This is a genomic window from Actinoplanes auranticolor (assembly GCF_018332655.1).
GTDB lineage: Bacteria > Actinomycetota > Actinomycetes > Mycobacteriales > Micromonosporaceae > Actinoplanes > Actinoplanes auranticolor.
Genome location: NZ_BOQL01000049.1, coordinates 110,583 through 161,212, shown reverse-complemented (window position 1 = coordinate 161,212; position 50,630 = coordinate 110,583). Strand labels below are relative to the sequence as shown.

The following is a 50,630-nucleotide window of genomic DNA, read 5'->3' as shown; positions in this document are numbered from 1 at the left end:
TTCGATGTCTCCATCAAACCCAGTGCGGAACACCCAGCACAACTCCGAGGCCGGGCAGGCTCAGGTGGCGCTCAGTGTCCCGGTGCCGGCCAAAATGCTCGGCCTCCACCTGTCCCAGCGCGGCGATCTCGATATTCAGAACGTTGATCAGCTGGACTTGGCTGGACACGATCGCCGCGTAGGCGTTCTGCACCGGCCGCGGCTGACGCAGCTGCTCTGCCTTCAACCTCTGTTGGATCGCGGTGGCCCGGCCCTCGAGATCACGGCGGCCGGCCCGGCGCAACGCGGCCACGACCGTCAGGCGCGGCAGTCGGACGGCGCGATCCGGATCCGGTGCACGGTCCAGCAGTTCGAGCGCTTTCACCGGCGGCCAGATCGTCGAACGCCTGCAACGCGGCGGGGAAGAACTCCTGCAACGCTGACGGTAGGCGAAGCACCTGCCGAGTGCGATCCCAGATCAGACTCTGATGCGCCGCGCCAGCAGCTTCACCGCTTCCGCGATCGGGCTGTCCCGGCGACCTGGTTCCAGCTCGCTGGACCGTTAACCAAGTTCATCCAAGATTATAAGTTGCCTGGGGGTCAAGGAGTCACATCCCATCCCGCCTCCTCGCCAACGGCAGGGATCTAGTCGCGGATCATCAAAAGGGCTAGCTTGGCTCCATGAAGGACGTTGGGTGGGTTCCGCAGATTGGCTCGTGGGTTTCGGTGTTAATCTCAATGACCGCTCTGACCTTGACGGGACTTACGTACCGGGATAGGCGAAAGCAGGATCGCCGGGACCTCTTCCTAAGGGTCCATGAACGTCTGGTCGAGCCGGATTTGCAACGTGGCCGGCGGTTGATATTTACCCGAGCCCAAACCGTAGAAGCGGTCATAGATTTGCGCGAGCACGAACCCGAAATATATGACCAGATCAATCGTGCAGTTGCCATGCTAGATATTGCCGGTATGTACATCACAAAAAATTATATTGACAAAGACGACTTCATGGCTGAATGGGGTCCTGCGTACGGCCGCATTTGGCTCGCGGCACAGCCGTTTCTCGAAGTACGACTCGGTGGCATCCGAAGCGGCGGGAGCGGATGGCCACACTTCCGTTTGCTCGGACCTGAAGCGGCCAATGCACTTGAACCGGAGCGGTCACCCGACCTGTCGGGTGATGATGGCTGAGTGCGGTGGATGCAGGGCTTCGCCCTCCCCCGATGCATGGCTAACGGGCTGACACACGCCCGGGCACCCATGCACGGTGGTCGTGCAGAGTGGATGCAGCTGGTCCCACCTGATGCTTGACGTTTCCGTCCCAGCACATGCGCGACACGAAGCCTTGAGTTCATGGTCGTTCTGGTTACAACCGGTGACAGACCCGAGTGAAGTGCAGCGGCGCACGAACGGCCCGAGTCCTGACATCAACCGTTGGTGAGGCAGCCTGCAGGGCTAGACTTCCGCGATGCTCGATGACCTGAGGCTGGAACCGCTGCTGTTTCCCGTCGAGTTCAGTTCACACCGTATGCGAATCCTCATCAATGGCGTTGACGTCGTTGCAGCGGCGTATCCGCCCACCGGCTGGTATGGGAGTCCCGTAGCCGGATTCATGCCCTCGCACCTGCTCGGAACGGATGGGCTCACTGCCTCACCGGAAGCCCGAGAGATCGCGATCGGCGGATCCGACACGACCGAGGACCAACTTACTGTCCGCGTTCAACAAGCCGGTCCCGAAGTGGTTTGGGACTGCTGGCGTTTGGTCGATATCGACACCGTGCTCAAGGAGGAGCCAGAGATCGGGCTGGGTACCTTCCGGTTCGACCCGCAGACCTACACCCATGAGATAGCCCGAGCAATCGAGCGGGCCAACCGAATGTGGTCAGCCCGATCGGTCGCCGAGAACCTCCAGGCCGTGTTGTGGCGTGAGGGATGGGACCAGGACGGCGGAGCCTGGATACGCAAATTCTCTGCGATCCGTGCCCCGGAGGAACGCCCGGACGTCGTCGAGCTCAGCTACTACGCCCGCGACCTGAGCGGGCAGCAATACGCCATGCCGGGCCGATATCACATCAGGTTCCCTGTCGACGGTTCTGACCCGGCTGCTCAGGCCCAGGCCATCGCGCACCGACTGCGCCATGAGGATCTGAAACCGCTATCCGTCCACCAGCCCTCTCGACGACGCTGACGATAGTCCTTGGCCGCCCGCGATGCGCTCCACGTCGCAGACCGTGATGGTTCCAAGATGGCATCGTCGGAATCATGTCAAGCATCAGGTGGGACGCCAGTGTCAAGCATCAGCCGTGACAGGACAAACGTTGGGCACTGAAACTGCCGAATACATCTCTCCTGGATCAAGGCGCCGCGCAAGCGCGGCGCGGCCGGACGCGCTCGGCCTGCTGGCGGCCTCCGGCCGGCATCGGCCGGCGCCCCGGCCTATGCTCCTGGACGGCGTAGGAGTTCAGCTCATGTTTCTGGCAGCTGCGCTTCGGCTTCCGGGACGGCTGTGACGAATTCTGGCGATGCCCCACCTCGGCTGTCGGTGAGCTGTAGACGGACCTGTTTGGCCGCCGTCTTCGCTGCCCTGGCTCGTTCCCTCTTGCCCAGTACATTGAGTCGGTTTGAGAGGTTGTGCAACGGTGTGGCGAGGTTGGGCAGGTAGGCGTCGTTTGCGAACCCCGACCTGCTGCGACGCCGCCGGTGGCGCGAGCAGACACTGTCCTATCTCGAGGACGACAGCGTGGATCCGATGGTCCTGCGTCGGCTGGCTGCTCGGGATCCCGGGCAGGCGAGTGTCGTGTTCCGGCGGCTGCTGAAACGGCCACGGTTCGACTGGAGCCGGGACGGTGACGCACTGATGCGCGAGGTCAAGCCGGGCTATTTCGATCGGCCGCCGCGCCCACGGGTGAGCCCGCTCAGCGAGCGTTTGGCAGAGTTCGCCAAAGGCCGCCGCTCAGGAAGGATTGGGTCGGCGGCTATTCGTAGTGGTATCGGCAGGAGATGATGGTGATCTCGTTGGTCTCGACGGCGTACACCATGCGGTGTTCGTCGTCGATGCGCCGGGACCGCTTGAGAGTCTTACGATCTTGGGTCTGCCGGTACAGGTAGTCGTCCCAGGCGTGATCGGTCCAGCTGAGCTTCACTCCTCGGGGCCGAACTCGCGCTCGGTGGCTCGGCCGGCCCGCCACTGCTGGACGTCAACGAGGTGGCGACGCTGAGCCGGTAGGCGCGGGCGCTGGGTGCCCGGATGCTTGGGGTGGGTTGACGACGAAGGTGCATCTGGGTTGTGCGCCCTGCAGCCAGACCCGCGTCAACCGAGGTAGATCGCGGAGCGTGCCGGCCACGCGACGCCAGTCTTCCGGCGTCTCTGGTGGCCCGCCCTCCAGACAGGTCATCACCACCAGACCGTCGGCGAAGACCGGCCGTCCGTAGTCGGGATCGGCACCGGTACGGCCAGACCTTCACGGTCAAGATAGACGAAGCTCGGTCTCCCACGCGAGATCAGCGTCACTCCCGGTATCGAGACGACCGACCGCAAACTGTCTGTCGACGCGCACGCTCCACACGTCCTTGGCGACTCCGCCGGCGAGCGATTCGTCGCGAGCGACGTCTTCGCCCCACCTGGCAAGCGCCACCTACCCCATTGGCCAGACCTCGCCGGGGTTTCGAACGCACTGTTCCCGGCTGATCCCTGGGCACCCGACGAGCAGCCGTTGTGTTCATGCCCGAGGTGACTGTGAGTGCCGGGCTCGAACCGGGCGGCCCTCCCGTCCGCTGTGCCCGTTTCTGCAACGTCAGCGAAAGTACCGCTCACAGACCGAAACTCTCGCTTGATATTCCCGCAATTTCCTGTAAACCTGAACCCATCGAAGGATGTGATCGTTCTCATCGGCTCGACCTGCCCGGATCAGTCACGAACCATCCCCAAATCCATCGTTGACGCCGTCTCGACGCAAGCCGAACGGCCGCGCGCCCACGCGGTCCACGTCGTGACGATCAGACCCCAATAGCTCGGAGGTGCGCCTCGATCAACTAGAACCGAGCATCTTCAGCCGCCACCCCGTCCGCCGTGGCGGCTGGTCCGCTCACCGTCAGCGCGCTTTGCCTGTCCTGCAGAAGCTCATTCATCCCATCGTTGGAGGATCAATGGTCTCCCGGAACCGTCCCGCCGGGCGTCGACTTCGAACACCATCGATTTTCGGTATCGCCGCAGCCGTCGCGGCAATCACCGTGTCCCTGCTTCCCCAGTCTGCGCATGCGGCCGAGTCCACTCTGGCCGCGGCCGCGGCCCAGTCGGGCCGGTACTTCGGCGCAGCCGTCGCTGCGAACAAGCTCAGCGACAACGCGTACACCACGATCTTGAATCGGGAATTCAACAGCGTCACTCCCGAGAACGAGATGAAGATCGACGCGACGGAGCCGCAGCAGAACAACTTCACGTTCGGCAATGCGGACCGGATCGTGAACCACGCCATCTCCCGGGGCTGGCGGGTCCGGGGACACACCTTGGCCTGGCACTCGCAGCAGCCGGGCTGGATGCAGGGCATGGAGGGCACCGCACTACGCAACGCGATGCTCAATCACGTGACGAGGGTGGCCACCTACTATCGCGGCAAGATCGACTCGTGGGATGTGGTGAACGAGGCCTTCGAGGACGGTAACAGCGGCGCCCGCCGCAACTCGAACCTGCAGCGCACCGGCAACGACTGGATCGAGGCCGCGTTCCGGGCCGCCCGCACCGCCGACCCGGGCGCCAAGCTCTGCTACAACGACTACAACACCGACAACTGGACCTGGGCCAAGACGCAAGCCGTGTACAACATGGTGCGCGACTTCAAGCAGCGTGGCGTGCCGATCGACTGCGTCGGATTCCAGTCGCACTTCAACGCGCAGTCGGCGTACAACAGCAACTACCGCACCACGCTCTCCAGCTTTGCCGCCCTCGGCGTGGACGTGCAGATCACCGAGCTGGACATCGAGGGTTCCGGCCAGTCGCAGGCCAACACCTTCCGCAACGTGGTCAACGACTGCCTGGCCGTGGCTCGCTGCAACGGCATCACCGTGTGGGGGGTGCGGGACTGCGACTCGTGGCGGTCCAGCGGCACTCCGCTGCTCTTCGAGTGCAACGGCAACAAGAAGGCCGCCTACACAGCCACCCTGGACGCGCTGAACAGCGCCGGCCCCACCACGCCGACCACGCCGCCAACCCCTCCCACTACTCCGCCCACCGGTTCACCCGGCTCCGCCGGCGAGATCGTCGGCACCCAGTCGGGTCGGTGCATTGACGTACCCGACGCCGCACGCGACAACGGCACCCGGGTGCAGCTGTACGACTGCAACCGGCAGCCCAACCAGTCCTGGACATACACCTCGAACAAGCAACTACAGGTGTACGGCGACAGATGTCTGGACGCATCCGGTTCCGGCAACGGCGCGGCCGTGCAGATCTACAGCTGCCACAGTCAGACCAACCAGCAGTGGAACGTCAACTCCAACGGCACGATCAGCAGCGTGCAGTCCGGACGATGCCTCGACGTCTGGAGCACCGCCAACGGAGCACAGGTCCAGCTGTACGACTGTCACACCGGCGCCAACCAGCAGTTCCGGCACAATGCCACCGGCGGTCCCACCACCGGCCCGACCACTCCGCCGCCGACGACCACTCCGCCGCCGACGACCACCTGCGCTCTTCCGTCGTCGTACCGCTGGTCCTCGTCGGGTGCGCTGGCGCAGCCGCGCTCCGGATGGGTGTCACTGAAGGACTTCACCCACGCGCCGTACAACGGCCAGCAGCTGGTCTACGCGACGACGCACGACACCGGAACGACGTGGGGCTCGATGAACTTCGGGCTCTTCTCGAACTGGAACCAGATGGGTTCGGCCAGCCAGAACCAGATGCCGTTCGCGGCCGTCGCGCCGTCGTTGTTCTACTTCGCCCCCAAGAACGTCTGGGTCCTGGCCTACCAGTGGGGCGGGCCGGCGTTCTCGTACCGGACGTCGACCGATCCGACCAACGTGAACAGTTGGTCGTCGGCGCAGACGCTGTTCACCGGCAGCATCTCCGACTCCGGCACGGGCCCGATCGACCAGGCGCTCATCGGCGACAGCCAGAACATGTACCTGTTCTTCGCCGGTGACAACGGCCGGATCTACCGGGCCAGCATGCCGATCGGCAACTTCCCGGGCAACTTCGGCTCGAACTACACGACGATCATGACCGACACCACCAACAACCTGTTCGAGGGTGTGCAGGTCTACAAGCTCGAGGGCGAGAACCGGTACCTCATGCTCGTCGAGTCGATCGGCTCGCAGGGTCGCTACTTCCGTTCGTACACGGCCACCAGTCTGGGCGGTACGTGGACGCCGCAGGCCACGTCTGAGAACAACCCGTTCGCCGGCAAGGCCAACAGCGGTGCGACCTGGACCAACGACATCAGCCACGGTGAGCTGATCCGTACCAACGCCGATCAGACCATGACCGTGAACGCCTGCAACTTCCAGTTGCTGTACCAGGGACGGTCTCCGAACTCGGGCGGTGACTACGGCCTCCTGCCGTACCGGCCGGGTCTGCTGACGCTGCAACGCTGACGACCGGACAACGCCGAGCGGACGGGCTCGGCACCGAGCGAGCCCGTCCGCTCTTCCCACCTCACCACCGAGAGGTAGCGACAGTGCGAGGACACAGACACCACCCACCGCTTTCGAGGAACACCCATGCTGACCGAGCGTCCCGCGGATTCCCGAGACGGCTGTTCAAGATCGCCACCGCCGGGATCGCCGCCGCCGTCGGGTTGTTCGCCATGGCGCTGACGACCGGCACGGCGTCGGCCGCCGACAACCCGTTCCAGCGTGGCCCGGACCCCACCCGGGCCAGCGTTGCGGCCGAGAACGGCCCGTTCGCCAACGCGTCGGTCAGCGTCCCATCCGGGTACGGTTTCAACGGCGGCCGGATCTACTACCCGACGGACACCAGCCAGGGCACCTTCGGGGCCATCGCGATCTCGCCGGGTTACACCGCGTTGTTCTCCGCCGAACTGGCCTGGATGGGGCCCTGGCTGGCCTCCCACGGCTTCGTCGTGATCGGCATCGAGACCAACAGCCGTAACGACTTCGACACCGCCCGCGGCACCCAGTTGCTCGCCGCACTGGACTACCTGACGCAGCAGAGCCCGGTACGCGACCGGGTCGACCCCGACCGGCTGGCCGTCTCCGGCCACTCCATGGGCGGCGGTGGGGCGCTGAGCGCAGCCATCCGGCGCTCGTCGTTGAAGGCAGTGGTCGGGATCGCGCCGTACTCGCCGTCGTCGAACCTCGCCAACGACCGGGTGCCCACGATGATCTTCTCCGGGCAGGCGGACACGGTGGTCACCCCGTCCTACGCCCTCGGCCTGTACAACAGCATCCCGGCCACGACGGAGAGCGTCTATCTGGAGGTCGCCGGCGGCGATCACGGGTTCATGGTCGGCCGGTCGAACCCGGTGATGATCCGGACCATGCTGCCCTTCGTCAAGATGTTCATCGACAACGACACCCGGTACAGCCAGTTCCTCTGCCCGTTGGCGGACTCCAGCGGCGTGGTCACCTACCGCAGCACGTGCCCGTTGTTGCCCGCGGCGCCGACCCCTCCCACTACTCCGCCCACCGGTTCACCCGGCTCCGCCGGCGAGATCGTCGGCACCCAGTCGGGTCGGTGCATCGACGTACCCGACGCCGCACGCGACAACGGCACCCGGGTGCAGCTGTACGACTGCAACCGGCAGCCCAACCAGTCCTGGACATACACCTCGAACAAGCAACTACAGGTGTACGGCGACAGATGTCTGGACGCATCCGGTTCCGGCAACGGCGCGGCCGTGCAGATCTACAGCTGCCACAGTCAGACCAACCAGCAGTGGAACGTCAACTCCAACGGCACGATCAGCAGCGTGCAGTCCGGACGATGCCTCGACGTCTGGAGCACCGCCAACGGAGCACAGGTCCAGCTGTACGACTGTCACACCGGCGCCAACCAGCAGTTCCGGTTCGCCTCCCTCACGCGATGATCATGACCAATTGCCAGGGTCGCCGCAGCCGGTGAGCCTGGGTGCCGGGAGCCGGGCTGGCCTGCTGCCGGTCCGGCCACCGTCGCCGTCTGCCGGGACAGTGGTGCGCGAGCCCGCACGGTGGCGCGGGTGGCGACCGGTCGTGGGTCGGATCTGCTGACGGTGGTCGGGTCGTTGCTGGGGGCGCAGCCTGGTGAGAGTTTGCGGATGCGGGGCTGGTGGTCGTCGCGAGCACTTCGGCCCGGCGACCCTCGAGGTGATCGAGGGCGAGCCTGGCCGGCTGGTCGAGATGCCGGGGCTGGGGCCCGAAGCGTACGGCGAAAATCACTGTGGCGTAGCAGGAGCAGAAGGCGATCAAGGAGGTGATGGCCTTTCATCGACGAAATCTGGAACGGGTTTCGCATCCTGTCGGTTCGGGCCCACTCCACCCCTGGTCTGCGGGTTCATGCCGGCCGGAGCCGGCGGCGTTGCGATGCCCCGCAGAAGGTCGTCCAGCAGTGTGCCGATGAGGCGCTCCTCCATCACCGATCGGCCGGTATCGGTCATCGCCTCCGCCAAGGAGGGATCCCAGTGGCTGGCTGCCGGAGCGCCGGTCAATGGCAGACCGATCGTGTCGGCATCGAGGTAATCGGCACTGGACATACGCCATGGCACGGCTTCCGGATAGCGGGCGAGCGCGGCGGCGGTCAACCGGATACCGGTCCAGTCGAAGTCGTTGCGCCATCTGATCACGGTGCCTGCCGCCCGGCTCGCCAGCAGAGTGTGGACCGCGGCGGACGGCACTCCCTCGGTACAGATCAGCGGGGCCGTGGCGTGTCCCGCCGCGGCTCGCAGCACGGCCGGGTTCTCGCACACATAGATCGCCGGGACCGGCAGGGACAACGGGGCGAGTCGTAGCTGGTGCAGGGTCACGCGGAACGGCACATGAGCCATCGTGGCGGAGGACAGCCAGTCACCGAGAGGACCGCCGGTGGCGGGAAGATTGAGGACCAGGGCTTGGCTGGCGAGGTCGTCGGGTACCAACCCGGCCATTTCCCAGAGTGCCCGTTCCTGTTCAGCTCCGGTCGGTGGCTTAACCTGGTGCCAGGCGGCCAGCGCTCGGAGCACGAGTCCGCGTATCGGTCCCTCCGCAAGGGCCTTGGTGTCGCCGAGGATCCGTTCGGCGAAGACCGGCATCGGTTCGGCGGCGACCGGCAACGCGTCAAGTGTTGTCAGCACTCGGGAGAACGGCAGTTCGCTGCGGGCCATCCGGGTGAGTGTCCCGTCGCGGCGCAGGTTACCGATCCATTCCTCGAACCAGGGCCAGCCGGCGTGGCGGCTGGCAGCGGCCATGGTGAGCATCGCCTCCCGCGCTTCGGCGAGGGCGGCGCGCTCAGCTGGTCGGTCCCGGAACGGACCCACCGCCGACGGCAGATCGATGCTGTGGGCGTTCCGCAGAAAGGTATCGATCTCGGACAGGCGGACGGTGACCCGGTTGACGCCGGCGGGCCTGTGCACCCCGGTTACTCCGATGACGACATGCCGTTCCGCTTCGTCCGGCGCGGTCAGGGAGACAGTCCCGGCGAGACTTCCGCCGGTGCGCTCCAGGCTGCGCCGGGCGGCGGCCAGCAGCCGCCGCCAGCCCGGATCGGTGGTGAGGTCAGGCATGTGAGGGAACGGTACGGGTTGACGGCGAGCCCAGTGCAGCGGCGAGCGTCCCGTCGAAGTCGGCCACATTCACGGTGCCGTCCCACACCAGCAGGACGGTCGACACGGTGTGCTCAACCGTGGAGTGCGACAGGTCGTAGTGCGCGCACCCGGTCACCGCCGGATGGGTGGCCCACAGGTCGTATCCCGTCATGAACAGGTCCAGGTCGAACTGTTTGGCAAGGGACATCAGCTCACCGCGCCCGTTGTCGTCGACACCAGCGAACGCCTCGTCAAGGCCGAGCAGCCGGGGCGCGTCCGGGCGGGCCGACCCGAACAGCGCGTTGGCGGCCGCGAACAGCGGCAGGTGCAGCGACACCGACTGCTCACCACCGGAGAGCTGGCTGTGCCGGGCACGGGTGAGCGGCTCACTGACACCGCCGGGCCGATGCAGGGTGAACGCGAATGCCCGCCACTGCCGGTAGTCCAGTACCTCGGTCAGCAGTTCCCGGTAGGGCTTCTCCGGCGCCTGTGCCCGGGTCGACTTGATCCTGGCCGCGAAGTGGCGGCGCAGGGTGGCCAGCTGGCCGGGCCCGAGTCGTGCCGGGTCCCGTTCCAGCAGTTTGCATACCTCACGCTGCTCCGGGTCGAGGTTGTCGGAGAGCCGCCAGCCCACGCCGACGGTCAGGCCGGACGACATCCGCCGGGCACGCATCTGCTGGTCCATCGCGTCGACCAGGTCGCGCGCCTCGATCGTACGGCGATGGATCTGCCCGGCGAGCTGGCCCAGCAATGCGTCCTCGAAGACCCGCTGCTCGGCGTCGGTGAGCAGTTGCTCCTGGTCGCGGCGTTCTCCGGTGATCCTTTCAGCGAAGTGCGCCACCGGTGTCAGCCCCTGTTCGTCGGCGACCCGCACGACGATGACACCCTCGTCGGTGTCCCATTCCGGCCGATGGTCGAGCCCGGCGGCCGGTAGCTGCGCCTGCAGGTCGGTGAGGGCGCTGGTCAGCCGGGTCGCGCTCTGCTTCAGTGAGGTCTCGGTCGGGCTCAGCTCACGGGTGGCGGTCAAGATCGCCTCGTGCAGCGCCACGACCGCGGGATCGAGGTCGTCCTCCGCGGTGTCGGCGGCCGGCCACCGCAGGTGCGGCGGGCAGCGCATCAGACCCAGAAGATCACTCTGGGCGTACGGGCGGAGCCGCAACGCCTCACGCCGTGCCTCGGTGATCGCCTCCGCCACGGACCGTTCACCGACCTCGACCCGTGCCACCGCGCCGGCCCGGCTCTGCAGCGCCGCGCTGTGCGCGACCCTGACCTGTTCCAGAGCCTGTTCCGCCACAGTGACCGCGTCCTCAGTCTCGGCCACCTCGGCCAGCACCCGGGTCGCCTCGGCCCCGATGGCCGCCGACAGGGTGCGCAGTTCTTCGTCCTTCTCGGTGTGCCGGGCGTGCGCTGCCCGGCCTGCCTGCCCGGCCGCCTCGGACCGTTCCTCCGCCTCGGCGAACCGCTCGGCGGCCTCCCCGGCCAGCACGTCGGCGCCGTCCGCGCTCTCGTGGGTGTGCCGCAATTCCACCCCGAGCCGGTCGAACCGATCCAGCGCCGCGGCGGTCGAGTCGAGTCGTTCCATCGGCAACGACCGGTCGACGCCGGCCCGGCGCAGCCTGGTGGTGGCGGCGGCCTGGCCGGCCACGGCCGCGTCGAGTTGGCCCGCGGCGTCGAGGGCGGCCTCACGGCGTACCCGCAGAAGGGTCGCGGCCCGGTCCAGTTCGCGTTCGGCTTGGGTGATCGCGGTACGCAGCGGCAGCGCTGTGCCCGCCCGGTCCACGGCGCTCAGAACCTCCCGCCGGGACTCGCGGCCGGCCTCGACCTCGTCGATCTCCCGATCGAGGGCGGCAAGCCGGCGGTCGCAGTCGGCGATCCGCGCGGCGCGCCGCGCCGCGCGGGCGGTCGCCCCGATGTATTCGCAACGATCTTTGGTGAACCGGCCGACACCGGAGCCCTGGGCCCAGCGGCCGTCGCCGGTCACCCCGGACGGGCCGGTGATGTCGCCGAGCGCGATGCCGCGGAGCACGGCCGTGATCCGTTCGGCCGGCACCAAGTCCTGGTTTTCGGGCATGAGCACGTCGGCCAGCGTCGCGCCGGTCTGCTCGCCGGAGCGCAGGTAGGCGTCCTGGTCGTTGTCGTCGGCGGTCGGGTGCACGAGTGCGTCGAGCAGCCCGGCCGCGTGCAGGGCGGCCTCGATGCCGGCCGCCTCCGTCTCCGGTGTCCCATCGGCGAATCGGACGAGACGCCACAACGGCGCGCCGGCTCGGTTCTCCCGCGAGGCCGGCCGGGTCGGCGACGGTGGCGGCGAGTCGTCGTTCTCGGCCGCGATCAGCGCCCGCTCGTCCACCACCTTCCGGCGTTCGATGGCCAGGCTGTCGGATCGGGAGCCGAGCGCGGCCACCTCGTCCCGGATCGCGCCGGTCGGGACGGCCATCCGGTCGTGGTAGAGATCGCGCAGCGAAGGGCTGGTCACCGCCCCGGCGAGAGTGTCCGGCAGATCGGCGACGCCCAGAGTGGTGAACAGCCCGGCGTGCTCGGTTCCCCAGCCTCGTACCGCCTGGGCGGTCTGCTCCCGGGCCACATCGAGGACGTCTCCGGCCTGCTCCTCCGCCGCGGTGGCGTCCTCCGCCGCTGCGCGTGCCGCGCGGTCGGCCTCCGCGGCCCGCACGTGTTCGCGTTCCGCCTCCGCCAGGCGGTTCGTCAGTTCCCGGATCGCTCGCACGTCCGCCCAGCGCGCCGCCGACCGGGAGGCCAGCCGTGTCGCAAGCCCGTCGGCGTCCGCGTCCCCGGCCCGCCATTCGATGCCGCCGCTTTCCGCCTCCGACGCCAGTTCGGCCGTCACCCGGCCGACCTTGGCACGGGCGTCGTGCAGCGCCGCGGCGGCTCGCTCAGACTCCGCCCGCCGTTTGGTGGCGACGTCACGCTCCGCCTCGACCTGCCGGTCGGCGCGGCGGGCGGCATCCGCCAGGTCGTGCACATGCCGTTCCAGGTCGGCAAGTTGTTCGTGCGAGCGGTAGGCGGCCGAGCTCTTCAACCGGCCCAGATGCGCGCGCAGCCTGCCGGGCTCACCTTCGACCGCGCGCAGCCGCCGCTCCGCCTCCGCCGTCTGCTTGTGTGCCGCCTCGGCTTCGTCACGTGCCGTGGCCAGCGCCTCCCGGCGTACCTTCGCGTTGTCCCGGCGTGCGGTTAGCGCGTCGGCGGCGGCTCGCGCGTGGGTCCGCAGGTAGGTGGCGTAGACACCGAGGAAGGAACCGGTCGCGGCGTCGGCCGCGACCAGACCTTCGAGGGTACGGGCGACCGCTTCCATGTCGTCGAACGAGCGTGCCGCCTCCACCAGCAGATGATCCTCCACCGGGCGCAGGCCGCGTTGCAGGGTGCGGGACAGCTCCACCGGGTTCAGATCCTTCGCCAGCTGGGGCTTGCGCAGTGTCAAGACCAGGTCGAGCAGCTGCTCGTAGCGGGCCGGGCCCAGCCCGAACAGCTTCGCGTCCACCAGGTGCCGGTACTCCTCGGCCGAGTCGCGTACCGCCTCCACGCCGAGCCGGTCGATCAGATCTCGCCGGGACACCGGCCGGTCCTCGTCATCCAGCAGCGACAGGTCCACCCCGACCCGGCCGTCCGCGACGAAGTGCCAGCGGGTTACCCGGTCGTTGTGCCGGTGGGCCCGCAACCCGATCCCGATCGTCACGAACCGGTCGCCGTCCCCGAACTCCATCCAGACGTACGCGTACGCCGTCTCCTGCCCCCGGTAGAGCAGATTGGACTTCATCGTCCGGTCCTCGCCGGCGAACGGGTTCAGCCGGCGCGGCTCGATCCGCCCGTCCAGCACGAACGGGAACAACACTTCGAGGGCCTTCGTCTTGCCGGATCCGTTCGGCCCGCGCAGCACGAGCCACCCGTCGACGAACAGGAACTCCTCGTCGCGGTAGTCCCAGAGATTGATGATGCCGGCGCGAGTGGGGGCGAAACGAGCCAAGGCGGATTCCTCGATCTAGAAGAGGGTGCGTTGTCTGACCTGGGCCACGGTGCTGCGATAGCGGCCGATCAGCGGGCGGGCCAGCACACCGCCGGGCACGGGGAGCACCGCACCGAACCGGGTGAGCAGCCCGACCGCCTCGGTGCGCAACCGGCCGGGATCGGCGTGCCAGGCGGCGCCGAAAGCGGACCCGTACCGGTGCAGGATCTCCGCTGTCGCCTCCCGCAGGAAACTGTCGGTGATCAGTGGCAGCCGCCACTCCGGGTTCTCCGCCTCCGCCGCCTCGTCCTCCGTCGTCTCACCGGAGTCGAGGCCCAGTGGGACGCCCGCCGGCAACCCGGCGTCGATCTGGCCGATCAGCTTCTCCCGGGCCTCCGCCGGATCAGGCACCGGCATCCGGCGGGTCCTGCGGCCGTCCGGATCGGACACCCGGTCGGCGATCGCCACCGCCAGCAGCACTGCCGCCTGCGCCACCGAGCCGGTACCCGGGAACCGCTCCGCCGACCAGCCGGCCGTGTCGACCAGCAGCACTCCCTCGGCCCGCCGCTCCAGGCGCAGCCCGGTGAGCCGGAAGAGGTCAGCGGCCAGCGCCTGACCCCGTAGATGGTTGCCGACCTCGGCGGAGACGTCGTCGTAGTAGACGACGGGCTGTTCCAGCACCGCACGCCGGGCGGCCTGCGCGGCGGCCCGGCGCTCCGCGTTGCCGCTGCTGCTCAGCGAACGGTCCAGCAGGGCGGTCACCGAGTCGATGTGCTGCAGCACCCGCGGCGGCCGGAACAGTGCCAGCACGGCGTCACGCGCGACGTCGTACAGCGCCTCACCCGCGCCGGGATCGCTCGCCCACGCCGAGCTGGAGCCGTCGGCCAGCCGCAGCACACCCCGCTCCTCCAGCCAGGCGACCGCGTCGACGAACGCCCGCCGGTCCGCGCCGGAGTCCGGGTCCAGCCCCAGCCCGGTGATCCGGCCGGCGTCGACGGCCACCGCCTCGGCCAGCTCGCTCAGCGTGATCTGGATACCGGCCCGGCCCAGCGTCGCCAGGCACAACGACAGATAGGCGTAACGCTGCCGGTCGAACGGGCGACCGGTCCGCGAGACCGCCGGCCGGTCCGTCCGCAGCCGGTCGGCGGTGCGGACCAACCGTGCGGTGGCCCCGTGCAACTCCAGCCGGTACCCGAACGCCTCGGACAGGTCACCGCGCAGGTCGGCGGCGAACCGCCGGATCCGCGGCAGCGTCTTCTCGTCCGGCCAGGTCGCGGTGATCAGCGGGTGCCGCAGCAGGAGCCGGACCGCGCGCTGGTAGTCGGCGAGTTCCAGATCGGAGACTTCAGCGGCAAATCTCACACAGTCACCGTCTCTGTCCGGCGCGCGGCGGTGTGCGCGGCCGTGGTCACGGACAACTCGAAGCCGTCGATGTGTAACCTGCCCGACTCGGTGGGCACCGTGGTGAACCGGCCGGGACAGGGGGTGAGCGTCAGGCGCACCCCGAAAGCGGCGGCCGCGAGAGGAACCTCCCGCCGGCCCGCCTGCCGCGTCGTCAAGGCGATGTCGAGAAGCTGGCGCAGCGCGCCGGCCTGCGCGCCGGTGAGCGTCTCCGCACCAATGAGGCTGGTGGCCGCCTCCGCCTGGCGGCGCTCCTCGGTGACCTGCCGCTCCCGCAACGCCCGGCGGGAGGACTCCGACCGTTCGATCCGGGCGATCCGACCGTTGCCCTGCCCCGGCATCCGGCCACTCTGCACCAGCGTCCGGGACAACTCCACCGCCGGCGCCTCCCACCAGGACAGTCGTCCCGGGATCGCGTCCGGATCGAGGTACGCCACCCCGACGTGCCGTGGCGCACCCAACCCGAACACCACGTCGAAGACGGCATGCGCGGCCTCGTCGGAGCCGGTCGCGATGAACCAAGCCGCCAGATGCCGCAACTGCGACTCCCGGCTCACCCCACCCCGGCGGGCCTCGGTGACCCGGCGCAGCAGAGCGAGCACGTCCCCGATCGCTGCCATCGTCGCGCCGGACAGCCGGTCGGCCTCACTGGGCCGGTCGGTCTCCGGCGCCAGCCAGGAACGCAGCCCGCCCCAGCGGCGGCGCCAGTCCTCGATCCGCTCGACCGGCGTCGCGAAGATCCGCTCGTCAGCCTCGGCCGCTGCCTCGATCATCCGCTGCAGACCGGTCGCCTCGACCTCGTGTACGGCCTCCCGCAGGCGCGGCGTGTACCGCTGCAATTCGTCGTGAAAGTCCCGTAGATGGGCGAGGAGTGCGTCCTTGTGGGTGAGGAAGACCTCCGGGCGTATGTCATGGGTCCGGCTCAGATCGCCGAGCATGTGATAGAAGCGGGCGGCGCGTTCCGCGACGTCGGCCAGAGCCCGGTCGAGTCGGTTGAGCTTGCGGTAGACCTCCTCGGCGTCGCCGTCCTCGTTCGCCGTGGCGAGGGCCTTGAGATCGGCGAGCAGATCGGCGAAGACCAGCCGGGACAGTGTGCTGTCGTCCAGCCCCGCGGCGAGAACGGACTCGACAGCGCGGTGGGCACGGTAACCGGCCTCGGTGAACTGATACACCGAATGTCGGTTGCGGTATTCGGCAAGCGTGGCGGCCCGGGTGCCGTCCTGGCCGCGGTCCAGCACACCCCAGTCGACGAGGGCGTCCAGCAGCCGGGGAAGATCAAGGCCGGCAGGGTCAGGGCAGTCGTGGTGGATCCCGGCGAGACCGGCCAGGGCGGCCTGCACATCCGCGGTGTGCAGGACGACGTGATAACTGGAACGGGCGGCGTCGAAGGCGCGCAGAAGCCACAGGTACGCGAGCCGGTTGTCGGCATTGACGTAGCTGAACAGCCGAAGGCGATCGTCGACCCCGAAATCGTCCAGCCCGAACGAGGTCCGCGGTTCCGGCATGCGGCCACGATACCGTCGGTGCCCGACCACCCTCGGACACCGGGTGGGGGCGTTCACTTGCGCGGGTGAGCTCGCCCGGCGCTATGCGGAAGTGGCGGCTGAGCTCTGACCTCGGAGCAGGTAGTCGGTCTCCATGATCGAGTCCCCGTCCTCCTTGCTCGCCAGGACGGCGTTGCCGCGCTTGGAGAGGATCTCGGTCGGGGTGTGGTCTTCATCGACTCGCTCGATGAGCGGAAAGAGGGATTGCGCGCCGCGCTGGCGCTGATCGCTGAAGTCACGATGCCTCCCGGAGTTGTACCGGATGCGGTACCACTTGGGGGCGGTAAGCCCGTTGTCGTTCTGCTCACCGCACCGTGCGCTATCGCCTACTGGGTGAGCTGGTCAACTTCCCGGCAGCGAGTCGCCCGGAAGGACGGTGGCGTGGTTCGCACGGTGCAACGTCCGGCCCACCAGCGGTCTTGGCCTGCGGGCACCCGCAGAGTAGAGCTTCGCCCAATCTCTCGCTGTCACCCGAAAGCGGGAGACTCAGGTGGCCAAAGCGGTAAGAACCGCCCCCTCAGCTGTAGCAGACTACGTGCCCGACATCAACGAAGTGACCTTTGCGAGCTACCGGCGAGCACTGCGGAGCCGCAACAGGTCTGTGCAGACCATCAATACCTACCGCAAGGTGATCCGTGAGCTGGCTGACTTCCTCGACGGAGCGGACCGCCTGACGGCTACGAAAAGCGACATGGAGCGCTTCTTCGAGAAGCGGCTCGCGGAGGTCAGCGCGACCACCGTCGCCATCGGGTTCCGATCACTCCGGGCCTTCTTCGGCTGGTGCGTCGAGGAGGAGATCATCCCGTCGTCGCCCATGGTCAACATGAAGGAGCCGACGCCCGATCCGGGATGAGATCAAGACCCGGATCGAGAAGCTGCTCACCGAGCTGGTCCCGGCAGCCTGACCGGGACGAGGTCAGGCCACCGGGCGGTCGCTGGGTCAGTCGTCGTACTGCAGCGTCAACTGGACGGTCTTGGGCTTGTCGGGATTCACCCGCACTGTCGTCGCCGACGTGAAGTCGTCGCCGCCGTGCCAGCCGGACCGGAATTCGGTGTCGGCGACATACCGCAACCGGACGGGCTGAGCCGCCACCCCGCTGAGGGTGCGCGTGTAGCTCATCGCCGCGACATAGTCGCCCGTCTTGGCGTTGAACACGTCGACATGCAGGTAGCCGTTCCACGCCTGGCCGTCGCTGCTGCGCGCGGTGACGTTCATGCCCGGACCGACCCGGGTGAGGGCGGCGTCCGCCACGCCGGGTGTGTCGACGCCGGCCAGCACCGGGGTCGCGGCCTTGCGGTTGGTCGCGCCGCCCGACCAGGAGGAAGCGTACGACTCATGGTCGTAGAAGTACGAGAACTGCAGCGGCCACTCGTACGGACCCAGGTTGGGAATCGTGTACTTGCCCTCGCTCCAGTATTCGATGCAGTGCGGGCCGCCCATCGGGTTGCTGTCGCCGGGGCGCACGGGCAGTACCGACGCGCACCCGTTGAGGAGCGTCTCGCCGGTCGCGGCGTCGGTGACGACGCCGGTGATCGAGGCGGCCGGGTCGAGCCTGATCGTCGGAGCCGCGCTGCGCTGACCAGCCACGACGGTGATCTTCTGGGCCCGGTACTGAATGCCGGTGCCGCCCCGGGCGCCGACCCACTGCAGGCCGTACGAGCCGCGGTCGGGGCTCGCGAGCAGGGTGTACGTACCGGGCGCCAGCCCGCCGAGCAGAACGGTGCCGTCGTCCTTGGAGTAGTTGTCGCCGCCGTACTGGCACATCTCCGAGTCGAGCGAGCCGAAGGTGAGCGTCAGCGGCATGACGCACACCGACGGCACCGGCTCACCGGTGGCCCGGTCGAGCACGGTCGTGGTGATCGCACCGGTCGGTTTCAGCGCGACGGCGACGTCGGTCTGCACTCCCGGGGTGACCCGTACGTCGGTCAGCGTCGTGCCGGCGTGCAAGCCGTCGCTGGAGGTCACATAGATCTCGTGGACGCCCGTGGTCAGCCCGTCGAGGGTGAGCACACCGTCGGTCGCGCCGCAGGTGCCGGGGAAGGAGGAGTAGAGGCTTGCGCAGACGGCGTCGACCGGCGCGCCGCTCACCGCGTCGGTCACCGTGAGCCGGACGCCGCTGCCCGGGGCGTAGGTGTCGTCGACGTCGACCGTGGCCCCGGCGTCGACGTCGATCACCGTCGCCGAGGAGAAGGTGAATTTTCCGTACGCCCACTGCCATTGCGCGTCGAAGTTCGACCGCACGCCGAACTGGATCTTGTACCGCCCGGGTGTGACCGAGGGGAACGCGTAGTCCCCGTCGGCGTCGGCTTTGACCTGGCCTGCGCTGCCGCCCTCGATGGTCCACAGATTCACGGTGATCGCGCCGCTGCCGGTGTGCGTGATCGTGCCGCTGATGCTGCCGGTGTCGCTCGCGTGTGCCGCGCCCGCCGGTGCCGCCGTGACCGCGGCGAGCACCGTGGCCATCACCGCCAGCATCTGCCTCAACCTGCCCGTTCTCATCTGCACCATCCCCGCTCCTGTGCGCTGTGTCGGTGGATTCTGGCACGCTGCCCATCGATGCGGTGCGACGGTCCACAGTGGCAAAACTTACGGTCCGTCGAGGCCGGATGGGACCTCGCGGGAATCGACGGATGGCTACGATCCGCACGCCCGACAAGTAGAAGGGACTCCCGTGAGAGTCGCTGTCCTCACCACGGTCGCCATGGCCGTGACCGCGGCCGTTGCCGCCCCGGCCCACGCCACCACGACCGCCGACCGGCCGCCGCAGTTCAGCGTCGGGCCCTCCCTGTACGCGTACACCGACAGCGCCACGCCTGACGAGGCGACCTACTACCCGGGCGACAGCCAGGCGCCGGTCGGTACCTGGACCGACGAGGACGGCGGCACCCACGTGAGCCGGGTCCACGCGAGCTTCGACGTGGGCGGGGTGAACCTGGCGCGTCTCCAGAGCGCCACCCTCGAGCTGCCCGAGCAGTACGGCGACTGCACCGGTGTGCGTGACCTCGTCGTGCGGCAGACCGAGCCCTTCGAGGTCGTCACGTGGAACGCCCCGCCCGCCACCAGGGGCGTGGCTGTCCCGGTCACACCGGCCGACTGCGGGCCCCGTCCCACCGCCGACGTCACCGCCATGGTCAGCCGGACGCTCGCCAAGGGCAGCACCACGCTCTGGGTGCAGATCCGGGTGCCGCAGGGCCACGAGGCCGATCCGGCGTACCGGCGGACGCTGAACTTCAGCGACGTCCGGCTGCAGGCGACGTTCACCAACCAGGCGCCGCTGAAGCCGGCCAAGCTGTTCCAGTACAACGACTACACGCCCTGCGCTGCCGATTTCGCGGAGAACGGGGACTTCTCGGTATACGCGAGCATGGTCGACCGGGATCGCGATCCGTACGACACGTTGACGCCCGAGTTCGAGTACTGGCCGGTCGCGGACCCGGCGGCGGTGGTCCCGATGAGCACCGGCATCCAGTCCGGCGGCAACGGCACGTTCGGCGTCGGTGATGTGCCGGGCCGGACGCTCGCCGAGGGGACGTACGGATGGCACGCCCGGGTCTTCGACGGTCAAGCGTACTCACCGTGGAGTGCCAGCTGCACGTTCACGATCGACCACACAGTGCCGGGCGTGCCGAGCGTCGCCTCCCCCGACTACCCGGAGAACACCGCTGAGCCGGTCGTCCGCAGCCTCGCCGGCACCTTCCTGGTGACGGCGAACGGATCCGCCGACGTCGTCCGGTTCGGCTACGGGCGCAACGGCAGCTTCGAGGGCAGCGTCACCGCCGACCAGCCCGGTGGCGCGGCGATCCTGACCTGGCGGCCGCAACCCGGCCGTCATGCGTTGACCGTCTGGAGTTTCGACGCTGCGGGCAACCGTTCGGCCCCTCGCAGCTACGTCATCAACGCCGCCTGACACCGAGCGCTTCGGCCGTCTCCCGCCGGCCCACCGCACGCGGGTCGCCCGTCACCGGGCGTCCCCGGCGGTGGACCGGCCGTCGGGCGGGGTGGCGAGCGCGGCAGCGTTGCGCAACAGGTTGAGCTTCGCGTCGTTCTCGCTGCCGGCCGCCGTCGTGTAGGTGACGATGCGCAGGTCGGCACCCGGGACGGTGAGGACGTCGCAATCGACCGTGATGTCGCCGACGGTCGGGTGCGTGATGGTCTTCTCGTCGCTGGCCAGCGTGGCTGTTGCCACCGTGCGCCAGAGCCGGTCGAACGACGGGGACGTCCGGCGCAGCGCGGTGATCAGCGCGGCGAGTCTCCCGTCGCCGGGATATCGGGCAGCGCCGTCGCGGAGATCCGCGACGAGCGCCGCCTCGAACGCGTCCCACCCGGCCGAGGAACGCATCGGCCGCAGGTAGGCGTGTCCCTCGCCGGTGCCGAACAGCATCCGCGCGAGGTTGCGTTCCCGTTCCGGCACGGTGGAGGGGTCGCCGTGCAGCCTGGTCCACATGTCGTTCCACCAGAGCAGGGTCCAGTCGGCGGCGAACACCCCGATCGGGACGTCGCCGAGCCGTGCGCAGAGCCGCTGGATGCCGGGCGGCACGTGGTCGTCGACGACGCTGTCCTGCGGCGGCAACAGCCCGGCCGCCCGGTACAGCTGGTCGCGCTCGCCGCGGGTCAGCTGCAGGGCGCGGGTGATCGCGGCGACGACCTGGGCCGACGGGTTGGTGGCGCGGCCCTGTTCGAGGCGGAGCACGTACTCGACCGAGAGGCCGGCGAGCTGGGCCAGCTCCTCCCGGCGCAAGCCACGGGCGCGGCGCCTGGGGGACCGGGGCAGTCCGGCGTCGGCCGGGTCCAGCCGGTCCCGCCACCCGCGCAGCAGGACACCGAAGCTCACCACATTCACCCCTCCATGATCGCCGATTCTTCGACCACGGCGGCCATCCGGTCCAGCGCGCGTTGCATGTACCGGCTCCACAACGGCGTGAACGGGCCGGCGATGATCCATCGGCGCCCGGGTAGCGGCTTGAACTCGTACGTCCATCGGATGATCGTGCCCGTGCCGTCCGGCAGGAACGAGAACTCGCCCCGCACACCGGCCGCCAACCGGGCGAGGACATTGGTGAATCCGGTCAGCTCGTAGGCGAACCCGTGACCGTCGACGTACTCGGTGAGCGCCTCGCTGACCCGCGAACCGTCGGTGAAGACCGGATTGCGGGACACGCCCGCCCGGTCCCACGCGGCGGTCTGGCCCTCCACGCGCGCCACCCCGGGCAGCGGGCCGAAGGGGCGGAAGACCCGGGACAGATCGATCGGCGCGACGATCCGGAAGGCCGTTGCCGGGCTCGCGGTGGTGCGAGCGAAGACGGTGATCGGGACAGTGCGGTCGGTTCTGGTGATCAGTGCTGTCGTCATAGATCAAGGATCGACCGGTGGCGGTGCGGCGGGCAGACACCCGTCCGTCCGTGGTATCAGCAGTACACAGCCTCGAACCGTCAGTCCCACCAGAATTCCCACTGCGCCGCGTCGATCAGTTCGACCGCGTAGTCCTCCAGGGATTCAGTGCCCTGGGAGATGTTGTCGGGGCAGAAGGCGAGATGCTCGGCGGCGACCAGGCGAGCCTGCTCGAGATCGCCGGGTGGGGCGGCCACGCTGAGAATCATCGTGTCGAAGCCGAGCGCGAGCAGCCGGACGCCGAACCGGTCCTCCCAGCTCCGCAGCACCGCGGACAGCCTGGCGGTGTCACTCTCATGATTCACCGCCCCGGTCCAGCCGATCAGGGCCGGAACGTCGGCGCTTCGCGCGGCGCGGACCAGCCCGAGCCGGGCGCCGGTGACCCGATCGAAGTCGACCAGCAGCTCGGCGAGCTCCGCGGCGTGCCCGTCCGCGTCCGCGGCGCCGCCGGATCCGGCCAGACCGGGCCAGCCGTCGACGAACGGTGCGACGATCTCGCGCATCTCCGCCATCTCCTCGTCGAGCGGTATCTGCCCCTCGAACCACTCGCGCAGCAGCACGGCCGGATCGTGGTCGCCCGGATCACTGGTGACCAGGCGGGGGGTGAGCTCGCCGCTCTCCCAGGGTCGCAGCGGCACTTCCTGACGCAGGCCGTGCAGGAAAAGCGGCCACCAGCCGCTGCGTGCGCGCTGCGCGTGCGCCGTGCTCCACCAGCCCGGCTGCACCGGGGATCGGCTCACCCAGAGCAGGCCCTGCGCGGACTGCCACGCCCCGCCGGCCGGATCGTTCTCCAGCCGCGGCTGGTCGTCGTCCCTGCGAAACATCCGCCGGAGCCTGGTCAGAAGGTGCGACATGGGAACACAGCTTTCGATGGTGGGATCAGGCGGTGAGCAGACGGGCCGAGATCTGTTCGAACCGGCTCCGGAGGCCGTCGGTGGTTGTCCGGTCTGCCGCCACCAGCCGTACCCGCGCGGGATGGCTGAGGATGGTCGAGCGGCGGGCGAGGTCGAGCGTTGCCCGGCGGAAGTCGGCGGGCAGCTCTTCGTCCTCCGCCACCAGCAGGGCGGCCGACAACCAGCGGACGGATCCCTGGCCGAAGTAGCCCCACAGGGGACGGCGGGGCTCGGCCAGGGCGACCGCGCAGACGATGAACGCCCGCCCGACGAACGGAATCTTCGGTACGGCGGCAGCCGCGTACGCCCGGGCCGCGGCCTGCCGTGGACTCTCGCCGGAGCGACGGCTGTCGAGCAGGACGAACGCCTGAGCCGCCTCATCCCTGTCCGCGGCCGTTGACGAGGTGGAGGCGGCGATCGTCCAGAGGCGGGTCGCGGTCTCCTCGTCGGTGAACATCTCGCCGGCCAGTAGATGACGCAACGGCCTGCTCCAGTCGTTGCGGTCAGCGAGCACGGAACGCGTGACCGTGTCAGCGAGCGGATCACCCGCGGCGCGCAGCGCTCGGACAAGGGTCAACAGAGCCGGCGGCACCGTGGTGTACGGCGTCGGCGCGACGAACAGTTCCGGCCAGCGTTCGGCTACCGCCGCCAGGTCTTGTGCCCGTGCACTCGACGTGGCGGTGAGCAGGTACAGACATGCCGCCGTACCGGGTTCGGAGACGGACCGGTGGGCCGAACAGGCTCGCAGCCCGGCAAGGTGACCGGGGGCCATCTCATCGAGCAGTTCGACGGCGGCCTCACGGCAACGGGCATCCTCCGGGTCGAAACCGGGCCAGGGCGGTAGCCCCGCCGCCCGCCGGGCCCCGTCGACGGCCTCGTCCCATTCCGCGAGGACCGCGCGGGATTCGTCAGGACCGATCGCCGGCCTGGGGGAAGGGCGTCGGCCGTCGGACGGGTACGTGAGCCGGTTCAGCTCGGACCGCAGCCTGAACGGCAGGTAGGCATGCAGCCGGGCGAGTTCGGCCCGGAGCCACGCCGGCACGGTGCCGTCTCGAAGGGTGTTGACGATGGCGCGCTGTACCGGGAGATCGGGATCACCGACCGCCGCCGGTAACGCGTAGCAGAGGGCTTCCATCCGGCGTTTCTGCACGGCGGGATCGGGGTCGGGGGTCGCGCGCATCTCGGTGGCCAGCGCGATCGCCGCGGCACCGGGCGCTGTGCCGGCGCGCGCGGCCAGACGCAGGTAGACGTCGATGCTGTCGCCGCGCAGGGCGAGCCGTCGGCAACCGGGCAGCGCGGCCGGATCTCCCCAGGCCCACAGCAGGTCTGCGGTAGCCGCACCGTCGGCCAGGAGTTCGCCGATCAGCCGGCCGGCCGCGGGGTGCCCACTGTCCAGCGCGGCCCGGGCGAAGGCCGACGGATCCTCGGCGAAGACCGTCCGCCACGTCGACAGCAGGTGGTCGATGTCGTCGGTGACCAGCAGGTGCCGCCGGCCCAGGGCGAGGAAGGTCTGCCGGTGTACGGGCGCCAAGCTGCTCGAAGCGAGAATCGTGTGCAGCAGCGCCTCCTCGCCATCACGCAAGGGAACCGGCAGCTTGGTCGGCGACTGCCCGACCGTGAGGTTCGGATCGCTGAGCAGCGCCAGCCGGACTCGCCAATCGTCGAGCTGGGCCGGGTCCGCCGCGGTGGGACGGGCGTCCCGGACGAGCAGGAACGCCTCGGTGTCGCTCCGCCCACCGAACACGGCGTAGCCCGCTGGTTCCAGCCGGCGTAGCGCCCGCCCGACGGTCTCGCGGTCACCGCCGAAATAGATCGCCTGGGGACGCCGCAATGATCCCTTCCGGTCGAAGGCCGAGGCCGGGGTGTGCCAGCCGGCGTACGGGGTGTCGGGCGGCAGGCCACGCCGGCGGATCTGCTCGCGGGCCTCGTGATGCACCTCTTCCTGGGTGACCAGCTCATCATCGGGCGTCACGAACAGCAGGTCCGCGGATCCCCGGAGAGCCGCCAGCAGGACAGCTCGATCACTGGTCGCAGGCATGACGGCGATCCTATGCAGGACCCGTCCCCACGCGGCGGTCAGGAGCGGGCCGGAGGCCAGGTCTGCAGGGCCATGTCGGCCACCAGCTGAAGCTCGTCGGCGGCGGTGCCGCCGGCGGCCTGGACCGCGATCCCGTTGGCCACGGTCATCAGGTACCGGGCCAGCAGCCCCGGATCGGCCCCGACCGGCAGGTCGCCCTCGTCGACGGCCCGCTGGAACCGTTCCCGCAGGTAGGCGGTGCCTCCCTCGCGCCAGGCGGCGAGCAGGTCGCGGGCCCGGCGGCCGGACTCGCCGGCCGCCAGGGAGCCCTGGACACCAAGGCATCCGGCGGGACAGTCCGGCTGCGTGGTGGACCGGATCGCGCCGGCGAGGAACGTCGTGGCCACCTCGCGGGCGGTCGGCTGCCCGAGAGCCCGGGCGACGTAGGACGCCGGGCCCTCGGTGTACCGCTGCAGTGCCTGGCGGAACAGCTCCTCCTTGTTGCCGAAGGCGCGGTACATGCTCGTACGCGTGATGCCCATCGCCCCGGTCAGATCGTCGAGGCTGGCTCCCTCGTAGCCCTGGGCCCAGAAGACCCGCACCGCCCGTTCGAGGGCCTCGTCGGCGTCGAATCCTCGCGGCCGGCCGATCGGACTTGTCCGCTTGCTCTCCACCGCCCCAGCGTACCCCTTCGGTACCGACCGATTCCGAAGTGCTACGGTGGCGTTCGGTACCGACTGATACCGAAGTCTGTGGAGGTAGCGCTATGGGGCAGGTTGTTCTCATCACCGGAGGGACCTCCGGCATCGGGCTGAGTCTCGCGGAGTCCTTCCTGGCCGAGGGGGCTTCCGTGGTCGTGTGCGGCCGATCGCAGACCGCGCTCGATCGCTTCAGCCGGGCCCATCCGGAGGCCCTGGCCGTCCAGGCCGACGTGACCGTGCCGGAGGCCCGAGCCGCCATGCTGGCCGCGATCGACGACCGGTTCGGGCGGCTCGACGTGCTGATCAACAACGCCGGGACGTTCGTCGTGCGGGACTTCGCCGGGGACGACGAAGCCACCGTGGCGCTCGATCAGGAGATCGATCTCAATCTCACCGCACCCATCCACCTGACCGGTGAGGTGTTGCGGCGCTGGCCGCCGCTGGCCGCCATCGTCTTCGTGACCTCCGGCTTCGCCCTGGTCTCACCCACCCGCGCTCCGACCTACGGCGCCGTCAAGGCCGGACTGCACGGCTTCGCCGACGGACTGCGCCGCCAGCTCGCGCCCCAGGGCACCCACGTGCTCGAGGTTCTCCCGCCGACCACGGACACGCCGATGAACGCCGGCTCCACCGGGCCGAAGTTGCCACCGGCCGAGGTGGCCGCGGTGACGCTCAAGGCCCTCCGGCAGCGCCGGCCGATGGCGCTGCCGGGTCAGACGAGACTGATGCCCACGATGCTGCGGATAGCGCCACGCGCCCTCGGGCGCATGGTCGCCAAACTCTGACTGCTACGGCGTGAGCGTGACCGTGACGGTCCGCGTGTAGAAGTCGCGGGCCGCGGTGCCCTGCTCACGCGGCCCGTAGCTCGACTCCTTCTCGCCGCCGAACGGGGCGTGGAAGTCCACGCCGGTGGTCGGGGCGTTGACCTTCACCATCCCCACGTCCAGCCGGTCCGTCAGGGTCAGTGCCGCCCCGAGATTCTGCGTGTAGACGGCCGCGACCAGCCCGTGCCGGACGTCGTTGGCGACCCGGGCCGCGGCTTCGGGCGACTCCGCGCCCAGCACCACGCAGACCGGCCCGAAGTATTCCTCACTCAGCAGGTCGTCGCCGGCCGGTACGTCCACCAGCACCGTCGGCGCCTGGAACCAGCCGTCGCCTTCGGGCTGCCGGGCGCCGGTCAGCACCCGGGCGCCGCCCGTACCGGCGCGGTGCACCGCTGCCCGGATCGCCTCACGCGGCCGCGACTCGATCAGCGGGCCGACCACCGTCGCCGGATCCGCCGGGTCGCCCACGGGGAGTGCTTCGACGGCGGCGGCCAGTCGCTCGGCGAACGGTGCGGGATCGCCGACCACGATCACCCTGCTGGTGGCGGTGCACTTCTGTCCGGCGTACCCCATCGCCGCCGCAGCGATCGCGGCCGCGGCCGCGTCCTGATCGGCATCCGGCAGCACGATGGCGGCGTTCTGCCCGCCCATCTCGCACTGCACCGGGATGCCGCGCGTGACCGCCCGCCGGGCCACCGCCTGCCCGGCCGCCACCGATCCCGTGAACGAGACGGCATCGGCCGCGTCGACGACCGCTCCGCCGGTCTCGCCGAGGCCGGTCAGCACCGTCAGCACGCCGGGCGGGAGCGTTCCGGCGAACAGCTCGGCCAGCCGCAGCGCCACCGCGGACGACTGCGGTGCGGGCTTGAGCAGGACGGTGTTGCCGAAGGCGAGGGCCGGTGCGGCCTTCCAGAGCGGGATCGCCACCGGGAAGTTCCACGGGGTGATCAGCCCGACGACCCCGTGCGGGCGGCGCCGGGTGTGCAGCAGCGACACGCCGTCGGCCGGCGGGTACACCTCGCCCTCGGGGTGCAGCGCCTGCTGCGCGAAGTAGCGCAGGATCGCCACGCCACGGCCGATCTCGCCGCCCGCCTCGCCGCGCGGCTTGCCGACCTCGCGGACCACCAGGTCGGTCAGCTCGCCGGTGGCCGCTGCAACAGCCTCGGCGCAGGCGTGCAGAGCGGCTGCCCGCGCGTGCGCCGGTTCACGGGCCCAGCCGGCCGCGGCCTTGCGGGCCGCGTCGGCCGCGGCCGCCACCTGCTCCGGTGCCGTGTCGGGCACGCGTACGACGATGTCCGACGGCGCTTGCGGGGAGTGACTCTCGATCGTGGTCATGCTCGTCCCTTCCCGGTGGTGGCGTCGCCGACCTCGACGACGGGGTTGGTCAGCGTCCCGAGTTCCGCCGACGTTATCTCGATCGTGTCGCCGGGTCGCGTGGTGAAATCGGCGTCCGGGACCACGCCGGTGCCGGTCAGCAGCACCACGCCGGCCGGGAAGGTCAGCGCCCGGAACAGCCAGTCGGCCAGGTCCGTGAAGCCTCGGGCCATCTCCGCCGTCGAGGTGCTCGCGGTGTAGGCCTCTTTGCCGTCCCGCAGCACCCGCAGCCCGATCGGGAACGGACCCGGGCCGACCGCCCAGCTCGGCACGATCGCCGGGCCCAGCGCGCAGGAACGGTCGTAGACCTTCGCCTGCGGCAGGTAGAGCGGGTTCTCACCCTCGATCGACCGGCTGCTCATGTCGTTGCCCAAGGTGTAGCCGAACACCTCGCCGGCCGCGTTGAGGACCAGGCCGACCTCGGCCTCGGGCACGTCCCAGCCCGAGTCGGCGCGGATCCCGACGGCGTCGCGGTCGCCGACGACCCGCCACGGACTGGCCTTGAAGAAGATCTCGGGGCGGTCGTTGTCGTAGACGTCGTCATAGAGCGAGCCGTGCCCGGACTCCTCCTTCCGTCCGTCCCGGCTGCGCAGGTACGTCACCCCGGCCGCCCACACCTCCTGCTGGTCGACGGGGGGCAGCGCCTGATCGCCGGGCATGTCGCCGTGGGCTGCGCGGGCGGCGGCATCGACCACGGCCCGGGCCTGGTCGAGCGGTACGGCGAGCAGGTCGGCGAGAGCACTGTCGAGCAGGCCCCACTCGCCGTCCTGGCATACCGCCCACCGCGACGCGTCGCCGTCGCGCAGGTGGTGAAGGGAGATCGGCATTGGCTATCCTCAGTCTGTAGTAATGCGGGAAGTGTGCGCGGTTACCCTCGGCAGGTGCCGGTCCGGCATTTCGAAGGGACTATCGACATGCCCCGTGTGGTACCGGCGGTCATCCGCGCACTCGACATCCTCGAACTGTTCCTGGACCGACCCCAATTGTCGGCCCGAGAGGTGATGGAGCGGCTCGATCTGCCCCGCACCACGGTGCACGAGCTGCTGGTCACGCTCGAGGCGCGCGCGTACCTGATCTCCGTTCCGGGGCAGCCGGTGCAGTACCGGCTCGGCATGCCCCTGTTCCAGCTCGGCGCGGCCTTCGCCGGCCGGCTCGACCTGGTGCGCGAGGCGCAGGGCGTCGCGCGGGACGTCGCCGCCGCGTGCGACGAGGCCGTCCACGTGGCCGTGCTCGACGGCGCCGATGTCATCTACCTGGTCAAGGTCGACAGCACGCACCCCGTCCGGATGGTCTCCGCGGTCGGGCGGCGGTTGCCGGCGCACTGCACGGCGGTCGGCAAGGTGCTGCTGTCGGACCTCGATGAGGCGGGCCTGGACGCCGTTCTGAAGAAGGGCGCCCTGACGGGCATGACGCCCGAGAGCATCACCGACCCGGAAGGGCTGCGGGCCCATCTCGAACGCGTCCGGGCCGAGGGCGTCGCGTTCGACAACGGCGAGTCCGACAGCGCCATGCGCTGCGTCGCCGCGGCGATCCGGGACCATTCCGGCGCCGCTGTCGCCGCGATGAGCGTCTCCGCGCCGATCATCCGCTGGACCCCGCAGACGCAGATCGCCTGGACCGAGCTGGTGCGCGGCGGCGCGGCCACGCTGTCCGCCCGGATGGGGTACCGGGCCCAGTCCCGCTGACCGATTTGCCGGTTCCGGCCGGAAACCGCATTGAAACATTGACACCTCTCTCGGTGGTCCTCTAGCGTCGCGTCCACTCAATACGATATCTCGAACTGAGTTCGAAATCTCGAACGGCGGTGGCCCGTGACCCGATCGCACCGCAACGTCAGCGCCGCCTCGGCCCACCTCACCGCCGTGACGTCCGGGGCTTCGGTATGTCGACGCTGTTCGCCGAGCACGCCTCTGGCGTGCGGCGGTGCGAGGAGATGAGGGAGGCGAATACCTATGCAGGACAACCCGGCGTGGTCCCGGCGCGGTTTTCTGGGAATGGGGGTGGGGGTGCTCGGTGCGGCCGGTCTGGCCGCGTGCGGAGCCGAATCCGATGCACCCGCCAAAGTGGCGGCCGACGTTCCGAAGGATCTGATCGACGCCGCGGCGCCGTTGAAGGGCGCCTCGATGGGGGTGCTCTCGCAGAAGCTTTACTCGACCAAGGCCAACGAGGCGCTCGACCGCTCGATCGAGAAGTTCGCCGGCGTCACCGGGACCAAGATCGAGAACAGCCTGGTCCAGGCCGACGCCGGTGACGTGGTGGCCAAGATCCACGCCGAGGTCGAGGGTGGCGTGGCGCGTGACCTGGCGTTCATGACCGACTCGCGGTTCATCGCGCAGTTCCACGGGCTGGGCGACCTGGAGGACGTGACGGACGTCGTCACGGCGCTGACGGCCAAGTACGGCGAGCCCTGCGCCGAGGCCAAGAACTTCTGCGTCTTCGACGGCAAGTGGTACGCGATCCCGTACCACTTCATCGGGATCGGGTCCTTCCTGCGCAAGGACTGGATGCAGGAGAAGGGCATCGCCACCAAGGACGTCTACTCCTGGGAGGAGCTGCGCGACCTGTGTCTGGCGATCTCCGATCCGGCCAAGCGCCGGTTCGGCTGGGGCATGATGATCAACCGGTCCGGTGACGGCAACGGGATGATCGAGGCGCTGATCAACTCGTACGGCGGAGCGATCGCCTCCAACGACGGCCGCAAGGTCACGTTCGACTCGCCCGAGACCGTGCAGGCGGTGACCTTCCTGGGCGACATCTACACCAACCCCAAGTTCAAGCCGATGCTGCCGCCGGGCGTCGCCAGCTGGACCGACACCAGCAACAACGAGAACTGGCTGGCCGGGATCCTGGGCTACACCCGCAACAGCTTCAGCGTCTACGCGGACTCCAAGACCAAGAAGAACCCCGTGTACGCCAACACCCACGTCTTCTCCGACTGCATCGGGCCGGCGACCGACAAGTCCCTGCTGCTCGGCCAGTCCCAGGGTTTTGTCGTCTTCAAGGGGGCCAAGAACCCGGCCCTCGCCAGGCTCCTGGCCCAGTACCTGGTCACCGCGCCGGCACTGGTCGGAGTGGCCCAGGAAGCACCCGGTCTGGCCATGCCCGCCTGGGAGAAGGTCTGGGACGCCGACCCGTTCTTCACCGGCGGCGACCCGGCGTTCTCCATGCTGCGCACCATGTCCCAGCAGCCGCTGCCGCTGTCCACCAAGAATGGCCTGAAGTTCCCGCAGAAGGCCAGCGCCGGCCAGCAGGCCGTCGTCGCCGCCTACGTCCTGACCGACATGATGCAGCAGGTCGTGCAGGGCACGGCGCCCGCACAGGCCGTGAAGGCCGCCCACGCGAAGATGGTGCAGATCTTTGCCCAGCAAGGGCTGCCGCAGTGACGGCAGTCCGCTCAGCACCGGCGCCGGCGACGGGGACCTCCCCGTCGCCGGGGCCCGGCTCCCTCACGACGACCCAGCGGCGGCTGGGCCGGGACTGGCGGCTGGCGGCCCTGTTCCTGACGCCGACGGCCGTACTGGTCAGTGCGCTCGTGCTGGTGCCGATCGTCCAGTCGGCGATCACCAGCACCACCGAACGGCACGGCCAGGAAAGCGTCTTCGTCGGCCTGGGCAACTACCTCTCCCTCGCCGGCGACGACCAGTTCCGTACGGGCGTGGTGAACTCGTTCGTCTTCACCGCGTACGCGGAGATCTTCAAGGTTGTGCTCGGCCTGGCCGCAGCCCTGCTGCTGCACCGTCAGCGCCGTGGGCGGGCCGTGCTGACCGGGCTTCTCCTGGTGCCGTGGGTGGTGCCGACGGTGGTGACGGCGTTCAGCTGGCGCGCGCTGCTCGACCCGATCTTCGGCAGCGTCAACACCCTGCTCACCGCGTCCGGGATCGGGCCGCTGCTGGCCGATGTGCATCTGATCGACAGCTGGCCCGCGGGCTGGCTGTCCGACACGTCGCTGGCCATGCCGTCGGTGATCCTGGTCAACGTGTGGAAAGGCGTGCCGTTCTTCGCCGTCTGTTTCCTCGCGGGGCTCAAGGCCATCCCGGCCGACCTGTACGAGGCGGCGGCCATCGACGGCGCCTCGCCGTGGCGCCGATTCGTCCACGTGACGCTGCCCGGACTGCGTCACGTCATCACCGTGACGGTGACCCTGTCGTCGATCTGGACGTTCAACAACTTCGACCTCATCTGGTTGCTGACCCAGGGCGGCCCGGGTGACGTGACCGCGCCGTACGTGCTCGTCGCGTACTCGAAGGCGATCCTGCAGCTGCAGTACGGCGCCGGGGCGGCGGTCACGCTGGTCATGCTGCCGGTCATCGGCGCGCTGGTGTTCGTCCTGGTCCGGTTGCTGCGCCAGGACGCCGGCACCAAGCGGCCCCCGCGGATCCGGATGCCGCAGTGGGCCGGGACGGTGCGGACGGCCCTGCCGTGGATCGTCACCGTCGCCTTCACCGGTCTGCTGGCCTGGGCGTCGCCCCAGATCTTCTGGAAGGCCGCGGTTGTCCTCGCGGTGATGCTGCTGATCGCGGTGGCCGTCGGCAAGGCGGTCTCGGCCCTGAACTCCCGGGGCGGTCGCCGGGCCTCGTCCCTGGTGGCGAACCTGGGATCCGGGGTCGCGCTGGCCGGGTTGCTGGCCTTCGTGCTGAGCCCGCTGTACTGGATCGCCGTCACGGCTTTCAAGTCCGAGGGTCAGGTCGTCATGCGCGACAACGACCTGTGGCCGACGCCGTGGACCCTGGAACAGTTCAGTGCGCTGTTCACCAACCAGCCGTTCGGCCGCTGGTACCTCAACACCGTGCTGGTGTCCGCGGCGTCCACCGCGGTGGCCCTGATCTGTGCCGCCCTGGCGGGCTACGCCCTGGCCCGGCTGCGGTTCCGCGGCGCGCAGGGCTTCACCGTCACGGTGCTGCTGACGTACGTGATGCCGGGCGCCCTGCTGTTCATCCCGCTGTACCAGCTGCTCATCGGGGCACGGCTCACCGACTCGTTGTGGTCGCTGGTGCTGACGTACCCGACGTTCACTATCCCGTTCGCGACCTGGCTGCTGACGGGATACTTCGCGTCGATCCCGATCGAGCTGGAGGAGGCCGCGCTGGTCGACGGCTCCACCCGCGTCCAGGCGTTCCGCCGGGTGGTGCTGCCCCTGGCCAAGCCGGGACTGCTGGCGGTCGCGCTGTTCACCCTGACCAACGCCTGGAACGAGTTCCTGTTCGCCTTCGTGTTCATCACCAAGGACGAGTACAAGACCCTCCCGGTCGGGATGCAGTCGATGATCGCCGGCGACGTCGTACCGCAGGGACAGCTCGCCGCGGCGTCGCTGCTCGTCAGCATCCCCGTGGTGATCATGTACTCCTTCGGCCAGCGTTTCCTCACCGAAGGGCTCACCGCGGGCGCGGTGAAGGGCTGAGCGAGGCTCGCTGTGACCGTCGACCCGGGTCCGTGGGGGTGCGGACCCGGGTCGACGGCCGCGGTGAATTACGCCGACGTAGTTTGTTTTACCTGGTAGCGGCCTTGATCGACAGGACGTAGCGTCGATCGGGTGGAGCCCAGGGTCCAGTACGCGATGCAGACGGCCGACGGCGCGTGGCGCGTCGAGATCGTCAAGCGCGGACGGACCCAGTGGTACCGCGTCGTGCACGAGGACAACATCCTGGACTGGCTGAGCATCGCCGCCGTCCAGCGCATCCTCGGTGAGGCCGGCATCGACATGGCCGATCTGGGCGAGGCCGCGGCCTGACCTCGGCTCGTCAGCGGGCGGCCTTCTACGCCGCACCTCGGTGCCCGTCGGGTGAGGAAGTAGCAGCCGGCTCTTAAGCTCGGGTCGTGGACCGACAGCCAGAGACCACCGACCCGGCTGCCCTGCTGGTGCCTGCCCGGGACCTCCGGACCGCCGCGGTCATCGCCGGTCGCGCCGATGTCGTCGCCAAGGTCGACGAGGTCATTCTGCTCATCGCGGGCCGGGTTGAGCCGGCCGGCACCGAGCGGGACGGCGACAAGGCCAACACAGTCGTCCGGATCCTCGACGGGCTCGGCTTCTGACCGGGCTCACTCCGGAGACTCCGCGTCACACCAGGATCGTCGCGACGACTGTCACCGCCGGCACGAGGCGGTGAGGATCTCGGTGGTCGGGCTGCCGAACGCGGTATCGCGCACGAGGTCGGAGCCGTCAGCCTGCCCGACCCACTCGCGGCTCAGCAACCCCGTCCCCGGCGACGGGTATTCGGGCCGAGGTGTCCGCGCAGCACGAGCAGCCGTCCGGGTCGTCGGTGGCGGGCGGAGCGCAGTCGTCGCACTGCTCACCGCGCCAGGCCCCGACCCCTTCGCGGACGGCCACGGCGGCGATGACCAGAGCGGCGACCGGGTCCGCCCAGGACCAGCCCAGGGTGGCGTTGAGCAGCAGCCCGATCAGCACGATCGCGGAGAGGTACGTACACAGCATGGTCTGCACGGAGTCGGCGACCACGGTGGCCGAGCCCAGCTCGCGGCCGGTGCGCCGCTTGGCCAGGACCAGCAACGGCATCACGACCACGGAAGCCGCCGCGATGCCGATGCCGACCGGGGACACCCTGGCCTCGTCCGAGCCGAGCAGGGTGCGGACCGCGTCGACGCCGACCCAGGCGGCGAGGGCGAAGAACGACACGGCGATCAGCCGCAGGGCCAGCCGCTCGCGGGACTCCGGCACCCGGGACCGGAACTGCCAGATGACGATCAGCGCGCTGGACACCTCGACGAAGGAGTCCAGGCCGAAGCCGAGCAGCGCGGTCGACGACGCGGCCACTCCGGCGGCGACGGCCACGAGGCCTTCGAGGGTGTTGTAGCCGGCGGTCGCATAGGCCAGGTGCAGGCTGCGCCGGTTGAGCTGGGCGCGCCGGGCCGGGCTCAGCGCCGTACCGGTGGGGGCGCTCACCGCGGCACCGCCGTGACCGCCGCGCCGGAGGCCGGGCACAGCGTGACCGCGGTGCCGGTCACGGCGAGCAGGCCCTCCGCCGCGGCGAGCAGGTCCATCAGCTCCGGACGGGTCAGGGCGTAGAACGACTGCCGGCCCTGGACCCGGTAGTCGACCAGGCCGCAGCCGCGCAGGCAGGCCAGGTGCTTGGAAACCGTGGACTGGGCCAGCCCGAGCTCGCCGGTCAGGTCGACCACCCGGGCCTCACCCGCGGCCAGCCGGGCCACGATCCGCAGCCGGGTCTCGTCGGCGAGGGAGTGGAACAAGGCCACCGCCGGGGTCACACAGCCGTCCTGATTCATTGCCATTCCGGGATGATAGCCGAGTCGGGCGATCAATATAGGACCTACCTCCCGCCGAGCTCGGTGCAGTGCACGATCGTCGCGTCGTCGGCGGTCGCCGCGCGGCTCGCCTCGGCCTGCCGGACCCGATGGATGATCGCGGCGGGCCCGTTCGACGCCAGGCCGGCCACGATCTCGGGCCAGCCGGCCAGAGCGAACTCGTCCACGATCCGGGCGGCGCCGTTGCTGAGCAGAGCCGCGCTGGTGAGCTCGGCGACCGGGCAGCTGCCGGTGAGCGCCTCGTCCGCCGCGCGCGGGTCGTCCTTGGCCACCCAGAAGCCGCCCGGCTCGTTGCGATGGCTGCGCAGGTCGGCCAGGACCCGCCGGTACTCGTCGGTGTCCGCACCGGCGGCCGCGAGCGCGGGCAGGTACGACCGGCTGATCACCACCTCGCGGGAATCGTTGACGACGAGCGGCGTACCGGCCGCCCGGTCCAGCACCACGGTCGCGTCACCCAGCACCAGGTAGTCGGCCCGGCCGCCGGACACCCGCAGGACGGCCACGGCCGCCGACGGGCTGAGCCGGGCGGCGACGTCACAGGTGTCCCGGTGATCGTCCGTCACCTGCCCGATGGCCTGGGCGAGCAGCGTCCTGAGGCCGGTGTCCGGCCTCACTGCCAGCAGGCTGAGCAGGCTGCCGCCCAGGCGCGCGGCGTACCAGACGACGCCGTGCCGGCAGAGCGCTCCGGCGCCGGGGATCCCGGCCCCGTCGACCAGGACCGCGGCCATCGGTACGGCGCCGGCGAAATCCTCGTTCACCCGCCCGGCCCGAGCAGCGGCGCTGACCATCGCCACCCGCATACCTGCCGCCGTCCTCCGCCCGACCGAGAAGCCGACCCTAACCGCCGGAGGTGACCGGGGTCCGGGAGCCGGTGTAGGTGTCCGGGGCGGGTGCGAAGGGATCGCCGTACTGGCGCATCGCGGTGCGGGCGTGGACCTGCTGCAGGGTGGTCACCCGTTCCGGGCAGCCGCGGCCCAGGAAGCTGACCGCCCAGTGCAGGACCGCCGACACCCGGTTCTTGAAGCCGACCAGGTAGAACAGGTGCACCACCAGCCAGATCAGCCAGGCCGGGAAGCCCGACAGCCGCAGCCCGCCGATGCTCGCCACCGCCGAGAAGCGGGAGATCACCGCCAGGCTGCCCTTGTCGAAGTAGTGGAACGGCTGACCGGCCGGCCGGCCCGCGAGGCGGCGCTTGATCTGGCCGGCCGCGTGCCGTCCGCTCTGGATGGCCACCTGCGCGACCCCGGGGAGCTGCCGGCCGTCGTCGCCCGCCAGCGCCATCAGGTCGCCGACCACGAAGATCTCCGGGTGGCCCGGGACGGTGCCGTCCGGCTCGACGTGGATGCGCCCGGCGCGGTCGGTCCGCGCGCCCGTGACCTCGGCCAGCCGGCGGGCCAGCGGCGGTGCGGACACCCCGGCGGCCCAGACCTTGGTCATCGCGGGGATGCGCTCGGGACCGCGTACGGTCTCGACCTCGATGCCCGTCGGGTCGACGTCGACGACCTTGGTGTTCAGCTCCACCTCCACGCCGAGCTGGTGCAGCTCGCGCAGGGCGCGGGTGGAGAGCCGGTCGCCGAAGGTGTTGAGGACCGCGCCCACCGCGTCGACCAGGACCACGCGGGCCCGGTGCGGGTCGATGTGCTTGTACTGACCCGGCAGGGTGCGGTGGGCCAGCTCGGCGATCTGGCCGGCCATCTCGGTGCCGGTCGGGCCGGCACCGACGATCACGAACGTCATCCAGCGTTCGATGTCGGCCGGGTCGGTCTGCAGGTCGGCGATCTCGAACGCGTGGAAGATCCGGGCGCGCAGCTCCAGGGCGTCGTCCACGCTCTTCATGCCGGGGGCGTCCTCGGCGAAGCCGTCGTTGCCGAAGTAGGACTGCGAGGAGCCGGCCGCGAAGATCAGCGTGTCGTAGCCGACGGTGTAGGAGACTCCCGGGCCGGCCACGTCGACGGTCTTCGCCTCGACGTCCACGTCGCGGACCCGGCCGAGCCGCACGTCCACGTTGCGCTGCCTGCGCAGGATCTCGCGGATCGGCGGCGCCACCTCGCCCTCGGACAGGATCCCGGTCGCGACCTGATAGAGCAGCGGCTGGAAGAGGTGGTACGTCGTACCGTTGATCAGGGTCACGTCCACGTCGGCGTGCCGCAGCGCCTTGGCGGCGAAGAGACCGCCGAACCCCGCTCCGACGATGACTACCCGGTGCCTGTTCGTCGTTCCTGACATGTTCCCACCTTTCCTCCGGTACAACACCGGGGACGGGTGGCGCCTGCCCGCCGGGCGGCCCGCAGCCCTGTGATCTGCGGAACCCCGGGGGAGGGGGTGGATCAGGCGCGGGTGCGGGCCGCGCGCGGCGCGAAGCGGTCGAATCCGTTGTTGCGGCTGCGCCGGGCGGGGGACGCGGCGACCGGGGCGGCCGCGACCGGCGCCGGCGGTGCGACGGAGAACACGGGCTGCGAGGGCTTGCCCGGGGCCACAGTGGTCGCCGGCGGCAGGGCCGGTGCTGTCGCGGCGGGTGCCGGGCTGGGGACCGGCGGGGGCGGCGGGGTGTAGCTGCCGGCCGGCTCGTCCGGGCCGCGCGTCCATCCCGGCCGGTAGGTCAGCAGTGCGCCCGAGACGGCGCAGATCGCCAGTACGCCCATCAGGATCATTGTTTGCGTCATCCCGCCACGACCTTCCGCTCCACGCCCGAGCCGTTGGTTATCTAACCAATGACGGTAGCAGTGCATGTGTTTTCAACCAATTGCCCGAGCCGAGGAGGCCGGTATCGATCGGACGGGGCCTATCCTTGGCCCGTGACGCCTTCCACGCCGGAGGCGGGCTTCGGCGGCTACCTCAAGGAAGCGATCCAGGCTGCGCGGTTCCCGACTCCGACCCACTTCGCCCGGGCGGCCGGCACCGATCCCTCGGTCGTGCTGCGCTGGCTCAGCGGTGAGCAGCGGCCCACCATCAGATCCATCGAACGGATCGCGCCCGTGCTGGGCCGCAGCATCAACGAGATCGTGGTGGCCGCGTACCCCGACCGGGTCGGCGGGCCTCCGCCGGCGCCGCCGGTCACCCATCCGATCGTGCACGAGCTGGGCCGGATCCTCGCCCCGGATTCACCCGTTCCGGAGGCCGACCGCAAGGCGCTGGAGGCGGTGCTCGACCGGATGCTCGACCCGTACCGCAAGGTCCTGCGCCGCCGCCGGTCGGCGTGACCGTCACGATCAGCTTGCCGGGTGTCGCGCCGGGGAGCGGATGTCCGTAATCTCGGACCATGACTGAGCGGGCCCGCGCCGATCAGGGGTCCACCGTGGGCGGACTGCATCTCCAGCTGAGCAAACTGCTGCTCGGTTCCCTGCTCGCGGCGGTGGCTGCCACCGGCGCGCTCATCATCACCGTGATCGTCGGGATGCCGCCCGGGCATCCGCCACCACCCCCGCCCGGCGGCATGCCCTCGCCGCCCCCGCTGACGTCGCTCGCGGTCTTTCCCGTGATCACCGGACTGTTCGTGCTGGCCTGGCTCGCGGTCGTGGTGGCGTTCTCCCGCGACCAGATCCTGCGCCGGATCGACCAGCTGCGCGACGGCCCGGTGACCGACGGGCGGCAGTTCGACGAGATCCTCGCCGAGCTGCGGACGCAGCTCGCGGCCGACCGCGAGCGGGAGCTGCACGTGCTCGAGGAGCGCATCGCGGAGCTGACCGAGGAGTACGGCGAGCAGCGCGAAACCGACGGCTACCTCAACGGCATGCGCGTGGCGACGGGGGAGGAACCGGTCCCGGCCAAGGTCCACTCGATCCGCCGGACGCCGCCGCAGCGCTGACGCGAAGGTGATTCGAGCGCCTCGTCCGTTTCCGCAGCCCTTCGCCGGGGGTACAGGACGATAAGGAACATCCCCGAGCCGAAGGGTCAGCGAAGATGGTGACCGTACGTCTGTGCACCACCCGGTCCGTGTCCGCCCGGCCACAGGAGGTGCAGCGATGAGCGCAGTCGCAAATCCCGCCACCGTCGCCGAGTGCCTGCGCGTGGGCGCCGGCTTCTCGCAGGGCGACCGGAACTGGATCGCCGAGCAGTTCGGCACGCTCGACGCCCGGCTCGCCGGATTCCACGCCGACACCACCGAGCTGGAGGTGTCGGTCAAGGACCGCGAGGCCCCGGGGCAGAAGGTGACCCTGGAGTGCTGGATCGCCGGCCGGCAGAAGGTCGTCACCACCTCCTCCGAGGAGGACCTGCACGCCGCGCTCAACGACGTGCGCGACGACCTGCGCCGCAAGCTCAACGATGCGAAGACCAAGCAGGAGCCGCGGCACAACCGCCACCTGCGGGAGAACGCGCTGCCCGATCCGGCGGCGATCGACCCGGGCGACCTGCTGAAGAACGACCAGATCTGAGCGTCGCGTCCTGCCCGCCGCTCACCCGGCGGGCAGGACGCGGAACCGCAGCAGGGAAGCGAGCGGCACGCCGGACAGATGCAGGCGCTCGAGCCTGACGGTACGGCCGCCCGGCTCCTCGAACAGCCGCACCCCGTCACCCAGCAGCACGGGTGCGATGCAGGTCAGCACCTCGTCCAGCTCGCCCGCCGCCACGCACTGCCGGGCGACGTCCGCGCCGAGCACGTTGACGTACTTGTCGCCGGCCGCCTCTTCGGCCCGCCGGACCGCCTCGCCGAAGTCGCTCACGAAGGTGACGCCCGGCCAGGCCGCGTCCGGGACGTGGTGGGTCAGCACGATCTGCGGGCCGGACCAGCCCCCGCCGAACGCCTCACCCTCGGCGGGCGTGTCCTTGTAGGGGTCGTCACCGCGGAAGGTGCGGTTGCCGACCAGCAACGACCCGATGTCACCGATCAGCTCGTCCACGTACGGATTGGGTCCCAGGTACGGGGTCAGCCACGACATGTCCCCGCCCGGCCCGGCGATGAAGCCGTCCAGCGACATGGTGACGGAGTAGAGAAGTTTGGCCATGCCCGCCAGTCTGCCGCTTGAGTTCGAGCCGGGTTGAGGGTGCAGGGTGGTCCGATGATCGATCCGCTGGTCTCCGTACGCCTGGCCCGTCCGTGCCGTGATCTCGCCGCCGTGCGCCGCTTCTACGTCGAGGGCCTCGGGCTGGAGGTGCTGTACGAGGGCTCGGGCCCGCACGACATCGTCATGCTCGGCTGGCCGTCGGCCTCCTGGCACCTCGAACTGGTCGGCGGGTCGTCGAGCGAGCCGGCGCCGACCGAGCAGGACCTGCTCGTGCTCTACCTGGCCGGGGCGGTCGACGAGGAACTGGTCGCCCGGCTGGTGGCCAACGGTGGCACCCGGGTGGCCCAGGGCGACTACTGGGACCGGTGGGGAGTGACCGTGGCCGACCCGGACGGATATCGCCTCGTTCTTTCCACCCGGAGCTGGTGACCGGTGGCAGAAGATCCGGCTGCGCAACCTCTACGCCGGCCGGTGGCATGACGTCGGCACGCCGGCTGAGCTGCGTACCCCCGTGGACGGCACCCTGCTCACGCACCTGGCCAAGGTCGGCGCGGGCACCGCTGCCCGGACCGGTCAGCAACATCGCCTCCTGGAACCATCCGATGAGCGTGCTCGTGCACGCCGGGCTGGTGCAGCTGCTGGCCGGCAACGCCGTCATCGCCAAGACCCCGTCGCAGGGCGGCGCCGTGTGCCTGACGAGCTGGACTTCGGGCCGCTGATCAGCGCGGCCGAGGCCGGCGAGCTGCGCCGCAAGGTCGAGGAGGCGGTCCGCGGCGGCGCTTCGGCGGCCGGGGTGCCTCCTGGAAGGGCGCGTTCGTCGGCGGCGACCTGCTCGTGCACGCCGTCACGGTGGGCGAACCCGGTGAGCGTCTGTACGGCAACTTCCCCGACTACAGCAGCTACCCGCCCGACATGTGAGCGCGCGGCTGCACCAGACTGGTCGCCATGGCCAGGACGATGCGGATCCACACGCGCAATGCGACGTTCCAGCAGTGGGAGGCCCTGCTGACCAACCGGAACAAGCGGCAGCGCGCCGGCGAGTTCCTGGTCCAGGGCGTCCGTCCGATCTCCCTGGCCGTGGAACGCGGCTGGGAGATCCGGACGCTGCTCACCTCGGACGGGCCCGGCCTGTCCAAGTGGGGCCGCGAGGTCATCGAGACCGCCGGCGCGCCGCGCGCGGTGGTGGCCGCCGAGCTGATGCGCGAGCTGGGCGGCAAGGACGAGGACGCCCCGGAACTGCTGGCCGTGGTGGCGATGCCGCCGGACGACCTGACCCGCCTCACGCTGGGCGCCAACCCGCTGGTGCTGGTCTTCGACCGGCCCACCACGCCGGGCAACATCGGCACGCTGGTGCGCTCGGCGGACGCGTTCGGTGCCGCCGGGGTGATCGTCACCGGGCACGCCGCGGACCCGTACGACCCGAAGGCCGTCCGGGCCAGCACGGGCTCGCTCTTCGCGGTGCCGGTGGTGCGGGTGCCGAGCCACCGGGAGGTGCTGGACTGGGCCGGCGGGCTGCGCGCGGACGGCGTACCGGTGCAGGTCGTGGGCACCGACGAGCGCGGTGCGGTGGAGATCGCCGAGCACGACCTGACCGGGCCGACGGTGCTGGCGGTCGGCAATGAGACGCACGGGCTGAGCGCGGGCTGGCGGGAGGTCTGCGACCAGATGGTCCGCATCCCGATCACGGGCGCGGCCAGCAGCCTGAACGCGGCCTCGGCGGCCGGCGTGGCGCTCTACGAGGCCGCCCGCCAGCGGCGCCGCCGTTAGCTCCGGGCGGCCCGCTCGACGGCGGCCGGGGTGACCGGGGTGAAGAAGTTGACCAGGTTGCCGTCGGGATCCCGCACCAGCAGCGACCGGTTGCCCCAAGGCATGGTGGTGGGCTCGGCGACGATGTCGTCGACGGTGCCGGCCAGGCCGCGGTACACGAGGTCCACGTCGTCGACGAGGAATTCGATGATCACGGTGTGGTTGTCGGCCGGCCGGGCCGCGCCGGGCGCGAACAACCCGACGGTCCGGGTGCTGCCGATCGCGAGCGTGGCCCGGGCGGTCGCCAGCTCGGCGAAATCCTCGGTGAACCAGCGCGCGGACACCCCGGTGACCTGCTCGTAGAAGGCGACGAGGCGGGCGGCGTCGGCGGTGATGATGCGGATCGAGACCATGTCCATGCGGTCACGCTAGAACTGGTACTGGACAGAAACGGTCCACTATCCGCGCTAGATTTCCGGCCATGGCCCGACCCACCGCCCAGGTCCTCACCCTGCTGGAGCTCCTGCAGTCGGGCGGCACCCGCACCCTGGCGGAACTGGCCGACCGGCTCCACGTCGACCCGCGCACGGTACGGCGGTACGTGGCCCACCTGATCGACCTGGACGTGCCCGTCGAGTCGGTCCGCGGCCGGTACGGCGGCTACCGGCTGGCCTCCGGTTTCCGCATGCCACCACTGATGCTCAGCGACGACGAGGCGCTCGCCGTGCTGCTCGGCCTGATCGCCGGCCGCCGGACGGGACTGGCGACGACAACGGGTACGGCGAGCGAGACGGCGGCGGCCAAGATCCGGCGCGTGCTGCCCGAACGGCTGGCCCGCCGGCTCGACACGGTGCTCGACTCGCTCGCCTTCACGGCCGCGCCCGGCGAGTTCGCGCTCCCGGAGACCGCTGTGCTGCTGGCGGTGGCTGATGCCGTACGGCACTGCCGGCCCGTCGCGATCACTTATCAGGCCGGCGACGGGCGGCGCAGCGTGCGGACGCTGCATCCGTACGGGCTGGTCGCGCACTCGGGGCGGTGGTACGTGACGGGCGTCGACCCTGAGGCCGGGGCGGACCGGACGTTCCGGCTGGACCGCATCGCGGACGCCCGGACGCTGCCCGGCTCGTTCGAGCGGCCGGCGGGGGTGGACCCGGCGCAGCGTGTGTTGTCCGGGCTGGCCGGAGCCCCGTACCGGCACCGGGTGAGGGTGCGGATCCAGGCGACGGCCGAGCACATCCGGAGCCGGCTGCCCGCCGCGGTGGCCGAGCTGTCCCCGGACCCCCGGGGCGACGGGTGGGTGCGGGCCGAGCTGCGGGCGGAACGGCTCGACTGGATCCCGGGGGTGCTCGCGTCGCTGGACCGGCCGTTCGTCATCGAGCGCCCGGATGAGCTCCGGGGGCTGGTCGCGGCACTGGCCGACCGACTCGCGGCCTCTGCCCGCGTCACGCCGGATGCCACGTAGCGCGGTCGCGGGGGGTGGGCGGCGGCCGTACGGTCGCAGCATGGTCCCCACCCTGCGTTCGATCGTCGACCCGGCCGCGCTGGCCCGCGTGGCCGCCCGGGAGTACGGGCTGGACGTCACCGGCTGCGTACTGCTCCGCTCGCTCGTCAACGACGTCTACCGGCTGGATACGCCGGCCGGTCCGCGGGTGCTCAAGCTCTACCGGGCCGGGTACGGGTCCGCCGGCTGGGAGGTCGAACTGGCGGCGCACGTCGGGGCGGGGGTTGCTCAGGGCGTACCGCTGCTCGACGGCCGACCGGCCGGGTCGCTGACGGCGGCCGAGGGTTCGCGGGCTTTCACGCTTTGGGAGTGGGTGCCCGGCAGCAAACCGCCCAAGCCGCGCACCGACGAGCTCTATCACCGTTTCGGCGTCGCCACGGCCGCGTTCCATGAGGCCGCCACGGGTTTCCCGGGTCCGCCCGCCGTCGACGTGGCGGCGCTGGTCGACGAGGTTCTGGCCGGGGTGCCGGACGCCGCGGACCGGGCGCTGATCGCCGGGCTGGCGGCGGAGGCCGGGCGCCGGGTGCGCGGCGCCGAGCTGGAACGCGGCCTCTGCCACGGTGACGTGACCCTGGACAACGTGCACCGGGACGGCGACCGGATCATCTTCTTCGACCTGGACCGGGCCGCGGACGGCTACCGCGCGGCGGATCTCGCCCCGGTCGCGGGGACGCCGCACTGGCCGGCGTTCCTGGCCGGCTACCGCACGGTGCGCCCGTTCCGGGCCGCGGACGAGACGGCCGTGCCCTGGCTGGGCGTTCTGCTGCGGATCGACTACCTGCACTTCCACCTGTACGCGAAGCCGGCCATGCGGGGCACGGAGTCGCTGACCGAGGGCTGGGTCGAGCAGAACCTGACCGGGCTGCGCGCCGCGGGGCGGCGGCTCGGGGTCTCAGCTGGTGGCTTCGCCGGCCGATGAGAGGGGCAGTCTGGCGGCACCGCCGTGGCGTCCGGTCCGAACGAGGAGACCATCGTGCGCAAGCAGCGCAGCGAGACGGAACGGCAGGTCGCCGAGCTGTTGCGGACCGCCCGGGAGTCGCTCGGGCTCAGCCTGGCCTTCATGACCCGGATGGACGGCACCACCCAGCATCTGGAAGTGGTCGAGTCACCGCTGCCGTGGGTGTTCCGGGACGGCAACACCCAGCCCCAGGCGACCACCTTCTGCCAGGCGATCATGGATGGCAAGCTGCCGGCGGTCATGCCGAACGTCAAGAATTTCCCGGCCGCGATGAAGCTGCCGTCGGCCCGGATGCCACGGATCCGCAGCTTCGTGTCCGTGCCGATGGTGCTCAGTGACGGCACCGTCTACGGCACCTTCTGCGCTGCCGGGTTCGCCGCCGACAAGGAGCTGAGCAAGCGGGACAAGGCGTTGATGGAGGTGCTGTCCCACGCCGCCTCGGTGATCATCGAGCCCGGCGTCCGGGAGCGGAGGCGCAATGCCGAGATCGAGAACCGGCTGCGGCCGGTGATCGACGGTGGCGGGCCGCTCGTGCTCCTGCAGCCCATCGTCGACCTCGCCACCCGCCGGCGGGTCGGCACCGAGGCGCTGAGCCGGTTCCCGCAGGAGTGGAAGATGGCGCCCGACGTGTGCTTCGCCGACGCGGATCTGATCGGCGAACGCGAACGCCTCGAGGTGCTGGCCCTGCGGCGGGCCGGGGAACACCTCGACCGGGTGTCGGGCTACGTCGCCATGAACGTCTCGCCGCAGACGCTGTTCACCGACGACTGCGCCGATTTTCTGGCGCGGATGCCGCTCGACCGGGTCCTGCTGGAGCTGTCCGAGCACGAACCGATCGAGGACTACGACGCGCTGAAGGCGGTGCTGGCCCCGCTGCGGGCCCGCGGCATGCGCCTGGCCATCGACGACGTCGGCGCCGGTTTCTCCTCGCTGCGGCACATCGTCATCACCGCGCCCGACGTCATCAAGCTCGACCGCAGCATCGTGACCGGCCTGAGCGCCGACCCGGTCCTGGCCGTGGTGGTGCACTCCCTGGTCGACCTGGCCCGGGCCACCGGGGCCCAGGTGGTCGCCGAGGGGGTCGAGACCGAGGCGGACGCCGCGACGCTGGCGGAACTGGGCGCGGACCTCGGCCAGGGGTGGCATTTCGGCCGCGCCACCACTCCCGAGGACCTGCGCGACGACTACCCGGTGGCCGCCCCGGCCGCCGCGCTGGGCTGACCGCTCGCCGGACACCGCGGCCGGATCACCCCGGTCCGCCCGATTGAGCTGGGAAGACTGTCCGGTTGTGGGCAGTGCCGAGGGGCCGCGCGTCAGTACGCTCGGCCGCGATGGAGCTTCTGGAGCGTGGTGGCGCTCTCGCCGAGCTGGACGCGCTGCTGGCCGAGACGGCCGGCGGCGGGCGGATCGCTGTCGTCTCCGGTGAGGCCGGCGCGGGGAAGTCCAGTCTGGCCACCGCGTTCGCCGCCGCGGCCGGATCGCGGGCGTGGGTGCTCTGGGGAGCCTGCGATCCGCTGCTCACCCCGCGCGCGCTCGGGCCGTTGCACGACATCGCCCGCCAGGTCGGTGGGGCGCTGCGGGAGCGGATGGCCGCGGGGGAGCGGGGTGCGGTCTTCGACGCCCTGCTCGACGCGCTGGACGGTCCCCGGCAGCGCCGCCGGCCGGTGGTGGTCATGGAGGACCTGCACTGGGCCGACGAGGCCACCCTTGACCTGGTCGCGTTCCTCGGGCGCCGGCTCGCGCTGTGCCGGGTGCTGCTGGTCCTCACGTACCGTGATGACGAGGTCGGTCCCGACCACCAGCTGCGGACCGTCCTGGCCGGACTGCCGCGGCCCCTGGTCCGGCGGTTTCCGCTGGCGCCGCTGTCGGTCGAGGCGGTCGGCGAGCTTGCCCGCCGCGCGGGCCGGGCTTCCTCCCCCGTGTACGCGGTGACCGGCGGTAACCCGCTGCTGGTGACCGAGGTCCTCGCCGCGGCCGACTCGGCGGTGCCCGCCACCGTGCGCGACCTCGTGCTGTCCCGGCTGTCCGCGCTGTCGCCGCCGGGACGGGAGGCCGCGCGTTTCGTGTCCGTCGTGCCGTCGCAGGCCGAGCCGGCCCTGCTGGCCTCGCGCGGCGCCGGGGTCGAGGAGTGTCTCGCCGGTGGCGTGCTCGGCGCCACCGCCGACGGAGTGGCATTCCGGCACGAGCTGCTGCGCCGGGCGGTCGAGCAGGAGCTGTCGCCGGTACGCCGGGCCGCCCTGCACGCCGACGTGCTCGCCCAGCTCACCGGCCGCGCCGGGGTCGACCCGGCCCGGCTCGTGCACCACGCCCACCACGCCGGGGACGCCGCCGCCGTGCTGCGCTGGGCGCCGGTCGCCGCCGTACGGGCCGCCGCCGTCGGTGCCCACAAGCAGGCCGCGGCCCACTACGAGCTGGCGCTGCGGCACGCGGGCGGCGCTTCGGCGGCGGAGCGGGCCGACCTGCTGGAGGCGTACGCGACCGCCGGTTATCTGGCCGGTCAGATCGTGGCGGCGCTGGAGGCCCGGCGGCAGGCGCTGTCGCTGCGGGAGCAGGCCGGGGACACGGTCCGGATCGGCGAGAACCTGCGCTGGCTGTCCCGGCTCAGCTGGTGGCGCGGCCACACCGGGCAGGCCCGGCTGACCGGCGAACGGGCGGTCGAGGTGCTCGAGTCGATCCCGCCCGGCCCGCAGCTCGCGATGGCCTACAGCAACCTGTCGCAGCTGCACATGCTGGCCGGCGAGGTCAGCGCCATCGAGTGGGGCGAACGCGCCATCGCCCTGGCCCGGCGCTTCGGCGACCTGGACACCGAGGTGCACGCCCTGGTGAATGTGGGCTCGACCCGGATGGAACACGACTTCGCGGTGGGCGGCGCGGAGCTGGAACGGGCCCACGCGCTGGCCGCCGCGGCCGGGCTCGACGACCACGCCACCCGGTCGCTGGCCAACAAGGCCTGCCAGGCGGTCGAATGGTGCGACTTCGACGTCGCCGAGGACGTGCTGCGGCGGGTGCTGGACTTCGCCGAGGCCCGCGACCTGGACGGCTATGTGAAGCATCTGCTCGGCTACCGGGCCGAGATGCTGCTCGCCCGGGGCGACTGGGCCGGTGCGCAGGCCGACGCCGAGACAGCCCTGTCCGGCCCGGAACATCCCGGGCCCTCCCGCAGCACCGCACGGGTCGCGCTCGGCCGGCTGCGGTCGCGTCGCGGCGGCCCGGACGCCGCCGACATCCTGCTCCGGGCCGCGGGGCCGGCGTACGAGGCGGACGAGGTGCAGTTCGTCGGGCCGGTCGCGACCGCGCTGGCCGAGCACTACTGGATCGCCGGAGATCCGGCGCGCGCGGCGGCCGAGGCCCGGCGCGGGTACGCCGTGGCGGTCCGCGTCGGTCACCCCTGGTTCGCGGGACAGCTCGCCTACTGGCAGTGGCGGGCCGGGGAGCCGATCGCGGTGACCGAGCTGATCGCGTTGCCGTACCGGTTGCTGATCGAGGGTGACTGGCGGGGCGCTGCCGCCGACTGGGCGGGCCGGGGCTGTGCGTACGCCCGGGCCGAGGCGCTGAGCTGTGGGGACGACGAAGCGGTCGCGGAGGCGCTGCGCATCGTGGACGGTCTGGGCGCGGCGGGTACGGCCCGGCGACTGCGTGCCGAGCTGCGGGACCGGGGGGCCAAGGTGCCGCGCGGGCCCCGGGCGTCGACGACGGCTCATCCCACCGGGCTGACGGCGCGGCAGCGGGAGGTGCTGATGTTGCTCGCGGAAGGGCTGAGCAACGCCGACATCGCCGCGCGGCTGACCCTGTCGGCCAAGACGGTCGACCATCACGTGTCGGCGGTGCTCGGCAAGCTCGGCGTACCGTCGCGGGGCCAGGCCGCCGTGGCCGCCCGCCGCCTCGGCCTGCTCGCGCCCCGCTGACGCAACATGGGGAGAACTCCCCACGCGCGCCGCGCCCTCTCGCTCCTAGCGTCGGCGGCATGACGAGTTCACTTGCCCTGGAAGGCATCAAGGCACGCCAGCAGAAGACCTGGGCCAGCGGCGATTACGGTGCGGTCGCGGCCCTCATCCAACCCATCTCCGAGGCGCTGGTGCAGGCGGCGGACCTGTCCGCCGGGTCGCGGGTGGTCGACGTGGCCACGGGTACGGGCAACGCGGCCATCGCGGCGGCCCGGTGCCTGTGCACGGTCACCGGCATCGACTACGTACCCGAACTGCTGGACCGCGGCCGGGCCCGGGCCGCCGCCGAGCACCTCGAGGTCGGCTTCGCCGAGGGCGACGCCGAGGCGCTGCCGGGCCGCGACGGCGAGTTCGACGCCGTCCTGTCCGTGGTCGGGGTCATGTTCGCGCCCGATCAGGAGCGCGCCGCCGCCGAGCTGACCCGGGTGTGCCGGCCGGGCGGCACGATCGCCCTGGCCAACTGGACGCCGGACGGCTTCATCGGGGAACTGTTCCGCACGGTCGGCCGCCGGGTCCCGCCGCCGCCCGGGGTGCGCGCGCCGGTCGAGTGGGGCCACGAGCCACGGCTGCGGGAACTGTTCGGCGACCGGGTCCGCGACCTGCGGGTCACCCGGCGCGAGTTCGTCTTCCGGTTCGCGTCCCCGGAGGCATTCGCCGACTACTTCCGGGCCCACTACGGGCCGACGCTGAAGGCCTTCGAGGCACTCGACGAGGACCACGGCAAGCTGCTGTACGCCGACCTGGTCGACCTGATCAGCCGGTACGACGTGGCCACGGACGGCACGACCAGGGTGCCGTCCGCGTACGTCGAGGTGCTGGCCACCCGCGTCTGACGCTCAATCGACCGGCCGGCGGGGCCGGGGAACGGCGGCCCGCAGAGTCCCGTCCCCGACCAGCTCGGTCAGCACCTCGTTGAGGGCGTCGACCTGGGCCTCGGTGTGCGCCGCGGTCAGCTGGACGCGGAAGCCGATCTCGTCGCGCGGCACCCCCGGGTACGGCGCCAGCGTGACGTACTGCCCGGCCTGCCACAGCCGCTCGGAGACGGCGATCAGGTCGTGCTCGGGAGAGATGGGGATCTCCACGACCGGGGTGTCGTCCCTGTTCAAGGTGTGCACCCCCAGCCCTCGGACGTGCGAGAGCAGCTTCATGGTCAGCCGGTAGAGGTGCGTGCGCAGCTCGTCACCGCGCTTGTCGTTGACGTCCAGGCCGGCGCTGACGGTGGCCAGCGACGCCACCGGGGACGGACCCGAGTAGAGGTAGGTCGGCGCGGCCACCTTCAGCTTGTTCTTCACCGCGGTCGGCAGCGCCAGGTACGCCAGCAGCGACGAGTAGGCCTTGGAGAAGCCGCCGACCAGGATGATGTCGTCGTAGGTCTCCCCGCTGTGCTTGACGATGGCGTTGCCCCGCAGGCCGTACGGGGACTGCTCCATGGGGCTGCGCTCGCCGATGACCCCCATGCCGTGGGCGTCGTCGACGTAGAGCACCGCGCCGTTCTCGCGGCACAGCCTGGCGTACGTCCGCAGGTCCGGGATGTCGCCGGTCATGCTGTTGACGCCGTCCATGCAGACCATCACCGGCCGGGCGGTGGCCTCGCGGAGCAGCCGGGCGAGCTCGTCGAGGTCCCCGCTGCGGAAACGGCGCAGTGTCGCGCCCTGGCCCCGCGCGAAGACACAGCCGTCGTAGATGGTCTTGTGGGCCCGGCTCTCCATGATCAAGGTGCCCTGCCCGGCGAGCGCCGGGATGACGCCGAGATGGATCTGCGAGATCGTCGGCAGCAGCAGGACGTCCTCGGCACCCAGCAGGTCGCTCAGCCGCTCCTCGAGCTGCGGATAGAGCTGGGGGCTGCCGAGCATGCGCGACCAGCTCGGGTGGGTGCCCCACTTGCGCAGCTGCGGCTCGACCGCGCCGATGACCTCCTCGTCGAGGTCCAGGCCGAGATAGTTGCAGGATGCCCAGTCGACCAGCCAGTCCTGGCCGATCCGGATCCGCCGGCCGTCGATCTCGTCGATGACGGCGTCGTACATGCGGCTGTGCAGGCGTAGGTCTTCGATGTCGTGCGTCAGTGCCGGCACGAGTAAACCCCTCTCACATTGAGAATCAGGCAAGCCGTACCCGGGTGGCCCGGCGAGGAACCTGTGCAATGCAGAATGCAGGCGCGATCAGCTCAGACGCCTGTTGCGCTGGTGCTGTGCGGTCGGAGCGGCTCAGTGAACCAGGTCCGGCCCACTGTGCCGTTTCGCCCGATCATGAGGCTTTCGCGTGGTGGAATCGGTGCATGCGGATGACGGTGGGGGCCGAGCACACGGCGTACCGGGACGGGTTCTAGCCGGCGATGCAGAGCGACTCCGCCGTACCGGCGCTGCTGCGCCCGGTCCTGCCGCTGGCCGACCGGATGCGCACCAGCACGCGCCTGGCCGCCCTGATCCTGGTGCTGATGATCCCCGGCATCGTGGCCACCTCCGCCTACGTCCGC

The 50,630-nt window shown here is 70.5% G+C and carries 45 protein-coding genes and 2 pseudogenes (1 of these 47 only partly in view); 25 read left to right on the top strand and 22 right to left on the bottom strand.

What is annotated here, in order from left to right; genetic code table 11:
* Positions 1 to 13 precede the first annotated feature (13 nt).
* Positions 14 to 364 (bottom strand): hypothetical protein, encoded by a 351-nt coding sequence (locus Aau02nite_RS30010; RefSeq protein WP_212991945.1) that lies wholly within the window; start codon positions 362 to 364, stop codon positions 14 to 16.
* Positions 365 to 660: 296 nt separating this feature from the next.
* Between Aau02nite_RS30010 and Aau02nite_RS30005 the strand changes: the two genes are divergently transcribed.
* Both Aau02nite_RS30005 and Aau02nite_RS30000 read left to right on the top strand, forming a co-directional pair.
* A complete protein-coding gene (locus tag Aau02nite_RS30005) occupies positions 661 to 1,170 on the top strand; it encodes a hypothetical protein (RefSeq protein ID WP_212991944.1) in 510 nt (169 codons plus the stop codon).
* Between the two features lie 277 nt (positions 1,171 to 1,447).
* On the top strand, positions 1,448 to 2,167 hold the full coding sequence (locus tag Aau02nite_RS30000; RefSeq protein ID WP_212991943.1) for a hypothetical protein: 720 nt from the start codon (positions 1,448 to 1,450) through the stop codon (positions 2,165 to 2,167).
* A 787-nt stretch (positions 2,168 to 2,954) separates the two neighbouring features.
* On the opposite strand, the gene Aau02nite_RS29995 is transcribed toward Aau02nite_RS30000, so the two are convergent.
* Positions 2,955 to 3,122 (bottom strand): type II toxin-antitoxin system YoeB family toxin, encoded by a 168-nt coding sequence (locus tag Aau02nite_RS29995; RefSeq protein ID WP_212991942.1) that lies wholly within the window; start codon positions 3,120 to 3,122, stop codon positions 2,955 to 2,957.
* 1,003 nt (positions 3,123 to 4,125) lie between these two features.
* On the opposite strand from Aau02nite_RS29995, the gene Aau02nite_RS29990 reads away from it, so the two are divergent.
* The 3 genes and pseudogenes from Aau02nite_RS29990 to Aau02nite_RS29980 form a co-directional block, all read left to right on the top strand.
* A complete protein-coding gene (locus Aau02nite_RS29990) occupies positions 4,126 to 6,567 on the top strand; it encodes a non-reducing end alpha-L-arabinofuranosidase family hydrolase (RefSeq protein ID WP_212991941.1) in 2,442 nt (813 codons plus the stop codon).
* Positions 6,568 to 6,779: 212 nt separating this feature from the next.
* Positions 6,780 to 8,021, top strand: a complete 1,242-nt coding sequence (locus Aau02nite_RS29985) for a poly(ethylene terephthalate) hydrolase family protein (RefSeq protein ID WP_246595550.1) — start codon at positions 6,780 to 6,782, stop codon at positions 8,019 to 8,021.
* A gap of 117 nt (positions 8,022 to 8,138) precedes the next feature.
* Positions 8,139 to 8,356, top strand: a pseudogene (locus Aau02nite_RS29980) (YrrC family ATP-dependent DNA helicase); the annotation flags it as partial.
* A gap of 19 nt (positions 8,357 to 8,375) precedes the next feature.
* Here the strand turns inward: Aau02nite_RS29980 and Aau02nite_RS29975 are convergent.
* The 4 genes from Aau02nite_RS29975 to Aau02nite_RS29960 are packed head-to-tail and all read right to left on the bottom strand — an operon-like array spanning position 8,376 to position 16,550.
* Positions 8,376 to 9,668 carry a TIGR02679 family protein gene (locus Aau02nite_RS29975; protein ID WP_246595549.1) on the bottom strand — a complete coding sequence of 431 codons (1,293 nt, stop codon included), beginning with the start codon at positions 9,666 to 9,668 and terminating at the stop codon, positions 8,376 to 8,378.
* Complete coding sequence (locus Aau02nite_RS29970; RefSeq protein WP_246595548.1) at positions 9,661 to 13,665, bottom strand: TIGR02680 family protein; 4,005 nt, start codon at positions 13,663 to 13,665, stop codon at positions 9,661 to 9,663. The genes Aau02nite_RS29975 and Aau02nite_RS29970 overlap by 8 nt, the downstream gene beginning before the upstream one ends.
* A gap of 15 nt (positions 13,666 to 13,680) precedes the next feature.
* Positions 13,681 to 15,006 (bottom strand): DUF2398 family protein, encoded by a 1,326-nt coding sequence (locus Aau02nite_RS29965; RefSeq protein ID WP_212991938.1) that lies wholly within the window; start codon positions 15,004 to 15,006, stop codon positions 13,681 to 13,683.
* On the bottom strand, positions 15,003 to 16,550 hold the full coding sequence (locus tag Aau02nite_RS29960; RefSeq protein ID WP_212991937.1) for a TIGR02677 family protein: 1,548 nt from the start codon (positions 16,548 to 16,550) through the stop codon (positions 15,003 to 15,005). Before Aau02nite_RS29960 ends, Aau02nite_RS29965 begins: the two co-directional genes overlap by 4 nt.
* Positions 16,551 to 17,124: 574 nt before the next feature.
* Here Aau02nite_RS29960 and Aau02nite_RS29955 point away from each other — a divergent pair.
* A complete protein-coding gene (locus Aau02nite_RS29955; protein WP_212991936.1) occupies positions 17,125 to 17,442 on the top strand; it encodes a site-specific integrase in 318 nt (105 codons plus the stop codon).
* Positions 17,443 to 17,529: 87 nt separating this feature from the next.
* Here Aau02nite_RS29955 and Aau02nite_RS29950 read toward each other — a convergent pair whose 3' ends face one another.
* Positions 17,530 to 19,065 (bottom strand): collagen binding domain-containing protein, encoded by a 1,536-nt coding sequence (locus Aau02nite_RS29950; RefSeq protein WP_212991935.1) that lies wholly within the window; start codon positions 19,063 to 19,065, stop codon positions 17,530 to 17,532.
* 196 nt (positions 19,066 to 19,261) lie between these two features.
* Between Aau02nite_RS29950 and Aau02nite_RS29945 the strand changes: the two genes are divergently transcribed.
* Positions 19,262 to 20,497, top strand: coding sequence for a hypothetical protein (locus Aau02nite_RS29945; protein WP_212991934.1), 1,236 nt, complete (start codon positions 19,262 to 19,264; stop codon positions 20,495 to 20,497).
* Positions 20,498 to 20,548: 51 nt separating this feature from the next.
* Here Aau02nite_RS29945 and Aau02nite_RS29940 read toward each other — a convergent pair whose 3' ends face one another.
* The 5 genes from Aau02nite_RS29940 to Aau02nite_RS29920 all read right to left on the bottom strand — a co-directional run bounded on the left by Aau02nite_RS29940 (position 20,549) and on the right by Aau02nite_RS29920 (position 25,562).
* The gene (locus Aau02nite_RS29940; protein ID WP_246595547.1) at positions 20,549 to 21,430 is read right to left on the bottom strand and encodes a helix-turn-helix transcriptional regulator; all 882 of its coding nucleotides are present in this window, start codon (positions 21,428 to 21,430) and stop codon (positions 20,549 to 20,551) included.
* The gene (locus Aau02nite_RS29935) at positions 21,427 to 21,939 is read right to left on the bottom strand and encodes an SRPBCC family protein (RefSeq protein WP_212991932.1); all 513 of its coding nucleotides are present in this window, start codon (positions 21,937 to 21,939) and stop codon (positions 21,427 to 21,429) included. The genes Aau02nite_RS29940 and Aau02nite_RS29935 overlap by 4 nt, the downstream gene beginning before the upstream one ends.
* An 80-nt stretch (positions 21,940 to 22,019) precedes the next feature.
* Positions 22,020 to 22,802: a DUF4253 domain-containing protein gene (locus tag Aau02nite_RS29930; protein WP_212991931.1), complete on the bottom strand. Its 783-nt coding sequence runs from the start codon at positions 22,800 to 22,802 to the stop codon at positions 22,020 to 22,022.
* A 55-nt stretch (positions 22,803 to 22,857) separates the two neighbouring features.
* Complete coding sequence (locus Aau02nite_RS29925; RefSeq protein WP_212991930.1) at positions 22,858 to 24,909, bottom strand: hypothetical protein; 2,052 nt, start codon at positions 24,907 to 24,909, stop codon at positions 22,858 to 22,860.
* Between the two features lie 38 nt (positions 24,910 to 24,947).
* Positions 24,948 to 25,562 (bottom strand): TetR/AcrR family transcriptional regulator, encoded by a 615-nt coding sequence (locus Aau02nite_RS29920; protein ID WP_246595546.1) that lies wholly within the window; start codon positions 25,560 to 25,562, stop codon positions 24,948 to 24,950.
* A gap of 92 nt (positions 25,563 to 25,654) precedes the next feature.
* Between Aau02nite_RS29920 and Aau02nite_RS29915 the strand changes: the two genes are divergently transcribed.
* Positions 25,655 to 26,374, top strand: coding sequence for an SDR family NAD(P)-dependent oxidoreductase (locus tag Aau02nite_RS29915; RefSeq protein WP_212991929.1), 720 nt, complete (start codon positions 25,655 to 25,657; stop codon positions 26,372 to 26,374).
* A gap of 3 nt (positions 26,375 to 26,377) precedes the next feature.
* Here the strand turns inward: Aau02nite_RS29915 and Aau02nite_RS29910 are convergent, their stop codons facing one another.
* Together Aau02nite_RS29910 and Aau02nite_RS29905 are read right to left on the bottom strand one after the other, a co-directional pair.
* The gene (locus Aau02nite_RS29910) at positions 26,378 to 27,748 is read right to left on the bottom strand and encodes an aldehyde dehydrogenase family protein (protein WP_212991928.1); all 1,371 of its coding nucleotides are present in this window, start codon (positions 27,746 to 27,748) and stop codon (positions 26,378 to 26,380) included.
* Positions 27,745 to 28,614 (bottom strand): fumarylacetoacetate hydrolase family protein, encoded by an 870-nt coding sequence (locus tag Aau02nite_RS29905; protein WP_212991927.1) that lies wholly within the window; start codon positions 28,612 to 28,614, stop codon positions 27,745 to 27,747. The genes Aau02nite_RS29910 and Aau02nite_RS29905 overlap by 4 nt, the downstream gene beginning before the upstream one ends.
* A gap of 87 nt (positions 28,615 to 28,701) precedes the next feature.
* Between Aau02nite_RS29905 and Aau02nite_RS29900 the strand changes: the two genes are divergently transcribed.
* From Aau02nite_RS29900 to Aau02nite_RS29880, 5 genes are all read left to right on the top strand, one after another.
* Positions 28,702 to 29,472 carry an IclR family transcriptional regulator gene (locus Aau02nite_RS29900; protein ID WP_212991926.1) on the top strand — a complete coding sequence of 257 codons (771 nt, stop codon included), beginning with the start codon at positions 28,702 to 28,704 and terminating at the stop codon, positions 29,470 to 29,472.
* A 267-nt stretch (positions 29,473 to 29,739) separates the two neighbouring features.
* Positions 29,740 to 31,170, top strand: a complete 1,431-nt coding sequence (locus Aau02nite_RS29895) for an extracellular solute-binding protein (RefSeq protein ID WP_246595545.1) — start codon at positions 29,740 to 29,742, stop codon at positions 31,168 to 31,170.
* Complete coding sequence (locus tag Aau02nite_RS29890; protein WP_212991925.1) at positions 31,167 to 33,185, top strand: ABC transporter permease; 2,019 nt, start codon at positions 31,167 to 31,169, stop codon at positions 33,183 to 33,185. Before Aau02nite_RS29895 ends, Aau02nite_RS29890 begins: the two co-directional genes overlap by 4 nt.
* Before the next feature lie 132 nt (positions 33,186 to 33,317).
* On the top strand, positions 33,318 to 33,515 hold the full coding sequence (locus Aau02nite_RS29885; protein ID WP_212991924.1) for a hypothetical protein: 198 nt from the start codon (positions 33,318 to 33,320) through the stop codon (positions 33,513 to 33,515).
* Positions 33,516 to 33,601: 86 nt separating this feature from the next.
* Complete coding sequence (locus tag Aau02nite_RS29880) at positions 33,602 to 33,817, top strand: hypothetical protein (protein ID WP_212991923.1); 216 nt, start codon at positions 33,602 to 33,604, stop codon at positions 33,815 to 33,817.
* Between the two features lie 127 nt (positions 33,818 to 33,944).
* Here the strand turns inward: Aau02nite_RS29880 and Aau02nite_RS29875 are convergent, their stop codons facing one another.
* From Aau02nite_RS29875 to Aau02nite_RS29855, 5 genes are all read right to left on the bottom strand, one after another.
* Positions 33,945 to 34,685: a cation efflux transmembrane domain-containing protein gene (locus tag Aau02nite_RS29875; protein ID WP_212991922.1), complete on the bottom strand. Its 741-nt coding sequence runs from the start codon at positions 34,683 to 34,685 to the stop codon at positions 33,945 to 33,947.
* Positions 34,682 to 35,032 (bottom strand): ArsR/SmtB family transcription factor, encoded by a 351-nt coding sequence (locus Aau02nite_RS29870; RefSeq protein WP_212991921.1) that lies wholly within the window; start codon positions 35,030 to 35,032, stop codon positions 34,682 to 34,684. Before Aau02nite_RS29870 ends, Aau02nite_RS29875 begins: the two co-directional genes overlap by 4 nt.
* 38 nt (positions 35,033 to 35,070) lie before the next feature.
* The gene (locus tag Aau02nite_RS29865) at positions 35,071 to 35,853 is read right to left on the bottom strand and encodes a hypothetical protein (protein ID WP_212991954.1); all 783 of its coding nucleotides are present in this window, start codon (positions 35,851 to 35,853) and stop codon (positions 35,071 to 35,073) included.
* A 49-nt stretch (positions 35,854 to 35,902) separates the two neighbouring features.
* Positions 35,903 to 37,291, bottom strand: a complete 1,389-nt coding sequence (locus Aau02nite_RS29860; RefSeq protein ID WP_212991920.1) for an NAD(P)/FAD-dependent oxidoreductase — start codon at positions 37,289 to 37,291, stop codon at positions 35,903 to 35,905.
* A 101-nt stretch (positions 37,292 to 37,392) separates the two neighbouring features.
* Entirely contained in the window at positions 37,393 to 37,728 is a 336-nt protein-coding gene (locus tag Aau02nite_RS29855) for a hypothetical protein (RefSeq protein WP_212991919.1), read from the bottom strand.
* Between the two features lie 132 nt (positions 37,729 to 37,860).
* On the opposite strand from Aau02nite_RS29855, the gene Aau02nite_RS29850 reads away from it, so the two are divergent.
* The 3 genes from Aau02nite_RS29850 to Aau02nite_RS29840 all read left to right on the top strand — a co-directional run bounded on the left by Aau02nite_RS29850 (position 37,861) and on the right by Aau02nite_RS29840 (position 39,438).
* A complete protein-coding gene (locus tag Aau02nite_RS29850) occupies positions 37,861 to 38,265 on the top strand; it encodes a helix-turn-helix domain-containing protein (RefSeq protein ID WP_246595544.1) in 405 nt (134 codons plus the stop codon).
* A gap of 59 nt (positions 38,266 to 38,324) precedes the next feature.
* On the top strand, positions 38,325 to 38,870 hold the full coding sequence (locus tag Aau02nite_RS29845) for a hypothetical protein (RefSeq protein ID WP_212991917.1): 546 nt from the start codon (positions 38,325 to 38,327) through the stop codon (positions 38,868 to 38,870).
* Positions 38,871 to 39,027: 157 nt separating this feature from the next.
* Positions 39,028 to 39,438, top strand: coding sequence for an HPF/RaiA family ribosome-associated protein (locus Aau02nite_RS29840; protein ID WP_246595543.1), 411 nt, complete (start codon positions 39,028 to 39,030; stop codon positions 39,436 to 39,438).
* Positions 39,439 to 39,459: 21 nt separating this feature from the next.
* Here the strand turns inward: Aau02nite_RS29840 and Aau02nite_RS29835 are convergent, their stop codons facing one another.
* On the bottom strand, positions 39,460 to 40,008 hold the full coding sequence (locus Aau02nite_RS29835) for a dihydrofolate reductase family protein (RefSeq protein WP_212991916.1): 549 nt from the start codon (positions 40,006 to 40,008) through the stop codon (positions 39,460 to 39,462).
* Positions 40,009 to 40,062: 54 nt separating this feature from the next.
* Between Aau02nite_RS29835 and Aau02nite_RS29830 the strand changes: the two genes are divergently transcribed.
* From Aau02nite_RS29830 to Aau02nite_RS29820, 3 genes and pseudogenes are all read left to right on the top strand, one after another.
* A complete protein-coding gene (locus Aau02nite_RS29830) occupies positions 40,063 to 40,437 on the top strand; it encodes a VOC family protein (RefSeq protein WP_212991915.1) in 375 nt (124 codons plus the stop codon).
* A 122-nt stretch (positions 40,438 to 40,559) separates the two neighbouring features.
* A pseudogene (locus Aau02nite_RS48120) lies at positions 40,560 to 40,706 on the top strand (aldehyde dehydrogenase family protein); the annotation flags it as partial.
* A 247-nt stretch (positions 40,707 to 40,953) separates the two neighbouring features.
* On the top strand, positions 40,954 to 41,775 hold the full coding sequence (locus Aau02nite_RS29820; RefSeq protein ID WP_212991914.1) for a TrmH family RNA methyltransferase: 822 nt from the start codon (positions 40,954 to 40,956) through the stop codon (positions 41,773 to 41,775).
* On the opposite strand, the gene Aau02nite_RS29815 is transcribed toward Aau02nite_RS29820, so the two are convergent.
* Positions 41,772 to 42,173: a VOC family protein gene (locus Aau02nite_RS29815; protein ID WP_212991913.1), complete on the bottom strand. Its 402-nt coding sequence runs from the start codon at positions 42,171 to 42,173 to the stop codon at positions 41,772 to 41,774. The genes Aau02nite_RS29820 and Aau02nite_RS29815 overlap by 4 nt on opposite strands.
* Positions 42,174 to 42,235: 62 nt before the next feature.
* Between Aau02nite_RS29815 and Aau02nite_RS29810 the strand changes: the two genes are divergently transcribed.
* From Aau02nite_RS29810 to Aau02nite_RS29790, 5 genes are all read left to right on the top strand, one after another.
* Positions 42,236 to 43,216 (top strand): helix-turn-helix transcriptional regulator, encoded by a 981-nt coding sequence (locus Aau02nite_RS29810; protein ID WP_212991912.1) that lies wholly within the window; start codon positions 42,236 to 42,238, stop codon positions 43,214 to 43,216.
* A 40-nt stretch (positions 43,217 to 43,256) separates the two neighbouring features.
* Positions 43,257 to 44,174, top strand: a complete 918-nt coding sequence (locus Aau02nite_RS29805) for a phosphotransferase enzyme family protein (RefSeq protein ID WP_212991911.1) — start codon at positions 43,257 to 43,259, stop codon at positions 44,172 to 44,174.
* A 54-nt stretch (positions 44,175 to 44,228) separates the two neighbouring features.
* On the top strand, positions 44,229 to 45,434 hold the full coding sequence (locus Aau02nite_RS29800; RefSeq protein WP_246595542.1) for a sensor domain-containing phosphodiesterase: 1,206 nt from the start codon (positions 44,229 to 44,231) through the stop codon (positions 45,432 to 45,434).
* 110 nt (positions 45,435 to 45,544) lie between these two features.
* Positions 45,545 to 48,118: an ATP-binding protein gene (locus Aau02nite_RS29795; RefSeq protein WP_212991910.1), complete on the top strand. Its 2,574-nt coding sequence runs from the start codon at positions 45,545 to 45,547 to the stop codon at positions 48,116 to 48,118.
* A 59-nt stretch (positions 48,119 to 48,177) separates the two neighbouring features.
* Positions 48,178 to 48,990: a class I SAM-dependent methyltransferase gene (locus tag Aau02nite_RS29790; protein WP_212991909.1), complete on the top strand. Its 813-nt coding sequence runs from the start codon at positions 48,178 to 48,180 to the stop codon at positions 48,988 to 48,990.
* Between the two features lie 3 nt (positions 48,991 to 48,993).
* On the opposite strand, the gene Aau02nite_RS29785 is transcribed toward Aau02nite_RS29790, so the two are convergent.
* Complete coding sequence (locus Aau02nite_RS29785; protein ID WP_246595541.1) at positions 48,994 to 50,229, bottom strand: aminotransferase class I/II-fold pyridoxal phosphate-dependent enzyme; 1,236 nt, start codon at positions 50,227 to 50,229, stop codon at positions 48,994 to 48,996.
* 260 nt (positions 50,230 to 50,489) lie between these two features.
* On the opposite strand from Aau02nite_RS29785, the gene Aau02nite_RS29780 reads away from it, so the two are divergent.
* Positions 50,490 to 50,630, top strand: partial view of a methyl-accepting chemotaxis protein gene (locus tag Aau02nite_RS29780; RefSeq protein WP_212991908.1) — the beginning only. The gene runs 1,920 nt beyond the window's last position; only the first 141 of its 2,061 coding nucleotides appear in the window; it begins with the start codon at positions 50,490 to 50,492; its stop codon lies beyond the right edge, outside the window.

Bases quoted from the DNA above. Each gene is read 5' to 3' on its own strand.
- Aau02nite_RS29900 (WP_212991926.1), top strand. From the start codon at position 28,702: ATGCCCCGTGTGGTACCGGCGGTCATCCGCGCACTCGACATCCTCGAA.
- Aau02nite_RS29975 (WP_246595549.1), bottom strand. From the start codon at position 9,668: ATGCCTGACCTCACCACCGATCCGGGCTGGCGGCGGCTGCTGGCCGCC.
- Aau02nite_RS29845 (WP_212991917.1), top strand. From the start codon at position 38,325: ATGACTGAGCGGGCCCGCGCCGATCAGGGGTCCACCGTGGGCGGACTG.
- Aau02nite_RS30005 (WP_212991944.1), top strand. From the start codon at position 661: ATGAAGGACGTTGGGTGGGTTCCGCAGATTGGCTCGTGGGTTTCGGTG.
- Aau02nite_RS29840 (WP_246595543.1), top strand. From the start codon at position 39,028: ATGAGCGCAGTCGCAAATCCCGCCACCGTCGCCGAGTGCCTGCGCGTG.
- Aau02nite_RS29835 (WP_212991916.1), bottom strand. From the start codon at position 40,008: ATGGCCAAACTTCTCTACTCCGTCACCATGTCGCTGGACGGCTTCATC.
- Aau02nite_RS29865 (WP_212991954.1), bottom strand. From the start codon at position 35,853: ATGGTCAGCGCCGCTGCTCGGGCCGGGCGGGTGAACGAGGATTTCGCC.
- Aau02nite_RS29930 (WP_212991931.1), bottom strand. From the start codon at position 22,802: ATGTTTCGCAGGGACGACGACCAGCCGCGGCTGGAGAACGATCCGGCC.
- Aau02nite_RS29910 (WP_212991928.1), bottom strand. From the start codon at position 27,748: ATGACCACGATCGAGAGTCACTCCCCGCAAGCGCCGTCGGACATCGTC.
- Aau02nite_RS29960 (WP_212991937.1), bottom strand. From the start codon at position 16,550: ATGCCGGAACCGCGGACCTCGTTCGGGCTGGACGATTTCGGGGTCGAC.
- Aau02nite_RS29860 (WP_212991920.1), bottom strand. From the start codon at position 37,291: ATGTCAGGAACGACGAACAGGCACCGGGTAGTCATCGTCGGAGCGGGG.
- Aau02nite_RS29870 (WP_212991921.1), bottom strand. From the start codon at position 35,032: ATGGCAATGAATCAGGACGGCTGTGTGACCCCGGCGGTGGCCTTGTTC.
- Aau02nite_RS29925 (WP_212991930.1), bottom strand. From the start codon at position 24,909: ATGCCTGCGACCAGTGATCGAGCTGTCCTGCTGGCGGCTCTCCGGGGA.
- Aau02nite_RS29820 (WP_212991914.1), top strand. From the start codon at position 40,954: ATGGCCAGGACGATGCGGATCCACACGCGCAATGCGACGTTCCAGCAG.
- Aau02nite_RS29830 (WP_212991915.1), top strand. From the start codon at position 40,063: ATGATCGATCCGCTGGTCTCCGTACGCCTGGCCCGTCCGTGCCGTGAT.
- Aau02nite_RS29810 (WP_212991912.1), top strand. From the start codon at position 42,236: ATGGCCCGACCCACCGCCCAGGTCCTCACCCTGCTGGAGCTCCTGCAG.
- Aau02nite_RS29985 (WP_246595550.1), top strand. From the start codon at position 6,780: ATGGCGCTGACGACCGGCACGGCGTCGGCCGCCGACAACCCGTTCCAG.
- Aau02nite_RS29815 (WP_212991913.1), bottom strand. From the start codon at position 42,173: ATGGACATGGTCTCGATCCGCATCATCACCGCCGACGCCGCCCGCCTC.
- Aau02nite_RS29915 (WP_212991929.1), top strand. From the start codon at position 25,655: ATGGGGCAGGTTGTTCTCATCACCGGAGGGACCTCCGGCATCGGGCTG.
- Aau02nite_RS29855 (WP_212991919.1), bottom strand. From the start codon at position 37,728: ATGACGCAAACAATGATCCTGATGGGCGTACTGGCGATCTGCGCCGTC.
- Aau02nite_RS29895 (WP_246595545.1), top strand. From the start codon at position 29,740: ATGCAGGACAACCCGGCGTGGTCCCGGCGCGGTTTTCTGGGAATGGGG.
- Aau02nite_RS29935 (WP_212991932.1), bottom strand. From the start codon at position 21,939: ATGACGACAGCACTGATCACCAGAACCGACCGCACTGTCCCGATCACC.
- Aau02nite_RS29905 (WP_212991927.1), bottom strand. From the start codon at position 28,614: ATGCCGATCTCCCTTCACCACCTGCGCGACGGCGACGCGTCGCGGTGG.
- Aau02nite_RS29795 (WP_212991910.1), top strand. From the start codon at position 45,545: ATGGAGCTTCTGGAGCGTGGTGGCGCTCTCGCCGAGCTGGACGCGCTG.
- Aau02nite_RS29990 (WP_212991941.1), top strand. From the start codon at position 4,126: ATGGTCTCCCGGAACCGTCCCGCCGGGCGTCGACTTCGAACACCATCG.
- Aau02nite_RS29950 (WP_212991935.1), bottom strand. From the start codon at position 19,065: ATGCTGGCGGTGATGGCCACGGTGCTCGCCGCGGTCACGGCGGCACCG.
- Aau02nite_RS29790 (WP_212991909.1), top strand. From the start codon at position 48,178: ATGACGAGTTCACTTGCCCTGGAAGGCATCAAGGCACGCCAGCAGAAG.
- Aau02nite_RS30000 (WP_212991943.1), top strand. From the start codon at position 1,448: ATGCTCGATGACCTGAGGCTGGAACCGCTGCTGTTTCCCGTCGAGTTC.
- Aau02nite_RS29805 (WP_212991911.1), top strand. From the start codon at position 43,257: ATGGTCCCCACCCTGCGTTCGATCGTCGACCCGGCCGCGCTGGCCCGC.